44 protein-coding genes and 1 pseudogene (2 of these 45 only partly in view) are annotated in these 57671 nt (G+C 66.4%); 22 read left to right on the top strand and 23 right to left on the bottom strand.

Translation table 11 applies throughout. The features are described 5' to 3' along the window. Together HNP52_RS15610 and lepA are read left to right on the top strand one after the other, a co-directional pair. A protein-coding gene (locus HNP52_RS15610) for a TonB-dependent receptor (RefSeq protein ID WP_184168562.1) crosses the window boundary here: on the top strand, nucleotides 1–2281 show its 3' portion. 38 nt of this gene lie to the left of the window's left edge; 2281 of the gene's 2319 nt are visible here — the last part of the coding sequence; the start codon falls outside the window, past its left edge; the stop codon is at nucleotides 2279–2281. A 121-nt stretch (nucleotides 2282–2402) separates the two neighbouring features. Then, the gene (gene lepA, locus HNP52_RS15605; protein WP_184168561.1) at nucleotides 2403–4211 is read left to right on the top strand and encodes a translation elongation factor 4; all 1809 of its coding nucleotides are present in this window, start codon (nucleotides 2403–2405) and stop codon (nucleotides 4209–4211) included. Nucleotides 4212–4223: 12 nt separating this feature from the next. On the opposite strand, the gene HNP52_RS15600 is transcribed toward lepA, so the two are convergent. Together HNP52_RS15600 and HNP52_RS15595 are read right to left on the bottom strand one after the other, a co-directional pair. Next, nucleotides 4224–5924 carry a hypothetical protein gene (locus HNP52_RS15600; protein ID WP_184168560.1) on the bottom strand — a complete coding sequence of 567 codons (1701 nt, stop codon included), beginning with the start codon at nucleotides 5922–5924 and terminating at the stop codon, nucleotides 4224–4226. After that, entirely contained in the window at nucleotides 5921–7624 is a 1704-nt protein-coding gene (locus tag HNP52_RS15595; RefSeq protein ID WP_184168559.1) for an Hsp70 family protein, read from the bottom strand. Before HNP52_RS15595 ends, HNP52_RS15600 begins: the two co-directional genes overlap by 4 nt. 134 nt (nucleotides 7625–7758) lie before the next feature. On the opposite strand from HNP52_RS15595, the gene HNP52_RS15590 reads away from it, so the two are divergent. From HNP52_RS15590 to HNP52_RS15570, 5 genes are all read left to right on the top strand, one after another. Next, on the top strand, nucleotides 7759–8763 hold the full coding sequence (locus HNP52_RS15590; RefSeq protein ID WP_184168558.1) for a phytase: 1005 nt from the start codon (nucleotides 7759–7761) through the stop codon (nucleotides 8761–8763). Between the two features lie 37 nt (nucleotides 8764–8800). Beyond that, nucleotides 8801–9571: a molybdate ABC transporter substrate-binding protein gene (modA, locus tag HNP52_RS15585; RefSeq protein WP_184168557.1), complete on the top strand. Its 771-nt coding sequence runs from the start codon at nucleotides 8801–8803 to the stop codon at nucleotides 9569–9571. A gap of 84 nt (nucleotides 9572–9655) precedes the next feature. Beyond that, on the top strand, nucleotides 9656–9808 hold the full coding sequence (locus tag HNP52_RS15580) for a hypothetical protein (RefSeq protein ID WP_184168556.1): 153 nt from the start codon (nucleotides 9656–9658) through the stop codon (nucleotides 9806–9808). 27 nt (nucleotides 9809–9835) lie between these two features. Then, nucleotides 9836–10522, top strand: a complete 687-nt coding sequence (gene modB, locus HNP52_RS15575) for a molybdate ABC transporter permease subunit (protein WP_184168555.1) — start codon at nucleotides 9836–9838, stop codon at nucleotides 10520–10522. Next, nucleotides 10512–11120: an ATP-binding cassette domain-containing protein gene (locus tag HNP52_RS15570; RefSeq protein ID WP_184168554.1), complete on the top strand. Its 609-nt coding sequence runs from the start codon at nucleotides 10512–10514 to the stop codon at nucleotides 11118–11120. The genes modB and HNP52_RS15570 overlap by 11 nt, the downstream gene beginning before the upstream one ends. Nucleotides 11121–11144: 24 nt before the next feature. On the opposite strand, the gene HNP52_RS15565 is transcribed toward HNP52_RS15570, so the two are convergent. From HNP52_RS15565 to HNP52_RS15540, 6 genes are all read right to left on the bottom strand, one after another. Then, on the bottom strand, nucleotides 11145–11855 hold the full coding sequence (locus tag HNP52_RS15565) for an HAD family hydrolase (protein ID WP_184168553.1): 711 nt from the start codon (nucleotides 11853–11855) through the stop codon (nucleotides 11145–11147). Nucleotides 11856–11947: 92 nt separating this feature from the next. Beyond that, nucleotides 11948–12694 carry a GGDEF domain-containing protein gene (locus HNP52_RS15560; RefSeq protein WP_184168552.1) on the bottom strand — a complete coding sequence of 249 codons (747 nt, stop codon included), beginning with the start codon at nucleotides 12692–12694 and terminating at the stop codon, nucleotides 11948–11950. A 45-nt stretch (nucleotides 12695–12739) separates the two neighbouring features. Next, entirely contained in the window at nucleotides 12740–13609 is an 870-nt protein-coding gene (locus HNP52_RS15555) for a 2-dehydropantoate 2-reductase (protein WP_184168551.1), read from the bottom strand. Beyond that, complete coding sequence (locus HNP52_RS15550; RefSeq protein ID WP_184168550.1) at nucleotides 13609–14115, bottom strand: DUF1993 family protein; 507 nt, start codon at nucleotides 14113–14115, stop codon at nucleotides 13609–13611. Before HNP52_RS15550 ends, HNP52_RS15555 begins: the two co-directional genes overlap by 1 nt. A gap of 84 nt (nucleotides 14116–14199) precedes the next feature. Continuing rightward, a complete protein-coding gene (locus tag HNP52_RS15545; RefSeq protein ID WP_184168549.1) occupies nucleotides 14200–16458 on the bottom strand; it encodes a TonB-dependent siderophore receptor in 2259 nt (752 codons plus the stop codon). A gap of 167 nt (nucleotides 16459–16625) precedes the next feature. Continuing rightward, the gene (locus HNP52_RS15540; RefSeq protein ID WP_311768486.1) at nucleotides 16626–18383 is read right to left on the bottom strand and encodes a methyl-accepting chemotaxis protein; all 1758 of its coding nucleotides are present in this window, start codon (nucleotides 18381–18383) and stop codon (nucleotides 16626–16628) included. 149 nt (nucleotides 18384–18532) lie between these two features. Between HNP52_RS15540 and HNP52_RS15535 the strand changes: the two genes are divergently transcribed. From HNP52_RS15535 to HNP52_RS15525, 3 genes are all read left to right on the top strand, one after another. After that, entirely contained in the window at nucleotides 18533–19678 is a 1146-nt protein-coding gene (locus tag HNP52_RS15535; RefSeq protein ID WP_311768485.1) for a carbohydrate porin, read from the top strand. A gap of 219 nt (nucleotides 19679–19897) precedes the next feature. Beyond that, nucleotides 19898–20824 (top strand): sulfotransferase domain-containing protein, encoded by a 927-nt coding sequence (locus HNP52_RS15530; protein WP_184168547.1) that lies wholly within the window; start codon nucleotides 19898–19900, stop codon nucleotides 20822–20824. Between the two features lie 44 nt (nucleotides 20825–20868). After that, nucleotides 20869–21132 (top strand): hypothetical protein, encoded by a 264-nt coding sequence (locus HNP52_RS15525; RefSeq protein WP_184168546.1) that lies wholly within the window; start codon nucleotides 20869–20871, stop codon nucleotides 21130–21132. On the opposite strand, the gene HNP52_RS15520 is transcribed toward HNP52_RS15525, so the two are convergent. From HNP52_RS15520 to rpoB, 5 genes and pseudogenes are all read right to left on the bottom strand, one after another. Then, nucleotides 21129–22802 carry a M48 family metallopeptidase gene (locus tag HNP52_RS15520; RefSeq protein ID WP_184168545.1) on the bottom strand — a complete coding sequence of 558 codons (1674 nt, stop codon included), beginning with the start codon at nucleotides 22800–22802 and terminating at the stop codon, nucleotides 21129–21131. The two genes, HNP52_RS15525 and HNP52_RS15520, sit on opposite strands and share 4 nt — an antisense overlap. 232 nt (nucleotides 22803–23034) lie before the next feature. After that, nucleotides 23035–23382, bottom strand: a pseudogene (locus tag HNP52_RS15515) (YciI family protein); the annotation flags it as partial. 102 nt (nucleotides 23383–23484) lie between these two features. After that, nucleotides 23485–23919 (bottom strand): hypothetical protein, encoded by a 435-nt coding sequence (locus HNP52_RS15510; RefSeq protein WP_184168543.1) that lies wholly within the window; start codon nucleotides 23917–23919, stop codon nucleotides 23485–23487. 172 nt (nucleotides 23920–24091) lie between these two features. After that, on the bottom strand, nucleotides 24092–28378 hold the full coding sequence (gene rpoC, locus HNP52_RS15505) for a DNA-directed RNA polymerase subunit beta' (RefSeq protein WP_184168542.1): 4287 nt from the start codon (nucleotides 28376–28378) through the stop codon (nucleotides 24092–24094). A 77-nt stretch (nucleotides 28379–28455) separates the two neighbouring features. Beyond that, nucleotides 28456–32613 (bottom strand): DNA-directed RNA polymerase subunit beta, encoded by a 4158-nt coding sequence (rpoB, locus tag HNP52_RS15500; protein ID WP_184168541.1) that lies wholly within the window; start codon nucleotides 32611–32613, stop codon nucleotides 28456–28458. A 288-nt stretch (nucleotides 32614–32901) separates the two neighbouring features. Here rpoB and HNP52_RS15495 point away from each other — a divergent pair, with 288 nt between their 5' ends. The 5 genes from HNP52_RS15495 (at nucleotide 32902) to HNP52_RS15475 (ending at nucleotide 40818) form a co-directional block, all read left to right on the top strand. Further along, on the top strand, nucleotides 32902–34179 hold the full coding sequence (locus HNP52_RS15495) for a phage tail sheath family protein (protein ID WP_184168540.1): 1278 nt from the start codon (nucleotides 32902–32904) through the stop codon (nucleotides 34177–34179). 131 nt (nucleotides 34180–34310) lie between these two features. Next, complete coding sequence (locus HNP52_RS15490) at nucleotides 34311–35600, top strand: hypothetical protein (RefSeq protein WP_184168539.1); 1290 nt, start codon at nucleotides 34311–34313, stop codon at nucleotides 35598–35600. A 115-nt stretch (nucleotides 35601–35715) separates the two neighbouring features. Further along, nucleotides 35716–37665 (top strand): CocE/NonD family hydrolase, encoded by a 1950-nt coding sequence (locus HNP52_RS15485; RefSeq protein ID WP_184168538.1) that lies wholly within the window; start codon nucleotides 35716–35718, stop codon nucleotides 37663–37665. Nucleotides 37666–38014: 349 nt separating this feature from the next. After that, the gene (locus tag HNP52_RS15480; RefSeq protein WP_184168537.1) at nucleotides 38015–39406 is read left to right on the top strand and encodes a pitrilysin family protein; all 1392 of its coding nucleotides are present in this window, start codon (nucleotides 38015–38017) and stop codon (nucleotides 39404–39406) included. Further along, nucleotides 39406–40818 (top strand): pitrilysin family protein, encoded by a 1413-nt coding sequence (locus tag HNP52_RS15475; protein ID WP_184168536.1) that lies wholly within the window; start codon nucleotides 39406–39408, stop codon nucleotides 40816–40818. Before HNP52_RS15480 ends, HNP52_RS15475 begins: the two co-directional genes overlap by 1 nt. Nucleotides 40819–40945: 127 nt before the next feature. On the opposite strand, the gene HNP52_RS15470 is transcribed toward HNP52_RS15475, so the two are convergent. Next, nucleotides 40946–42946: an acyltransferase family protein gene (locus HNP52_RS15470; RefSeq protein ID WP_184168535.1), complete on the bottom strand. Its 2001-nt coding sequence runs from the start codon at nucleotides 42944–42946 to the stop codon at nucleotides 40946–40948. A gap of 164 nt (nucleotides 42947–43110) precedes the next feature. Here HNP52_RS15470 and HNP52_RS15465 point away from each other — a divergent pair, with 164 nt between their 5' ends. After that, a complete protein-coding gene (locus tag HNP52_RS15465; protein WP_184168534.1) occupies nucleotides 43111–44256 on the top strand; it encodes a hypothetical protein in 1146 nt (381 codons plus the stop codon). A gap of 263 nt (nucleotides 44257–44519) precedes the next feature. On the opposite strand, the gene HNP52_RS15460 is transcribed toward HNP52_RS15465, so the two are convergent. The 3 genes from HNP52_RS15460 to rplJ all read right to left on the bottom strand — a co-directional run bounded on the left by HNP52_RS15460 (nucleotide 44520) and on the right by rplJ (nucleotide 45840). Further along, nucleotides 44520–44795, bottom strand: a complete 276-nt coding sequence (locus tag HNP52_RS15460) for a hypothetical protein (RefSeq protein ID WP_184168533.1) — start codon at nucleotides 44793–44795, stop codon at nucleotides 44520–44522. Nucleotides 44796–44892: 97 nt separating this feature from the next. Continuing rightward, nucleotides 44893–45270, bottom strand: a complete 378-nt coding sequence (gene rplL / locus HNP52_RS15455) for a 50S ribosomal protein L7/L12 (RefSeq protein ID WP_086130246.1) — start codon at nucleotides 45268–45270, stop codon at nucleotides 44893–44895. 54 nt (nucleotides 45271–45324) lie between these two features. Beyond that, complete coding sequence (gene rplJ / locus HNP52_RS15450) at nucleotides 45325–45840, bottom strand: 50S ribosomal protein L10 (protein WP_184168532.1); 516 nt, start codon at nucleotides 45838–45840, stop codon at nucleotides 45325–45327. 453 nt (nucleotides 45841–46293) lie between these two features. Here rplJ and HNP52_RS15445 point away from each other — a divergent pair, with 453 nt between their 5' ends. Next, nucleotides 46294–48804: a TonB-dependent receptor gene (locus tag HNP52_RS15445; protein WP_260396180.1), complete on the top strand. Its 2511-nt coding sequence runs from the start codon at nucleotides 46294–46296 to the stop codon at nucleotides 48802–48804. 52 nt (nucleotides 48805–48856) lie between these two features. On the opposite strand, the gene HNP52_RS15440 is transcribed toward HNP52_RS15445, so the two are convergent. After that, on the bottom strand, nucleotides 48857–50650 hold the full coding sequence (locus tag HNP52_RS15440; RefSeq protein ID WP_184168530.1) for a hypothetical protein: 1794 nt from the start codon (nucleotides 50648–50650) through the stop codon (nucleotides 48857–48859). 258 nt (nucleotides 50651–50908) lie between these two features. Between HNP52_RS15440 and HNP52_RS15435 the strand changes: the two genes are divergently transcribed. From HNP52_RS15435 to HNP52_RS15420, 4 genes are all read left to right on the top strand, one after another. Then, nucleotides 50909–51382 (top strand): helix-turn-helix transcriptional regulator, encoded by a 474-nt coding sequence (locus HNP52_RS15435; RefSeq protein ID WP_184168529.1) that lies wholly within the window; start codon nucleotides 50909–50911, stop codon nucleotides 51380–51382. A 67-nt stretch (nucleotides 51383–51449) separates the two neighbouring features. Beyond that, a complete protein-coding gene (locus HNP52_RS15430) occupies nucleotides 51450–51794 on the top strand; it encodes a hypothetical protein (RefSeq protein ID WP_184168528.1) in 345 nt (114 codons plus the stop codon). A gap of 45 nt (nucleotides 51795–51839) precedes the next feature. Beyond that, nucleotides 51840–52271 carry a hypothetical protein gene (locus HNP52_RS15425; protein WP_184168527.1) on the top strand — a complete coding sequence of 144 codons (432 nt, stop codon included), beginning with the start codon at nucleotides 51840–51842 and terminating at the stop codon, nucleotides 52269–52271. A 15-nt stretch (nucleotides 52272–52286) separates the two neighbouring features. Then, on the top strand, nucleotides 52287–52751 hold the full coding sequence (locus HNP52_RS15420) for a winged helix DNA-binding protein (RefSeq protein WP_184168526.1): 465 nt from the start codon (nucleotides 52287–52289) through the stop codon (nucleotides 52749–52751). A 242-nt stretch (nucleotides 52752–52993) separates the two neighbouring features. Here HNP52_RS15420 and rplA read toward each other — a convergent pair whose 3' ends face one another. Both rplA and rplK read right to left on the bottom strand, forming a co-directional pair. Beyond that, the gene (gene rplA, locus HNP52_RS15415; RefSeq protein ID WP_184168525.1) at nucleotides 52994–53686 is read right to left on the bottom strand and encodes a 50S ribosomal protein L1; all 693 of its coding nucleotides are present in this window, start codon (nucleotides 53684–53686) and stop codon (nucleotides 52994–52996) included. A gap of 4 nt (nucleotides 53687–53690) precedes the next feature. After that, on the bottom strand, nucleotides 53691–54122 hold the full coding sequence (gene rplK, locus HNP52_RS15410; protein WP_184168524.1) for a 50S ribosomal protein L11: 432 nt from the start codon (nucleotides 54120–54122) through the stop codon (nucleotides 53691–53693). Between the two features lie 288 nt (nucleotides 54123–54410). Between rplK and HNP52_RS15405 the strand changes: the two genes are divergently transcribed. Further along, nucleotides 54411–55058, top strand: coding sequence for a hypothetical protein (locus HNP52_RS15405; protein ID WP_184168523.1), 648 nt, complete (start codon nucleotides 54411–54413; stop codon nucleotides 55056–55058). A 62-nt stretch (nucleotides 55059–55120) separates the two neighbouring features. On the opposite strand, the gene cyoD is transcribed toward HNP52_RS15405, so the two are convergent. The 3 genes in view from cyoD to cyoB are tightly spaced (at most 1 nt apart) and all read right to left on the bottom strand, a layout consistent with a single transcriptional unit that may run on beyond the window. Continuing rightward, a complete protein-coding gene (cyoD, locus tag HNP52_RS15400; RefSeq protein ID WP_184168522.1) occupies nucleotides 55121–55471 on the bottom strand; it encodes a cytochrome o ubiquinol oxidase subunit IV in 351 nt (116 codons plus the stop codon). Then, nucleotides 55468–56103 (bottom strand): cytochrome o ubiquinol oxidase subunit III, encoded by a 636-nt coding sequence (gene cyoC, locus HNP52_RS15395; protein WP_184168521.1) that lies wholly within the window; start codon nucleotides 56101–56103, stop codon nucleotides 55468–55470. The genes cyoD and cyoC overlap by 4 nt, the downstream gene beginning before the upstream one ends. A 1-nt stretch (nucleotide 56104) precedes the next feature. Continuing rightward, nucleotides 56105–57671, bottom strand: the 3' portion of a protein-coding gene (gene cyoB, locus HNP52_RS15390) for a cytochrome o ubiquinol oxidase subunit I (RefSeq protein ID WP_184168520.1). 434 nt of this gene lie beyond the right edge of the window; only the last 1567 of its 2001 coding nucleotides appear in the window; the start codon falls outside the window, past its right edge; the stop codon is at nucleotides 56105–56107.

The raw sequence follows: 57671 nt of genomic DNA, 5'->3' as shown, positions 1-57671 counted from the left end.
CGCGGCATTCGGCGCGCTCGTCCTTGGCGGTACCGCCCAGGCGCAGGACGCCACGGCTCCCGCCGCCGTCGAAGACGAAGCGACCACCGAGATCGTCGTCACCGCCGAGCGCCGCCCGGAAACGCTGCAGAACACCCCGGTCTCGGTCGCGGTGATCGGCGGCCAGGACGCGCGTGACTTCACCGCCGCCGGCGACGACACGCTGCTCTCGCTCTCGGGCAAGGTGCCGAGCTTCTACGCCGAGACGACCACCGGCCGCATCTTCCCGCGCTTCTACATCCGCGGTCTCGGCAATATCGACTTCTACCTGGGCGCGTCGCAGCCCGTGTCGATCATCCAGGACGACGTGGTGCTCGAGCATGTCGTGCTCAAGTCGAACCCGGTCTATGACCTCGATCACGTCGAAGTGCTGCGTGGCCCGCAGGGCTCGCTGTTCGGCCGCAACACCACTGCCGGTATCGTCAAGTTCGACACCGTCCGCCCGACGCTCGATCGCTTCGATGCGCGCGGCACGGCGAGCTATGGCAGCTATGGCAGCGTGAGCCTCGACGCCGGCATCGGCGGCCCGCTGGCCGACAATGTCGCGATCCGCGTGTCGGGCCTGTTCCAGCACCGCGACGACTATGTCGATAACGCCTATGCCGGCCCGAGCGCCGACGGCACGAAGACCCCGCGCAAGAACGCGATGGGCGGCTTCGACGAGCGCGACGTGCGCGTGCAGCTGCTGGTCGAGCCGACCGAGAACTGGACCTCGCTCTTCTCGGCGCACATGCGCAACTATAACGGCACCTCGACCCTGTTCCTGCGCCAGGCGCTGAAGAAGGGCTCGAACGACGTCAGCAACGTCTCGCGCACCACCGTCCGCTTCGACGAGGCGATGGACAATCCGCAGGACTATGACACCTACGGCATGTCGTGGAACAACAGCTTCGATCTGGGTGGCGTCACGCTGACCTCGATCACTGCCTATGAGACCTCGTCGGGCTACAGCCGCGGCGACACCGATGGCGGCGCGGCGGCGGACTTCCCGGTCGGCGGCGTTGCGAACGGCTATGGCCAGTCGATGGGCCGCCTTGCGGACCTCGACCAGTGGACCCAGGAAGTGCGCCTCGCCAGCAACGGCGACGGTCCGTTCAAGTGGCAGATCGGCGGCATGTACTTCGACAGCCGCGACATCACCGAGTTCTATCAGCGCGCCTGGTTCCTCAACACCGCCGCCCGCAACCCCAATAACTGGGTGCGCCTGCACGACGTGAACACCAGCTGGGCGCTGTTCGGCCAGGCCAGCTATCAGGTGACCCCGAAGTTCCGCCTCACCGCCGGCGTGCGCGTGACCGAGGACACCAAGACCACCGACCTGCTCAAGACCGCCGACACCGCGGCCGGCGCCGTGACCTATCCGGGTCGTCGCCACGTCCGCATGTCGGACACCCAGCCCAGCTGGGACGTGAGCGCGCTCTATGAGGTCAGCGACGATCTGAGCCTCTATGCCCGTGTCGCCCGCGGCTTCCGTGGCCCGACCATCCAGGGTCGCTCGGCGGTGTTCAACTCGGACTTCACCACCGCCAACTCCGAAACGATCGTGTCGTATGAGGGCGGCTTCAAGTCGAGCCTGTTCGACAACCGCGTGCGGTTCAACCTGACCGGCTTCTACTACACCGTCGACGACATCCAGCTGAACGGCAATGACTCGAACGGCAACGGCGTCCTGTTCAACGCCGACAAGGCCGAAGCCTATGGCGTCGAAGCAGACCTGACGCTGCGCCCGGTGCGCAACTTCACGCTGACCGCCGGCGCAAGCTGGCTGCACAGCGAGATCAAGGACAAGCGCGTCTATGCCCAGGCCTGCGCCCTCAACGGCGTGCTGGTCTGCACGGTCAAGGATCCGTACGTGACCCGCACCGTGTTCGGCGCCAACGCCTATTTCGCGCAGATCGACGGCAACCCGCTGCCGAACGCGCCGGAATATAACCTGAACCTCACTGCGCGTTACGACGTGCCGGTGAGCGACAGCGGCAAGTTCTTCATCTCGACCGACTGGAACCTGCAGGGCTACACCAACTACGTCCTCTACAAGACCGACGAGTTCTACTCGGACGGCAACTTCGAGGGCGGCCTGAAGCTCGGCTACCAGGGTGGCAACGGCACCTGGGAAATCGCCGCCTTCGCCCGCAACATCACGAACGAGAAAAATCTCAAGGGCGTGATCGAGAACTACATGGCCGCCGTGCTCAACGAGCCGCGCGTCATCGGCATCTCGCTGACCGGCCGGACCCGCTAAGCCCCCTTTGCTTTCGGCCAGTCAGTCGGGCCCGGTGGCGTCCCCCGCCACCGGGCCCTTCTATTTTGTATTTCGCGCGGGACTTCCTGCGCTGGCTCGCGCCTGCTAAGCGCGCGCGATCATGGCAACCGAACTTTCCAAGATCCGCAACTTTTCGATCATCGCGCATATCGACCACGGCAAGTCGACCCTGGCCGATCGACTGATCCAGCGCACCGGCGGGCTCTCCGAGCGCGAGATGTCCGCGCAGGTGCTCGACAACATGGACATCGAGAAGGAGCGCGGCATCACGATCAAGGCGCAGACCGTGCGCCTGGAGTGGAAGGGCCATGTCCTCAACCTGATGGACACGCCGGGTCACGTCGACTTCGCCTATGAGGTGAGCCGCAGCCTGGCCGCCTGCGAAGGCGCGCTGCTGGTGGTGGACGCGGCGCAGGGCGTGGAAGCCCAGACGCTGGCCAATGTCTACCAGTCGATCGAGCATGACCATGAGATCATCCCGGTCATCAACAAGATCGACCTCCCCTCGGCAGAGCCCGAGAAGGTGAAGAACGAGATCGAGGAGATCATCGGCATCGATGCCTCCAACGCAGTGCTCGCCAGCGCCAAGTCCGGCATCGGCATCGACGAGATTCTCGACGCCGTGGTCGAGCGCATCCCGGCGCCCAAGGGCGACGCCGATGCGCCGCTCAAGGCGATGCTCGTCGACAGCTGGTACGACCCCTATCTCGGCGTCGTCATCCTGGTTCGTGTGATCGACGGCACGATCCGCAAGGGCCAGCAGATCAAGTTCATGGCTGCCGGCACCACCCACCTGATCGACCGCGTTGGCGCCTTCCGTCCCAAGATCGAGCAGCTGCCTGACCTTGGCCCGGGCGAGATCGGCTTCATCACCGCGCAGATCAAGGAAGTCGCCCAGGCGCGCGTCGGCGATACGCTGACCGATGCGAAGCGCCCTGCGGCCGAGCCGCTGCCGGGCTTCAAGGAAGTCCAGCCGGTGGTGTTCTGCGGCCTGTTCCCGGTCGATGCCAATGACTTCGAGAAGCTGCGCGAGAGCATCTCCAAGTTGCGCCTCAACGACGCCAGCTTCTCGTTCGAGATGGAAACCAGCGCCGCGCTCGGCTTCGGCTTCCGCTGCGGCTTCCTGGGGCTGCTCCACCTTGAGATCATCCAGGAGCGCCTGACCCGCGAATATGATCTCGATCTGATCACCACCGCACCCTCGGTGGTCTATCGCCTGCGCCTGACCAAGGCGGCCGGCGAGGCCGAGGCGCGCACGATCGAGCTGCACAACCCCGCCGACATGCCCGATCCCAACCGCATCGACGAGATCGAGGAGCCCTGGATCAAGGCGGTGATCTATGTGCCCGACGAATATCTGGGCTCGATCCTCAAGCTCTGCCAGGACCGCCGCGGCATCCAGAAGGACCTGACCTATGTCGGTGGCCGCGCCCAGCTCACCTATGAGCTGCCGCTCAATGAAGTGGTCTTCGACTTCTACGACCGGCTGAAGAGCATCTCGCGCGGCTATGCCAGCTTCGATTATGAGCAGATCGGCTACCGCGAGGGCGACCTCGTCAAGATGTCGATCATGGTCAATGCCGAGCCTGTCGATGCCCTGAGCATGATCGTCCACCGCGGCACCGCCGAGACGCGCGGCCGTGGCATGTGCGAACGCCTCAAGGACCTTATCCCGCGCCACCTGTTCAAGATCCCGATCCAGGCCGCGATCGGCGGCAAGGTGATCGCCCGCGAGACGATCGCGGCCATGCGCAAGGACGTCACCGCCAAATGCTATGGCGGCGACATCACGCGTAAGCGCAAGCTTCTGGAAAAGCAGAAGGAAGGCAAGAAGCGGATGCGCGAGTACGGCTCGGTGCAGATCCCGCAGGAAGCCTTCATCGCTGCGCTGCGGATGGGCGAGGAGTAACCCTCGCCCTCTTCATAGCGTACGCAGCAGCTTGCCGACCTTGTCGTCGGGCTCTGCCAGTACGGTCTGCATGAAGGCGATGCGCCCGTTGCATTGCTGCGCGTTGCTGCCCTGGTACCGCATCCCCTGGCCAAGCTGCTCGCGCGTCATCCCCGCGCGGGCGGATGCCTTCTCCATGATGAAGCCCGGGACGCTGAACGTCTTGGTCTGGCCGGCTGAGGGCTCCGGCGACGGCGTCGATTTGCCGTCGGGCCCGGCACGGGTGGCGAGGAGGATCTTCGCCATGATCGCACGGTTGCGTTCGGCCAGGTTCTTGGGAAGCTTGCTGCCGTCATAGTCCTTGCCGGCGAAGTAATTGGCGCAGACGTCGGGGCTGACGGCGCGCAGCGCCAGGGCGCGGTCGAGCGCGAGGCGGTGATAGTCACGCAGCAGCGGCAGGGGCGCGCCGGGAATGCCCGCCTGGATACGCGCGTTCAGCAACGGGATCATGCCGTTGGTGAAGTTGACCCAGCTGTCCTTCCGCAGGAACGAATCCTTCCAGTACGTCATCAGCGCGACATAGAGTTCGGGGTTCTTGTTCTCGATCATCGCAATGTCGAGGTCGCGTTCGTACAGCGCCTCGAGGGCGCGATCGATATCAACCCGCTCGTTGCCCAGCGTCTCGGGAATCACCGGTGCCTCGACGCCTGGGATCGGGGCAAAGCGGTTCTGTTCCTTGCACTGGCTGTTGGCGAAGTGGAGCAGCGAGATCAGAATCCAGACGACGATCATGCCGGTCCAGTTCCAGCCGCCACCGCCGCGGGATGTCGGCTCCCACATTTCGACGCGATAGGAGTCGAAATTGGCCTCCAGCTCTGGATAATGGGTGCGGACCGTGGCGAGCAGTTCGCGGACCCTCTTGCCGCGCACCCAGCCGCGACGGGACTTCTCATGGGCCGGCCTGGTCAGTTCGCGCCATGCAGCGTGGAGGGGATGCGTCGGCGCGCGGACGGCATCGAAGAAGTCGAGCGACTGGCGGCGGCGCACGACATAGGCGATCGCGGGCGACTGGCTGATCTCGCCGGCGGCACTCATCCAGCCGAAATGGTCGGCCACCGATGCAACGAGCGGGTCCGAGAAGGGGACGGCGCGGGCGATCAGGTCGGCGAACCAGTTCTCCGCGTCGCCATAGAAGGACATTTCCTGCATGCGCGGATCGCGGGTGATGCGCTGCCAATGCGCGAGCATCGCCTCGGTCTCTTCCGGGCTCGGCCATTGCTCCGCATGCTCGCCGAGCAACAGCCCCGCCAGGGCGCGGGCATGATCGTCATAATCCTCCGGCGTGGGCGGCGCCCAGGGATTGGGCGCGGGTGGAGCGAAGGCGATCTCGGCCGCGAGCGGATCGCGTTCCCAGGCGTCGAAGTTGATCTCGCTGCCGGGCTCGTCGCCCCATTCGTCTGGATCGTCTTCCGGCTCGGACGGCGCTTGTTCGGGACGACCGGCTTCGGCTGGGGCATTTTCGGCCTCGGCCTCTTCGTCCTCCTCCTGCTCATATCGCAGCCACTGCGCTTCGTTCTGCGCCTGCTCGAACGCTTCGCGCAGCGCGATGAAGGCCTGGGGGTCACGATCGACATCGATCGCCTTGAGCTTCGCTGCATAGGCGCGACGGATCGCGCGAGTGTCGTCCGTCGGCTCGATGCCGAGCGTGCGCCATGCCGGCCCGCCCTGGTTCACAGGAAGCGCTCGCCCTCGATCTCGTCCAGGGCCTCGACCAGCCGGGCACGGGCTTCCTTGATCGTGCGCGGGTCCTGGGTCGCGAGCGCGTTCTCGAACACGCCGATCCAATGGCCCACGGCGTCGCGGCGCTCGCCGATAAAGCCCTCGTAGCAGCGGGCGGCGCGGGCAAGCACGGCCATGTTCTCGCTCTCGTCGCGCGGGTGCTGCTTGAGCGCAGCCAGCGCATCGCGGCGGGTGGCGAGCTGGGAGTCGGTCAGCGGATCGGCGTCGTCCATGATGACCAGGTTGCGGCTGGTGCTGGTGCCGGGGACGTTGACGTCCACTTCCAGCAGACCGCTGGTATCATAGCTGAAGCGGCACTCGACCACGACCTCGCCCGCGGGCTTGGGCGGGATAGGCACGCGGACTTCGCCAAGCTTGACGTTGCCGGAGACCTCGCGGGCCTCTCCCTGATAGATGCCGAAGCGCAGCTCGCGCTGATTGTCCGAGACGGTGTTGTAGTAGTTCACCCGGCTCGCCGGGATCGCGGTGTTGCGATCGATGATCGGCGAGAACAGCCCGGTGCGCCAGCCGCCGCGCCCGTCCGGCTCGGCATGATCGACGCCCAGGGTGAAGGGACAAACGTCGGTGAGGCGGACTTCCTCCAGCGCTTCCGAGCGGGCGAGCAGCCCGGCCTGGACCGCGGCGCCGAGGGCCACGGCGTGATCCGGATGCACCGTCGCATTGGGGAAACGGCCGAACATGCGGGTGATCGCGCGGCGGACCACCGGCATGCGGGTGGAGCCACCGACCAGCACGATCTCGCTCAGCGCCTCGACCCGGATGCTGGAATCGCGCAGCGAGCGCAGCACCGGATCGCGCAGCCGCTTGAGCAGCGGTTCGGCGGCGGTTTCGAAATCGGCGGAGGTGACGTTGATCGCGAACTGCTCGCCCTGCCAGACGATCGCGAACTCGGCCTCGTCGCTTTCGCTGAGCTTGCGGCGGGTGCGCTCGGCGGCGGCGCGGAGCAGTTCCTGCAACACCACCGGATCGGCGCCGGCCAGCTTGCCCGCCGGATCGAGCTTCGGGCGGACATGCTGGACGAGCAGCTCGTTGAAATCCTCGCCGCCCAGCCGGTTGTCGCCCGAAGATGCGCGAACCTCGACCACGCCCTCGAACACTTCGACGATCGACACGTCGAACGTGCCGCCGCCCAGGTCGAAGACCAGGAACGGCTCCTGCTCGCGCGTCTGGATGCCGAAGGCGAGCGCGGCTGCGGTCGGCTCGTTGACCAGCCGCTCGACCTTGAGCCCGGCCAGTTCGCCGGCGCGGCGGGTGGCCTTGCGCTGGCGATCGTTGAAATAGGCGGGGACGGTGACCACCGCCCCGGTCACCTTCTCGCCGGTGAAGGCTTCCGCATCGGCCTTGAGCTGGCGCAGGACGAGGGCCGACAGCTCCTCCGAATCGAACTTGCGCTTGCCTAGGGTCACCGTTTGCTGGGTGCCCATATAGCGCTTGAAGGCAGTGACAGTGTCGCGTGGGTGGGTGGACTGGCGCTCGCGCGCGGCCATTCCGACCATCACCGCGCCGCTCTCGTCGACCGACACGGCGGAGGGGGTCAGCAGGTCACCGATCGCATTGGGAATGAGCACGGATTCCCCGTCGCGCCAGATCGCGACGGCACTGTTCGTGGTGCCAAGATCGATGCCGATGATCACGTGATTCGTTCCCCCTGACGTCGCAGCCTATCGAGGGGGCGGGGCGGGCGCCAGTCGCAACCCCTGATCACGAAGTGTAACCCAAGCGTCTCAATCGCTTCATAAAGGCCTGAGCGGACTTGAAGGGGGATACTATGTTGCTTGCCACGCTGATGCTGCTTCAGACCGCGCCCGCCGTGCAGGACGTGCCGACCGCGCAGGTTCAGGCGGTTGGCGAGACCATGGCGGTAGCGAGCCTCGAGGATGCTGCGGACGATCCCGCGATCTGGCGCAATGCCCGCGATCCCCGGCAAAGCCTGATCGTCGCGACCGACAAGAAGGCGGGGCTTAACGTCTATGACCTGTCCGGCAAGCTCCGTTCGACCCTGCAGGCTGGCCGGGTCAACAATGTCGATTTGCGCAGTTGGGGCGGGCAGGTGATCGTCGCGGCCAGCGATCGAAACGACAAGGCGAACGCGAAGCTGGCGCTCTATACGCTCGACACCAAGGCGGCGAAGCTTACCGAGATCGGTCGTTTCGAGGCCGGCGCCGGCGAAGCCTATGGCCTGTGCATGTACGCGCCGCGCGGCGGCAAGCTGTACGCCTTTGTCGTCCACAAGGCCGGCACGATCGTGCAGATGGAAATCCTGTCCGAGGGCGGGGCGATCAAGGCGGACCGGGTGCGCACGATGAAGCTTGCAACCCAGTCCGAAGGCTGTGTCGCGGACGACCGTACCGGCCTGCTCTACGTCGGTGAGGAGGATGTCGGCGTCTGGCGCTTTGGCGCGAACCCCCGCGATGCCCTTGGCGGCGAGAAGGTGATCGCAGCCGACGGCAAGACGCTGGTTGCCGATGTCGAAGGCGTGGCGATTGCCGCCCAGGGCACGCGGGGCGGCTATCTGGTAGTCTCGAGCCAGGGCGACAGCGCGTATGGCCTGTGGCGGCTGCCCGACCTGGCCTATGCCGGGCGTTTCCGGATCACCGCCGGCAAATTCGGCGCGACCAGCGAGACCGATGGCATCGAAGTCTCCACCGCCGGCTTCGGTCCGGGCCTCCAGGGCGGGCTGATGCTCGCGCAGGACGGCGACAACGCCCCCGCCGCCCAGAACTTCAAGCTGGTCCGCTGGGCGGATGTCCGCAAGGCGCTGCGTCTCAAGTGAGCCTTGCCTACCCGCCCGACGACTGTCAGGCAGGGGCATGACGACCAACCCAGGGATCGACCGGCGCGTGCTGCTCGCCGGCATCGGCGCGGTGGCGCTGGCCGGGCCACCTACCGTATGGGCGGCACAGGCGCCGTTGGTGCTGGCGGCCGCCAGCCTGCAGGAATCGATGACCGCCGCCGCCGATGCCTGGGCGCGTAGGGGCCATGTCCGGCCGGTTTGTTCCTTCGCGGCAAGCTCGGCGCTGGCCCGGCAGATCGCGGCGGGCGCCGCCGCCGACTTGTTCGCATCGGCCGACGAGCCCTGGATGGACGATATCGAGAAGCGGGGGCTGATCGTGCCGGGCACCCGCACGCCGTTCCTCGGCAATCGGCTGGTGATTATCGCTCCGGCAAGCGAACCGCTCGCCCGGCCCTATGACGAGTTCCGGGCGCTGGGGAAGACGCGCCTGGCGATCGCCGATCCCGATGCCGTGCCGGCGGGGCGTTATGCCAAGGCTGCGCTGGAGTGGGGCAAGGCCTGGGCGATGGCGGAGCCGAATCTGGTGCGCGCGGAGAGCGTGCGTGCGGCGCTCGCGCTGGTCGAGCGCGGCGTCGTTTCCCGGGGCATCGTCTATGCGACCGACGCGCAGGCGTCGGACAAGGTCCGGATCGCCGCGATCTTCACCGAGCGCAGCCATCCGCCGATCCGATACCCGCTGGCGCGGCTCAAGGCCTCGACCAGCCCGGACGCAGAGCCGTTCCGCCGCTTCCTGCTGAGCGGCGAGGGCAAGGCGATCTTCCGTCGCTTCGGCTTCCGGCCGCTCTAGAGGAAGGTCGCTCGGTTGACCCGGGCCCCTGGCTTCGCCTTTAGTGGCTCATTCGCGGCGTGAGGCCGATTGCGGGGGCATTTGATGAGCAGGAACGGTTCGATCGGGTTCGCCGCGGGCGTGTTTGGTGGCATCATCCTGGGCGCGCTCATCGATAATATGGCGATCGGCCTGCTGATCGGGTTCGCGGTCGGTTTCGGCATCCTGAAGTTCCCGGTGAAGCGCGGGGATGCCTGATTCCCCGAACCCAGGCGAGTTTGCCCGGTGACCCCAGAGCTCTGGGGCATTGTCTGGCTGTCGCTGAAGGTGGGCGGGGTCGCGGTGCTCGCATGCCTGCCGGTGGCGTTCGCGCTGGCCTGGCTGCTGGCGCGCGGGCGGTTTCCGGGCAAGCTGCTGCTCGACGGGCTGGTGCACTTGCCCTTGGTGGTGCCGCCGGTCGTGACCGGCTGGCTGCTGCTGCTCGCCTTCGCGCCTGCCGGGCCGATCGGGAGCTGGCTGGAGAGCTGGTTCGGTGTCTCGGTGCTGTTCCGCTGGACCGGGGCTGCAATTGCGAGCGCGGTGATGGCGCTGCCGCTGATGGTACGGGCGATGCGGCTGTCGATCGAGGCGGTCGACCGGCGGCTGGAGCAGGCCGCGGCGACGCTGGGTGCCGGGCGCTGGCGGGTGTTCACCAGCGTGACCCTGCCGCTCAGCCTGCCGGGCGTGCTGGCCGGCACGGTGCTGGGCTTTGCGCGCGCTCTGGGCGAGTTCGGCGCGACGATCACCTTCGTGTCGAACGTGCCCGGCGAGACGCAGACGCTGCCGCTCGCCATCTATGCCGCGCTCCAGGTGCCGGGTGGGGAGGCGATGGTGCTGCGGCTGGCGGGCATCTCGGTGCTGCTCTCGCTGGCGGCCTTGCTTGCCTCGGAACTGATCGCGCGGCGCGCGGGCAGGGGGCTGCATGTCCTTTGACATCGAGCTGACCAAGCGGATCGGCGAGGCGGGCATCGCCTGCCGGATCGAGGCGGGCGACGGGCTCACCGTGCTGTTCGGCCCCTCCGGCGCGGGGAAGACCAGCGTGCTCAACATGGTCGCCGGGCTGATCGAGCCCGATGCCGGGCATGTGCGGGTGGCGGGCGAGACGCTGTTCGATGCGGCGGCTGCAATCGACGTGCCGGTGGCCGAGCGCCGCGCCGGCTATGTCTTCCAGGAACCGCGGCTGTTCCCGCACCTGCGGGTACGGGCGAACCTGCTCTATGGCCGGCGCGGCGAGGCCGGGCTGGATGTGGACGAGACGATCGCGCTGCTCGGCATCGCACACCTGCTCGATCGCTGGCCGCGCACGCTTTCGGGCGGTGAGGCGCGGCGCGTTGCGATCGGGCGGGCGCTGCTCTCCGATCCGCACTTCCTGCTGCTCGACGAGCCCTTGTCCTCGCTCGACCGGGCGCGTCGCGAGGAGATCATGGCGCTGATCGAGCGGCTGCGCGACGAAGTGCGGCTGCCGATCCTGATGGTGACGCATGACCGCGAGGAGGCGGCGCGGTTGGGGACGCGGATCGTCGAGCTCTGAGAAGCCGCGCACCGGCAGCGGACTTCAGTTGCTCGAGGCAGTTCGGTTGATCTCGTCTATCCACCCGACCAGTTCGGACAGCTTCGAAAGCTGCCTGAAGCGGCGTTGTTCGCCCGGACCCTCCACGACTTCATGGGCCCATGCTCCCTCCTGGGGAATATAGGCGGCCCAGGCGCCTGCGTTCAGCGGCGCCAGGACATCGGATCGCATCGAGTCGCCCGCCATGATGCATTCGCCGGGTGCGACATCATATTTCGCGAATAGCCTCTGGAAGGTCTGTTCGGTCTTGTCGCTGGCGATCTCGACACCGGTGAAAAGGTCGCCGAGGCCGGACGCGGCCAGCTTTGTTTCCTGGTGCAGCAGGTCGCCCTTGGTCACCAGGATCAGATCCCCGCGTTCCTTCAACGCGCGCAATGTGTGATCGATACCGTCGAACAACTCGACGGGATGGGTCAGCAGCATCCGCCCGGCGTCGAGGATATGGGCTACGAGGTCCCGCGAGAAAGCATCGCCTGCAACTTCCATCGCCGTCTCGATCATCGCCAGCGTGAAGCCTTTCGCGCCATAGCCATAGGCGTGGCGATTCCGGTTCTCCGCTTCATCCAGCGCGGCCTGCGTCACGGACGCTTCGGCGAACGGCAGGAGCAACGCCTGAAACGCCTGCAGCGCGGCGTTGAAATGACGCATATTGTGCCACAGCGTATCATCGGCATCGACGCAGATGATTCTGATCATGGGCGCGGCTCCATCGTTGCTGGCTGGCCCCTATCGCGCTTCGGCCGGCAAGTTCAACGGGCTGGGCAAGCTTGCCCGGCCTGGGGCGATGGCTACCCCTCGAGCTCCGGCCCGTAGACGCGCCAGGGCACGCCTTCGCTGCGCTTGGCGGCGTAGAGGGCAAGGTCGGCGCGGCGGGTCAGTTCCTCCGGGCCGAGCTTCTCGGCGCGCGACAGGGCGATGCCGATGCCGGTGCCGACATGTAGCGTGCGCCCTTCGACGAAGACTGGGCGGGCAATGCTCTCGGCGAGCCGTCCGGCGATCACCTTGGCGATCTCGGGATTGGCGAGGCCGGGGGTGATGACCGCGAACTCGTCTCCGCCCAGCCGCGCGGCGGTGTCGCCCTCGCGGACCGCACCGGTGATGCGATCGGCGACGACGCGCAGCAGAGCGTCACCGGCGCCATGGCCATGGGTGTCGTTGATCGCCTTGAACCCGTTGAGGTCGAGCATCAGCACGGCATGGAGCCCGCTCGGCGTGAGCTTGCCGAGCGCTTCGTCGAAGGCACGGCGATTGGGCATGCCGGTGAGCGCGTCATGATAGCCGAGGTCACGCACGCTCCGCTCGGCCGCGATGCGGCGCTCGCGCTCGCGGCCACGCGCGCGGTGCTGGTTCAGCCCGAAGCTGAACAGCAGCAGGATGAGCGCGGAGGCGAGGAGCAGGAACTCGTCCAGCTCGACGCGCAGCTTGCGATCGGTGACCGACGAGGTCTCGTCGCGGAAGAGATCGATGGCAAAGATGCCGTACAGCCCGGCCATCGCCAGCAGGACGACGAACCAGACGCTCCGGTTAAGCAACAAGGCGCGAACTCCGGCTTCCATGGCCGGGTTCTGCCCCCGAAACGGTTAAGGACGCGTGGAGGCGGCGATCAGTATTGATGCGAGCGCGCGGTTCATCGGCGTATCGATGCCGTGCTTCGCGCCGAGGCGGACGATGACCTGGTTGCGGGCATCGACTTCGGTCTGGCGGCCGGCTTCGAAATCGGCGTGAAGCGAGTTGACCGATTGCGGATGGGCAAGCGTGGTCCACTTCACCACCTGGTCGGCGAGCTTGTCGGGCAGGTCGGCGCCCTCGGCCCGGCCTACCGCGATGCACTCACGGACCAGCGCCCGCATCACCTCCGCCGCGCCTTCGTCATTGGCGACTTCGGCGGGGCGGTGGGTGAGGGCGCTGACGATACCCGAGCAGTTGATCGCGAGCTTCCGCCAGGCGGCGGTGAGGAAGTCCGGCGTGGTCTGGGCATCGATCGGCGTGTCGGTGAACAGCGCGACCAGCGCCTCGCCGGCTTCGCCCTCGGGCACATGGATGGTGCCCTCCCGGCGCTGGATGATGCGGCCGGGCGCAGTGCGCTCGGCGGGCAGGTCGATGATGACCGGCACGGTGCGCTGGGCAGGGACCTGGGGGAAGCGCTCGCGCTGCTCGACGCCGTTCTGGATCACCGCCAGACGAGTGGTGGGTCCCATCAGCCCTGGCAGCCAGGCGGCCGCGGCAGGGCAGTCATAGGTCTTGGTGGTGCACAGCACCCAGTCGACCGCGGTCGCCTCCGCGGGATCGGTGAGGATGCGCGGTGCGGCCTGGATCACGCCCTCGGGCGTCTCGACCTCGAGATCGGCGAGCGGCGAGCGGGCGCAGACCGTCACGTCATGGCTCTGGGCGAGCCAGGCGGCGAGGGTGCCGCCGATGGCACCCGCGCCGATCACCGCGATCCGGACCATCAGATGCCGCCCAGGAAGTCCATCTTGCCGAGCGGCGCACCCTTGTGGCGCAGGATCGCGTAGGCGGTGGTGATGTGGAAGTAGAAGTTCGGCAGCGCGAAGGTGGTGACGTAGGGCAGGCCCTTGAAGTGGAAGCTGCGGTTTGGCGTCTTCACTTCGATATCGGCGTCCTCGCGCCCATCGACCGCTTCGCGCGGGACCGACTTGAGGAAGGCCACGGTCGCGGCGATGCGAGCCTGTAGCTCGTCGAAGCTGGTCTCGGTATCCGCCATCGCGGGTGCCTCGAGCTGGCCGAGCCGGGCGAGCGCGAACTTGGCGCCGTCGCTGACGCGCTGGATCTGCGAGCTGAGCGGCGCCATGTCGTCGGCAAGGCGCGCTTCGAGCAGCTCGGCATGCGGGATGCCGTTCTCGTCCGCCCAGGTGCGTGCCTTTTCGAGGAACGCCGACATGGCCTTGAAGCCACGCAGGAAGACGGGGACGGTCAGGTCGTAGAGTTCGGTCGACATGCGCGCGGAGATAAGCGGAGCGAGGCGGCTGTGCAACGGCCCACTTCTCCCTCTCCCCGCCGGGGGGAGAGGGAGAAAGCGGCTTCAGAACGCTGCGCGCAGAGTGAACTGCACCAGCGGGCCCGAATGCTCGCGCTCGATCTCATATTCGTCGAGATCGCCGGCGCGGCGGTTTTCGAGGATCTCCTCGAGCGAGTCCCCGTCATATTTGCGGAAGTCCTCGTACTTCACGCGATCGAGCAGGTTCTGTGCCGAGACGCGGAGAACGATGTGCTTGCCGATGCGTTTTTCGACGAACGCTTCCAGGTCCGGATCGTAGCGCAGCTCCACCGTCTCGTCGAAGTTCGACGCAAGCGACTTGGAGCGGCCCGAGATCGTCGCGCCGAAGCTGACGTCCGCTGCCTTCACCGTCTGGATGAAACCCAGATTGTAGACATGGTGCGGCTGGGCATTGAAGCGGCGCTTCTCGCCGGTGAACGGATCGGTCGTCGAGCTGTCGAGATAGGTGTAGTTTGCGAAGATGCCGGTGTCGGGCATGCCCAGGAAGGTGAGCGGGGCCGACAGGTCGAATTCGAAGCCCCAGGCCTGGCCATCGCCGATATTCTGCGGGCGGAAATCCTGGCCCGGGCCGTTGTCGCGGACGGCAACCAGCTCGATCAGGTCGGTGATGTCGCGGTAGAAGAAGTTCACGCCGGCGATGCCATTGCGCCCAATGCGACGCTCATAGCCAACGTCAACGCCCCAGGCGCTCTGGTTCTTCAGCTCGGGGTTGCCGGTGGTGGTGTCGTCGTCACCGGGGGTCTCGTCATATTCGATCGGCGAGAGCAGGTCATAATCCGGGCGGCGGATGGTGCGTGCGACCGAGGCGCGGAACTGGTCCGCACCCGTCGGCGACCAGCGCAGGCTGAGCGACGGGTTGAGGATGCCGGTGTTGTAGTTGGCCGAGGTGGTGGTCGCGGTCACCTTGCGATCGACGATCTCGTAGCGGGCGCCGCCGTCGACCGTGAAGGACGAACCGAGGTCGTACGTCAGGCGGACATAGGGCGAATAGCGGTTCTCGCGGATGCGGAAAATGTCGGTCAGGATACCGTCGTTCAGGCCATCGCGGGTCTTGAACAGGAAGTCCGAGCCGAGCTTCAGCTTGAACGCGCCGCCGTCATAGCTTCCAGAGAGCGTGCCGCTGAACTCGGTATCCTTGATGTGTAGGGTTTCTTCCTCGTCCAGGTCGAGGTCGCTATAGTCATTTTCGTTGTCACCCTCGAACACCGTCGTCTTGGTGTTCTCGCGATACTGGTTCCAGCCACCGGCCAGACCCAGCTCGAAGCTGTCGCTCACCGGCAGCTTGGCATCGGCGGTGACGGCATAGGTCTGCTGCTTGATGCGCTCCTGTTGCACTTCCACGCCGTCGAAATCTAGGTCGGCGTCTTCCAGCGTAACCGACTGCTCGTCCTCGTCGCGATGCGTGTCGACGAAGAAACCGTTCAGCCGCAGCCGGCCACCATCGCCGAACCGCGTGGTGATCTCCGCGCTACCCGACAGGTCGCTGCCATCACGCGTGTCACTCTGGGCCTCGAAGTCGCTGAACTCGGGATCGGTAACGTAGTGGCTGGTCACGGGGTTGCCCGGGAAGCGCTTGTCGTCAGTGGTCGGCTCGCCGCCAAAGCGGTATGAGACCTTGCTCTTCGGGTTGCGCCGCTTCTGATAGTTGAGCGCGATCCAGTAATCGGTGCTCTCGCTGAGCTTGCCGGCAAAGGCAGCGGCAGCTGAGGGGCGGAGCACCCCGTCCTTGGTATTGAGTAGCGCGCCGATCTTGCCGAAGCCGCCCTTGAAGCTGGTCGCTTCCTTGGTGACGACGTTGAGCGTGCCGGCGACGCCGTCGCTCGGCTGATCCGGGCGGGGCGCGCGGACGATCTCGATGCGCTCGACCAGCTCGGCCGGGATGCGATCGACGAAGAAGGAGCCGTCGGCCTCGCCGCCGGGCGTGCGGCGGCCGTTGATCAGCACGTTGGTGAAGCCGCCGGGCAGGCCGCGGAACTGGACCTGGTCATATTCGAGTACGTCCGAGGTGAAGGTGGCGCCCGGCACGCGTTTCAGCATTTCGCCAACCGATACCGGCTCGAACTTCTGGAAATATTCCAGGTCGTAGGAAAGAATCGGGTTGGGGTCCGCGGTGCGGTTGCGGAAGAAAATCTGGCCGGTGACCAGGATCTCGTTCGCGCGCTGCTCTTCGGTGGCGGGGGCGTCTGCCGGGTTCGCGGTGTTCTGGGCCTGCGCTGCGCCGGCGGCTAGCGTGGAAGCGAGCACCGCGATGGCTGCGCCGCTAAGTAAGCGCGAAACGTTCATGTCCTGGTTCCCCTTTCGCAAGGGGCGATCCGCCCCCGCTCTCGGCGGCGCTCAACAGGACGTAGATGAACCGTACACGGCGGTTTGGCGTCGTTTCGATTACGATTATGTTTCTTTTGTGCGACTGCGGCATCCGCGCAACAGCTTGTTGCGCGGATGTGTCCGGATCAGTGCAGGGTCGCGCCGTCCATCTGGCGCTGCGGCGCGGCGCGGTGGCCGTGCGGGGCGTCGATCGTGAAGCTCGCGGCGCTGTCCGCCAGCGAATCCACTTCCTGGGTGAGGTTGCGCGCGGCTGCCGAGGTTTCCTCGACCATCGCGGCGTTCTGCTGGGTGCCGCGATCCATGTCGCCGATCGCTTCGCTGACCTGGCTGATCGCATGGCTCTGGGCGTTGTTGTCCTCGGCCATCGTGCCGATCAGGGCATGGACCTGGCCGACATCGCCCGAGATATCGGCAAGTGCGCCATCGACCTTCATCACGGCATCGACCGCGGTGACGACTTCGGCCTGGGTATGGGTGAGCTGGTCGCGGGCGCGGCCGGCTTCTTCCTCGGCGCGCATCGCGAGCGCGGAGACGAGATCGGCGACGACCGCGAAGCCACGGCCGGCTTCGCCAGCACGACCGGCTTCCACGGCGGCGTTCATCGCGAGAACGCGGGTCTGGAAGGCGATCTTGTCGAGGCCTTCGATAACCGAGTCGATGCCCTTGGCGCTTTCGCTGACGCGAGTCATCGCCTGCACCGCTTCGTCGGCGACCGCGCGGCCGGTGCCGACCACGGCGATGGCGCCATCGGCACGCGACAGCGTCTCGTTGGCCGAGAGCGCGATCGACTTGAGGCGGTGATCGATCGCGTTGACCGCGGCATTGGTCTCTTCAAGCGTCGCGGCATTGCGCTCGGTGCGACGGGCGAGATCCTCGGAAGCCGAGGCGATCTCGTTGGCGCCGGTGCGGATATTCTCGGTGCCGGTGACGACCGTGCCGATCAGCGATCGGAGGCCATGCGCGGCATCGTTGAAGCTGCGCTTGAGCGCGGCGAACGGGCCGGTGAGCTCGGCATCGATCTCGACGCTGAGGTCGCCGCGCGCCATCGCGTCGAGGCTGGTGCCGATCGTTTCGACGATCAGCTTGGTCTGCGCTTCCTTGGCTTCCTCGGCGGCCTTGAGCTTGTCGCGGAAGGCGTCGATCGCCTGGGCCATGCCGCCCAGCTCGTCCTCGCGTGCGGCGTGCGGCACCTTGACCGACAGGTCGCCGCTGTCGAGCGCGCGCATGGTGTCGGCAAGGTCGAGCAGCGGGCGTACGAGCAGGCGGCGTGCGGCCTGGGCCAGCAGGAAAGCGGCGGCCATGCCCGCGAGCAGCGTGAGGAACAGGACGATCATCGCCACCGTGCCGAGCGCGGCCGAGCTGGAGGCGACTTCCTTCGCGTGGCCCTCGATCGCTTCCGAAGCGCTTTCCATCGATTTCTCGAGCGCGCGGAACTGGTCCATGAAGCCGGGCATCTGGGCACGGGCGGCGAGGGGATCGCTGGCGGCGGTGTCGACGATCTTCTGCGCGGCGGCGGCATAGGCGTCCATCGGCGTCTTGAGCTGGCTGGTCGCGGCGACGATGCTGTCTACGCCCTGGAAGGCGGCATCCTCGTTGATCGTCCGGGAAAGCGTGCCGAGGTGATCCTTGAGATCGTCGAGCGTCTGCTTGCGCGCGGCGTCGTCGCCGCCGACCAGCGCGGCGAGCACGTCCGCGCGGACCGCGTCGTGCATCATGTCCGCTTCCATATGGTTCTGGAGCAGGCCCGCGGCGGCCGCCTGCTGGGCGATCGCGCTGTTTTCCTTTGCAACGATGAACAGCCCGGTGCCGCCCGAAAGCGCGGTGATGCCGATAAGAACGGCGGCAGCCTGGGTCGTTGCCTTGTTGAGCGACGTGATCTTCACGGAAATCTCCCGCGCGGTGCCTGTCGCGGCATCCGGCTTCAGCACGAATTATAGGTGGAAAGTCCGCTGCGGGTTCGGGCCCTCTACAAATGTTTCCGGGGGATGTCGGTAACTGGGGCTGTTCAATGCGTGCGACTTTCGGTGCGGCGGTGTCCGCACTTTCTCTGCTGGTCATTCCTTCGGCATTTGCGCAGGACGCGCAGGAGCCGGCACTCGATATCGGTGCCACCTATCGCGCCGATCTCTCGGGCGTGGCGGCGGACCGGCGCAAGCTGCGCAGCTTCGGGCTCGACGATCTGAACATCGAGGCGAATGGCGATCTGGAGCGCCTGGTCGGCTGGAACGGCGCGAGCTTCCATGTGGACGTGCTCAACAATCTGGGCGGCCGCCCCAATGACGCGGCGGGTACGCTGCAGGGCGTCGACAATATCGAAGTCGCCAGTGCGAAGCTGCGCCTGTTCGAGATCTGGGTGGAGCAGAAGCTCGGCGCCACCACCTCGCTGCGCGCCGGCCTCTATGACCTCAACAGCGAATTCTACGCCAATGACGCTGCCGGCCTGCTGATCGCGCCGGCCTTCGGCGTGGGCTCGGAAATCGCCTCGACCGGACCCAACGGCCCGTCGATCTTCCCGACTACGGCGCTGGCCGTGCGGCTGGAGCAGCGCTTTGGTGGCGCGGGCTTCGCGCGGGTCGCGCTGCTCAACGCCACCGCCGGCGCGCTGGGCGACGATCGCGGCTCGGCGCTCGACTTCCACCACGGCGTGCTGCTGATCGGCGAGGCCGGCGTGGAGAAGGACGGCAACAAGTTCGCGCTGGGCGCCTGGGGCTATAGCGAGCGCCAGGACGACATCGCCGAAACCGACAGCGCCGGCGATCCGATTCGCCGCCATGCGCGCGGCGCCTATGTGATCGCGCAGAAGGCGCTTGGCGACCAGGACGGCCCCTTCGCCACCAGCCTGTTCGTCCGTGCCGGCATCTCGGACGGCAAGACCAGCCCGTTCAAGGGCGGCTGGCAGGCGGGCGTGCTCGCCACCCATGTCCTGCCCGGGCGTGACGACAGCCAGGTCTCGTTCGGCGTGAACCAGGCCTATCTTTCGAAGGGCTATCGCGACCTGTTGCGCGGCGACGGCGTGCACACCGCCCAGGCCGAGAATGCGGTGGAGCTCACCTTCTCCGACAAGCTTACCGACTTCCTGACGCTGCAGCCCGACGTGCAGTTCATCTGGAACCGCGGCGGCGATGTCGATGCGGCACGGGTGACCGTGCTCACGCTCCGGGCGACATTGGAATTCTGACGGCGGCGTTGCGCGTCGGTTTTGGTAAATCGATGCGCAAACTCCTGATAGTCAACGGTAATTCTCGTTTCAATTGTTTCAAGTCATTACTGCAGTTTTACGGTATAGCACCCGGCTATAGCGCTCGTTTATCTTGATAACACTTGGCGTGATTTGAAAATTGACGCTGGTGTGTTGCAAGAATAAATCACTGGTCGCACCCCCTGAAGGACTGACGAGATGCCCGTGACCTTTGCGCCGGCTGCGAAGCCGGCGGCGTATCCGCGTAAGCTGCGTGAGCTGCACAACCACCATTTCGATTCGACCGTGTGGAACGATCTGGCGTTTCGCGCCGATGATGTGGTCGTCTCGACCTATGCCAAGGCCGGCACCACCTGGACGCAGCAGATCGTCGCGCAGCTGATCTTCGGCGGTGATCCCGAGGTTTCGGTGGCCGAGATCTCGCCCTGGGTAGACCTGCGCGTGCCGCCGGTGCTGGTGAAGCTCGCCGCGCTCGAGGAGCAGGAGCATCGCCGCATCCTGAAGACGCACCTGCCGGTGGACGCGCTGCGCTTCAGCCCCAGGGCCAAATATCTCTATGTCGCGCGTGACGGCCGCGACGTGGCGTGGAGCCTGCACAACCATCATTTCCACGCGACCGACGCCTGGTACGAGATCCTCAACAACACGCCCGGCCGGGTCGGCCCACCGATCCCGCGTGCCAATCCCGATGTCGCCGAATATTTCCGCGAATGGCTCGACGGCGATGGCGCACCTTTCTGGTCCTTCTGGGAGAATGTGCGCAGCTGGTGGGCGGTGCGCGACCTGCCCAACGTCCATCTCGTCCATTTCGAGGCGCTGAAGCGCGACCTAGCGGGCGAGATCCGCAAGATCGCGGCCTTCCTCGACATCGAGATCGAGGCGGAGAGCTTCCCGCGTATCCTGCGCCATTGCAGCTTCGACTGGATGAAGGCCAACGCCGCCAGGTCCGCCCCGCTGGGCGGCGTATTCTGGGACGGCGGGGCGGAGACCTTCATCAACAAGGGCACCAATGGCCGCTGGCGCGAGGTGCTGACTGCCCAGGATGTCGCCAATTACGAGGCGATGGCGCTGGCCGAGCTCGGTCCGGAATGCGCCGCATGGCTTGCGAGCGGCGAAGCGGCGTAATTGCCCCGCTTGCAGATCGGGGTCCGTGCGCCGAAGTAGGGCACATGGACCTCGACGCACTGCTACTCCACTATTTCGACACCGACGAACCCGAGGCGCTCAGCGAAGCGGAGCGCGCGCGGGGCGAGGAACGGCTGCGCATCGATTTCGGTGTCGAGCAGGAGCCCTCGCGCAAGTTCGCCTTGTGGGTGGTGATGGAAGGACTCGGCATCGCGCCGCTGCCGGCCGAAGCCTTTGACGAGGAGCCGGCGCTGCGGGTGGCTGCCGAGAAATATCTCGACGCTGCCTGGAAGCTCGAGCGCGACTAGCGCGCGGCGGTGGCACTGCCGCCGTTGAACAGCGCCTGGGCTGCGCGCTTCTCGGGTGTGTCGTCGGCGCCGTAGAGCAGCGGCCAGACGACCTGGCGGGCGAGATCGGCATGGTTCTGCCGCACCAGCTCCTGCGCCATGTAGAGCCGCGGGGCGGGGGCTGCCGGCACCGCGCGGATCGCGACGGCCAGACCGCGCATCGCGGTATCGGGCACGCGCTCGCCGAGGCGGGTATAGCTCTGGAAATAGGCGATCAACGGCAGCGGCGCTTCGCCGTCGAGCCGGATTGCGCGCTCCAGCGTCTTGCGAGCGATGGCAAGTGTGGCGGCGCGTTCCGCGGCCGGCGCCGCAACCGCCTGCGTCGTCAGCGCCACGCCTTTCCAGCTCAGCGCCCGGATATCGTCCGGCGATTTCTCCAATACGCGCTCGGCCATGGTGAGGCAGGTATCGGCATGGCCGGCGCGGCATTCGGCCTCGGCCTCGACCAGCATTGCCTCGGGCTCATAGGGGAGAGAGGCGAGCCTGCCGCGCAACTGGCTGAGCCAGGGCTCTGCGGCGGCGGTATCGGTGGGGAAGGGGGCAAGGCGTGCGCCCAGCTGGAGACGGGCCTCGACCATCGCGCCACCGGTCTGCGACAGGCGGGTGACCAGCGGCTCCTCCTCGCGCGCCAGCGGCCTGGCGGTCCGCGCATAGGCGAGCACGCTGCCGCGATAGGTGGTCAGGTCGGCGCGCAGCTTGCCCAGGTCGCCGAACACCTGCGCCGCCTCGGCCATCGGCCTGCCCCGGCCGATCGCGGCCAGATAGGTGCGGAACTGCCTGGATCGCTCGGCCTTCAGGTTCGAGAACAGGAAATAATGGGCGATCGCCCAGGCCTGATAGGGGTTCCACTGGTTCTTCGGCGCATCGAGATAGCGGCCGGTCACCACATCCCCCACGTCGATCGGCTGATAGGCGCGGTAGAAGGCGCGGTAGCCGTCGGGCGCGCGGGCATAATCGATCACGCCGTTCTCGCGCACCAGCAATGTCGAGAAGATCGCGCCGACCCCGTCGATGTACCAGCGCGGGAACACGTCCGGGGTGTGGGTGCGCAGGAAGTGCTGGGCGAAGGCCGAATAGAGCACCGCGTCCCAGCGCCGGACCAGCGGCGGGAAATAGGGAGGCGGGAACGGGCAGTCCCAGGCGCCTTCGGCCAGCGCGTCGGCGCAGTCGAGGTCTTCGGCGCGCTTGGTGTTCATGTCGAGCAGCTGGTCCTTGCGCGCGATGGCGATCACGTCGCCCTCCTCGCGCATGTCGTAATAGCGCTGCTCGGCGAAGCTGCCGGCATAGGGGCCTTCGATCCCGCGGACATTGCGCAGGCCCAGCTTGTCCTGGAAATTGCCGTCGCCGAACAGCGTGACCTGCAGCTTGGCGGTCTCATCCGTCTTCGCTCCGCCGCGGTAGATGCGCGAAAGCAGGCCGTGCAGCCGTTCAAGATTGGTGATGACGCGCTTGAGTTCGCTTTCGCTGCCGTCGCTGTAGACGATCAGATGCGCGGTCTCGGCGCGGCGCCAGTCGCTCTTCTTCTCCTCGCCATTGCCCTGCACGATGATGTCGGACGAACCGGTCTGCGCCTGGGCCAGGCCCGGGGTGAGCAGGCAGAGCAGAAGCGCGCAGCAGCGACCGATCGACATGGCATCGTTCCCGGATTTCAACGCGTTCGAAGACGAAGTGCATCCATCATCCCCCGGAAGGCCCGAGGGATCAATCCCACCCCGATCCCATGGCGACGTGACGGCCCTGTGAAGCGAAGCGCGATTGCCCCGCTCCAGTGCTTGTCGATCGCGGCGGTCAGCGGTTCTCGGTCTGCTCGCGCAGCCGGGCCTCGCGCTCGGCGATCTCGGGCGTGAGCTCCGCGCCGAAATCGGCCATCTCGTAAAAGGGCCGGATCTCGAGCTCGCTCGGGCCGGGCATCGGATTGGGGCAGCGCTTCGCCCAGGCGATCGCTTCGTCCATGTCCTTGACTTCCCAAAGCCAATAGCCGGCGACCAACTCGCGGGTTGCGGCAAAGGGGCCATCGATCACGGTGCGTCCAGCTCCGTCGAATGCGATCCGCACGCCCGCCGAGGAAGGCTTGAGCCCGTCGCCGCCGGTCATGATCCCGGCCTGCACCAGCTCCTCATTATACTTCATCATCGCGTCGAGCAGTTCGGTCGAGGGCATCAGGCCCGCTTCGCTGTCCTCGGTCGCCTTTACCAGCACCATTACCCGCATCGTTCCTCTCCTTCTGGTTCGCCGGAGCGTCCTGTATTTCCCAGTCTGACGACGAACGGGGTTCGGGGAAATCGCCGGGGCCGGATTATTTCCCGGACTGCGTCAGTCCTTGCAGACCTGCACCAGCGCCATCCGCATCGGTTCGCCGCCGAAGCCGGGGAACACCTGGTTCTCCACCGTGATGTTGCGGCACGGCTTGCCTTGCTTGTTGAGGATCACCTTCTTGCCTGCCGTGCGCGCGGGGGCGGGAGCTCTCGCGGTCTGGCGTGGGGCGGTGGCGCGGGTGGCGGGGCAGGAACCTTGCGCCACGAGCCGCTGGTAGGTCGATTCCTCCTGCGATTTCGCCCAGGCATCGGCGCTGGCGCGGCCCTGGGTCTTCAGGCGCAGCTTGTAGCCTTCGATCAGGCGGCGCTTCTCCGGTTCTGGCAGGGAATTCATCGAGCATTGCCCGGTGCGCTGGGCGGCAAGCGCGGGATCGGCTTCGGCCATCGGGACGGGGCCGAGGATCAGCAGGACGGCAGGCACGTGGCGAAGCATGTGTCTCTCCAATGCCCCGCCCGCGCGCATTCTCGCCGGAGCAGGGTGACACAGGCAATCGCGCCACACCCGGACGGCCGCGCAAACCGCTCGGCTCGCCCCAAAAGAAAACCGCCGCCCGGTTGCCCGGACGACGGTGTTTCTTGCGTCAGTTCCTAACGTCGCGAGGAGATCACTCCTCGGTCAGATAGTCCCCGGCATCGGCATCGGTGCCATGGCCCGAGGGCACGACCGAGGCGAGCGGATCGCTGCCGGTGCCTTCCGAGTCACGCACCGAGCGGGCGAGCTCGGCGGCATGCTCTTCGGCGGCCGAGTTCGGCGCCACCAGTGCGTTCTGCAGCGCGCGCTGCTGGACGCGGAGGGCGGCGTCGCGGCTCGTCGCGGCGACACGCAGGCGGTTCATGCCCGCGCCGGTGCCGGCGGGGATGAGACGGCCCACGATCACGTTCTCCTTGAGACCGATCAGCGTGTCCTGCTTGCCCTGGACCGCAGCCTCGGTGAGGACGCGGGTGGTCTCCTGGAACGACGCCGCCGAGATGAAGCTGCGGGTCTGCAGCGACGCCTTGGTGATGCCGAGCAGGATCGGCTTGCCCTGTGCGGGGGCCTGACCCGGAGCCAGCTTCTCGTTGGTCTCGTCCATCTCGGTACGGTCCACCTGCTCGCCGGGGAGCAGGGTGGTGTCGCCGGCCTCGGTGATCTCAACCTTCTGCAGCATCTGGCGAACGATCACCTCGATGTGCTTGTCGTTGATCTTCACGCCCTGCAGTCGATAGACTTCCTGGATTTCCGACACGAGATATTCCGCCAGGGGCTCGATGCCGAGCACCTCGAGAATGTCGTGCGGATCGGGCGAGCCGCCGATCAGGTTGTCGCCACGCTTCACGTAGTCGCCTTCCTGGACGTCGATCACCTTCGACTTCGGAACCAGATACTCCACGACCTCTCCGCCGTCCTCGGGCTGGATGCCGATCTTGCGCTTGGCCTTGTAGTCCTTGCCGAACACGACACGGCCCGAGACCTTCGCGATGATCGCATTTTCCTTCGGCTTGCGGGCCTCGAAGAGCTCGGCGACGCGCGGCAGACCGCCGGTGATGTCGCGGGTCTTCGCGGATTCGCGAGCGACACGGGCGAGAACGTCACCGGCCTGCACGGTCGCACCGTCCTCGACCGAGAGCACCGCGCCCGGCGCCAGCATGTAGCGGGCGGCTTCGGCGGCACCTTCGCCGGTCAGGGTCAGGCGAGGACGCAGATCCTCCTTCGACTTGCTGGCCGCGCGATACTCGGTGACGACGCGCTGGGCGATGCCCGTCGCTTCGTCGACCTGCTCGGTCAGCGTCTTGTTGTCGAGCAGGTCCTGGTACTTCACGACACCGCCGGTTTCCGTGATCACCGGCATGGTGAACGGATCCCATTCGGCCATGCGATCACCCTTCGAGATGATGTGGCCGTCGTCGAACATGACATACGCACCATAGGGGATGCGATCGACCGCGAGCTCGCGGCCTTCCATGTCGAGGATGGCGATCTCACCCGAACGGCTGAGCACCACGCGGCGGCCGCGCTGATCCTCGATCAGGCGCAGGTCGCGGAACTCGACGGTACCGTCGACAGCTGCCTCGAGGTTCGAGGTTTCGTTCAGCTGCGCCGCACCACCGATGTGGAAGGTGCGCATGGTCAGCTGCGTGCCCGGCTCACCGATCGACTGCGCCGCGATGACGCCGACGGCCTCGCCGATGTTCACCGGGGTACCGCGGGCGAGGTCACGCCCGTAGCACTTGCCGCAGACACCGATCTTGGCTTCGCAGACCAGCGGCGAGCGGATCTTCATGCCCGGAATGTTCAGGGCCTCGATCTTCGCCACGGCCGGCTCGTCGAGCAGGGTGCCGGTCGGGATGACCACGTTGCCGTCCTTGTCGACCACGTCTTCCGCGGTCGTGCGACCGAGAATGCGCTCGCCGAGCGAAGCAATGGTCGAGCCGCCTTGCACGATCGCGCGCATTTCCAGCGCCCGCTCGGTGCCGCAATCCAGCTCCATGATCACGCAGTCCTGCGACACGTCGACCAGACGGCGGGTCAGGTAACCCGAGTTCGCCGTCTTGAGCGCGGTGTCCGCCAGGCCCTTACGGGCGCCGTGGGTGGAGTTGAAGTACTCAAGGACGGTCAGGCCTTCCTTGAAGTTCGAGATGATCGGCGTTTCGATGATCTCGCCCGACGGCTTGGCCATCAGGCCGCGCATGCCGGCAAGCTGCTTGATCTGCGCCTGCGAACCACGCGCACCCGAGTGGGCCATCATGTAGATCGCGTTGATCGGCTTCTCGCGGCCCTTGTTGGGGCCGTCCTCGAAGCGCTTCACAGCCTTGATCTCGTCCATCATGGCGCCCGCCACCTGGTCGCCGCAACGGCTCCAGGCGTCGATCACCTTGTTGTACTTCTCCTGCTGCGTGATCAGGCCGTCCTGATACTGCTGCTCATAGTCCTTCACCAGGGCGCGGGTCTCGTCGACCATCGCTTCCTTGCTCGCCGGGATGATCATGTCGTCCTTGCCGAACGAGATGCCCGCGCGGAACGCGTGACGGAAGCCGAGCGCCATGATCGCGTCGGCGAACAGCACGGTCTCCTTCTGGCCGGTGTGGCGATACACCTCGTCGATCACGTCGCCCACGTCCTTCTTGGTGAGGAGGCGGTTGACGGTGTCGAACGGCACCTTGTGGCTCTTCGGGAGGCACTCGCCGAGCAGCATGCGGCCCGGGGTGGTCTCGAAGCGCTTGAGGTAGGTGTTGCCTTCCTCGTCGGTCTGCGGAACGCGGCTGATCACCTTGGTGTGCAGGGTGACGGCGCCGGCCTCGAGGGCCTGGTGTACTTCGGCCATGTCGCCGAGCAGCATGCCCTCGCCGGGCTCGCCTTCCTTGAGCATCGACAGGTAATAGAGACCCAGCACCATGTCCTGCGACGGCACGATGATCGGCTTGCCGTTCGCGGGCGACAGGATGTTGTTGGTCGACATCATCAGGACGCGCGCTTCCAGCTGGGCCTCGAGGCTCAGCGGAACGTGCACGGCCATCTGGTCACCGTCGAAGTCGGCGTTGAAGGCCGAGCAGACCAGCGGGTGGAGCTGGATCGCCTTGCCCTCGATCAGCACCGGCTCGAACGCCTGGATGCCCAGGCGGTGGAGCGTCGGCGCGCGGTTCAGCAGAACCGGGTGCTCGCGGATCACCTCGTCCAGGATGTCCCAGACTTCCTTGCGCTCCTTCTCGACCCACTTCTTGGCCTGCTTCAGGGTCATCGAGAGACCCTTGGCGTCCAGGCGGGCGTAGATGAACGGCTTGAACAGCTCGAGCGCCATCTTCTTCGGCAGGCCGCACTGGTGCAGCTTGAGTTCCGGACCGGTCACGATGACCGAACGGCCCGAATAGTCGACGCGCTTGCCGAGCAGGTTCTGACGGAAGCGGCCCTGCTTGCCCTTGAGCATGTCGGACAGCGACTTGAGCGGACGCTTGTTGGCACCGGTGATCGTGCGGCCGCGGCGGCCGTTGTCGAACAGCGCGTCAACGGCTTCCTGGAGCATGCGCTTTTCGTTGCGGACGATGATGTCCGGCGCGCGCAGCTCCATCAGGCGCTTCAGGCGGTTGTTGCGGTTGATCACGCGGCGATACAGATCGTTGAGATCCGAGGTCGCGAAGCGGCCGCCGTCCAGCGGCACCAGCGGGCGCAGCTCGGGCGGGATGACCGGGACGACGTCGAGGATCATCCACTCGGGGCGGTTGCCCGAATCGATGAAGCTCTCGACGACCTTCAGCCGCTTGATGATCTTCTTCGGCTTCAGTTCCGACTTGGTGACCGCCAGCTCCTCGAGGAGCTCCTTGCGCTCGCCTTCCAGGTCGAGATCCATGAGCATGATCTTGACCGCCTCGGCGCCGATGCCGGCCGAGAACGCGTCTTCGCCATACTCATCCTGCGCGTCGAGCAGTTCGTCCTCGGTGAGGAGCTGGAACTTCTCGAGCGGGGTCAGGCCCGGCTCGGTGACGATGTAGCTCTCGAAGTACAGCACGCGCTCGAGCTGCTTGAGCTGCATGTCGAGCAGCAGGCCGATGCGCGACGGCAGCGACTTGAGGAACCAGATGTGCGCGACCGGGGCGGCCAGCTCGATATGGCCCATGCGCTCGCGGCGGACCTTCGAGACGGTCACTTCCACGCCGCACTTTTCGCAGACGATGCCCTTGTACTTCATGCGCTTGTACTTGCCGCACAGGCACTCGTAATCCTTGATCGGACCGAAGATGCGCGCGCAGAACAAGCCGTCACGCTCGGGCTTGAACGTGCGATAGTTGATGGTTTCCGGCTTCTTGATCTCGCCGAACGACCACGAGCGGATCCGATCCGGCGATGCGATGCCGATCTGGATCTGGTCGAAGGTTTCCGGCTTGGCGAGCGGGTTCGCGAAGTTGGTAAGTTCGTTCATTTTTCAGTCCCTCTGGAGGGTCAATTCTTCTGGGCGGGGAGGGGAAGGGCGCTACCCGGAGGCAGCGCCCGATCCCGTTATTCCGCCGCCTCGGCCAGGCCGGCGTCGTCCTCGGTGCCGTCTTCCAGCGCCTTGAGTTCGACGTTGAGGCCCAGCGAGCGCATTTCCTTGACGAGCACGTTGAAGCTCTCGGGGATGCCGGCCTCGAAGGTGTCGTCGCCCTTGACGATCGCTTCGTAGACCTTGGTGCGGCCGACCACGTCGTCCGACTTCACCGTCAGCATCTCCTGCAGCGTGTAGGCAGCGCCATACGCCTGCAGGGCCCAGACCTCCATTTCGCCGAAGCGCTGGCCACCGAACTGCGCCTTGCCGCCCAGCGGCTGCTGGGTGACGAGCGAGTACGGGCCGATCGAACGCGCGTGGATCTTGTCGTCCACAAGGTGGTGGAGCTTCAGCATGTAGATGATGCCCACGGTAACCTTGCGGTCGAACGCGTCGCCGGTGCGGCCGTCGAACAGGGTCGACTGGCCCGAGGTATCGAGACCCGCCAGCTCCAGCATGTCCGAAACGTCAGCCTCACGCGCGCCGTCGAACACCGGGGTGCCCATCGGAATGCCCGTGCGGACGTTCTGGATCAGCTCGTTGACCTGCTCGGGGCTGCGCGCCTCGATCTCTTCGGCATAGTGATCGCCATAGACGACCTTGAGGCGGTCCTTGACGGCGTCGGGCATCTCGCCCGCAACCGCTTCCGGATTCTGCTCGCGCCACTCTTCGAGCTGCTTGGCGACCTGCATGCCCAGGTTGCGGGCAGCCCAGCCAAGATGCGTCTCGAAGATCTGACCGACGTTCATGCGCGAAGGCACGCCGAGCGGGTTCAGCACCAGGTCGACCGGGGTACCGTCCTCGAGGAACGGCATGTCTTCCTGCGGCAGGATCCGCGAGATGACGCCCTTGTTGCCGTGACGGCCGGCCATCTTGTCGCCCGGCTGCAGCTTGCGCTTCACCGCGACGAAGACCTTGACCATCTTGAGCACGCCCGGCGGCAGCTCGTCACCGCGCTCGAGCTTCTCGCGGCGGTCCTCGAACTTGTCCTTGATGCGCTTCACGGCCTCGTCATACTGGCCCTTCACCGCCTCGAGGTCGCCCTGGACCTTGTCGTCAGCGACGGCGAACTTCCACCATTCGTGACGATCCACGCTGTCGAGCAGGTCGGCGTCGATCTCGGCGCCCTTCTTCAGGCCCTTCGGCGTCGCGGTCGCGACTTGGCCGAGCAGCATCTCGCGCAGACGCGACCAGGTCGCGCGGTTGAGAATGTTGCGCTCGTCGTCGCTGTCCTTCTTCAGGCGCTCGATTTCCTCGCGCTCGATCGCCAGGGCACGCTCGTCCTTGTCGATGCCGTGACGGTTGAACACGCGGACGTCGACGATCGTGCCGGCCACGCCCGGGGGCAGGCGGAGCGAGGTGTCGCGCACGTCGCTGGCCTTTTCGCCGAAGATCGCGCGGAGGAGCTTCTCTTCCGGCGTCATCGGCGATTCACCCTTCGGGGTGATCTTGCCGACCAGGATGTCGCCCGGCTCCACTTCGGCGCCGACATAGACGATGCCGGCCTCGTCGAGGTTGCGCAGCGCTTCCTCGCCGACGTTCGGGATGTCGCGGGTGATGTCCTCCGGCCCGAGCTTGGTGTCGCGGGCCATCACTTCGAACTCGTCGATATGGATCGACGTGAACACGTCGTCCTTCACGATCCGCTCGGAGATCAGGATCGAGTCCTCGTAGTTGTAGCCGTTCCAGGGCATGAACGCGACGAGCGCGTTGCGGCCCAGGGCCAGCTCGCCGAACTCGGTCGACGGGCCGTCGGCGATGATGTCGCCGGCGTTGACCGTCTCGCCCACCTTCACCAGCGGACGCTGGTTGATGCAGGTCGACTGGTTCGAGCGCTCGAACTTCATCAGCGTGTAGATGTCGACGCCGCTCTCTTCCGCCGAGACCTCGCCGGTCGCGCGGATGACGATACGGGTCGCATCGACCTGGTCGACGACGCCGCCGCGGCGAGCCGCGATCGCGGCGCCCGAGTCACGGGCGACGGTCTCTTCCATGCCGGTGCCGACGAAGGGCGCTTCCGCCTTCACCAGCGGCACGGCCTGGCGCTGCATGTTCGAGCCCATCAGTGCGCGGTTCGCGTCGTCGTTTTCCAGGAACGGAATAAGCGACGCTGCGACCGAGACGAGCTGCTTCGGCGACACGTCCATCAGCGTCACCGTCTCCGGCAGCGCCATCAGGAACTCGCCGGCCTGGCGGGCCGAGATCAGCTCTTCGGTGAAGCGGTGATCGGCATCGACCTCGGCCGAAGCCTGCGCGATCGTGTGCTTCGCCTCTTCCATTGCCGACAGATAGACGACCTCGTTGGTCACCACGCCGTCGATCACCTTGCGGTACGGGGTCTCGATGAAGCCATACTTGTTGACGCGCGAGAAGCTCGCCAGCGAGTTGATCAGACCGATGTTCGGGCCTTCCGGCGTTTCGATCGGGCAGATACGGCCATAGTGGGTCGGGTGAACGTCGCGGACTTCGAAGCCTGCGCGCTCACGGGTGAGACCGCCCGGCCCGAGCGCCGAGACGCGACGCTTGTGCGTCACTTCGGAGAGCGGGTTGGTCTGGTCCATGAACTGCGAGAGCTGCGACGAGCCGAAGAACTCGCGAACCGCGGCAACCGCCGGCTTCGCGTTGATCAGGTCGTTCGGCATCACGGTCGACACGTCGACCGAGCTCATGCGCTCCTTCACGGCGCGCTCCATGCGGAGCAGGCCGACGCGGTACTGGTTCTCGAGCAGCTCGCCCACCGAACGCACGCGACGGTTGCCGAGGTTGTCGATGTCGTCGACTTCGCCCTTGCCGTCCTTCAGGTCGACGAGCGTCTTGACGACAGCGAGGATGTCCTCGGTGCGCAGCGTGGTGACGGTGTCCTCGGCGTCGAGGTCGAGGCGCATGTTGAGCTTCACGCGGCCCACGGCCGAGAGGTCATAGCGCTCCGGATCGAAGAACAGGCCGGCGAACAGCGACTCTGCGGTCTCGAGCGTCGGCGGTTCGCCGGGGCGCATGACGCGATAGATGTCGGCAAGCGCCTGCTGACGCTCCTCGGCCTTGTCGGCGGCGAGGGTGTTGCGGATCCACGGACCGGTCGAGATATGGTCGATGTCGAGCAGCTCGACGCGGTCGATGCCGGCCTTGTCCAGCTTCTCCAGGTTCTCGGCCGAGACTTCGTCGCCGGCTTCGATATAGATCTCGCCGGTCGCCTCGTTGATGAGGTCATAGGCCGAATAGCGGCCGAAGATCTCGTCGGTCGGGATCAGCAGGGTCTCGAGACCGTCCTTCTGCGCCTTGTTGGCGGCGCGCGGGCTGATCTTCTGGCCGGCCGGGAAGATCACTTCGCCCGACTTGGCGTCGACGATGTCGAACGACGGCTTGGCGCCGCGCCAGTTGGTCGGGTCGAACGGAATCTGCCAGCCGTTCGGGCCGCGGACGAAGGTCACGCGGTTGTAGAAATAGTTGAGGATGTCCTCGCCGCTCAGGCCCAGGGCATAGAGCAGCGACGTCACCGGCAGCTTGCGCTTGCGGTCGATGCGGACGTTGACGATGTCCTTGGCGTCGAACTCGAAGTCCAGCCACGAGCCGCGATACGGGATCACGCGCGCGGCGAAGAGATACTTGCCCGAGGCATGGGTCTTGCCGCGGTCATGGTCGAACAGCACGCCCGGCGAGCGGTGCATCTGCGACACGATCACGCGCTCAGTGCCGTTGATGAAGAAGGTGCCGTTCTCGGTCATGAGCGGCATGTCGCCCATGTAGACGTCCTGCTCCTTGATATCGAGCACCGAACGGGCTTCCGTATCGGGGTCGACCTCGAACACGATCAGGCGCAGGGTAACGCGCATCGGAGCAGCATAGGTGATGCCGCGCTGGCGGCACTCTTCCACGTCGAACTTCGGATTCTCGAGCTCGTAGTTCACGAAGTCGAGCTCGGCGGTGCCGGCGAAGTCGCGGATCGGGAAGACCGAGCGCAGGGTCTTCTCGAGGCCGGAGACGTAGCCGATCGAGGGATTGGACCGCAGGAACTGCTCGTAGGATTCGCGCTGAACCTCGATCAGGTTCGGCATCTGCACCACTTCGTGGATGTCGCCGAACACCTTGCGGATGCGGCGCTTGAACGTGCCGCCCTCGATTGCCTTGGTTGCCATGGGTGTTTTTGCCTCGTCAGCCGTAATTTCGGTGCCCCTGTCCGGGGCCGGGACGTGCGGAAAGACGCAGAAAAAGCCGCGCGACTCCCATTTCGGGTTTCGGCAGCTTTCAGCGTCTTATGAGACCGCGACCCCAATTCGCCCGATGCGTTGCGCGACGACGCATCATTTCCCGGAGCCGTGGTAGGAAGCGCGATATAGGTAGGCGGTGGCTTTCTGTCAAACCGGTGCAAGCCGGGTTTGGCGGAAACTGCCCATGCGGCTAGCCTGATGGCGAAAGGAAACGGGATGACGGAGCGCAGCTACAAGACGCCCGGCGTCTATGTCGAGGAGATCCCGTCGCCGGTACCGGAAGTGCAGGGCGTGACTACCGCGATGCCCGCCTTTATCGGCTTTACGGAGTTCGCGGCGTTCGGCGCCTATGGCGAAGCGGTGCGGATATCATCGGCGCAGGAGTTTGCGTTCCGGTTCGGCGGCATGCCGCCCGCCGGCGCCACGTTCCAGCTCGCCGCCCAGATCGGGCTGTTCTTCGCCAATGGCGGCACGGCCTGCCAGGTGATTTCCGCCGGGAGCTATTGGGAAGGGCAGGCGCCGGAGACGGCGCCCGAAGCAACCGGGGACTGGCGGCTTGCCGCGCCTGTGGCGGACGCGCTGCTGGCCGCGCTCGCGGTGGCCGGGGAGGTCGCGGAGATCACCATGCTGGTCGTGCCCGAGGCCTGCCTGCTCTCCACGCCTGATCATGCGCGCCTGATCCAGGCGATGCTCCGCCAGGCCGGCACCTTGCGGAACCGGATGGCGATCCTCGATCTGCCCGGCTGCATTCAGGCAGCCGACCTGCCGGCGCTTCGCCAGGCGCGCGCCGATCTCGGCGCGGCGCTGGCGCCGGTTGCGGAATTTGCAAGCTATGGCGCGGCCTATGCCCCGGCGCTGAAGCTGCAATATCCGGGCGGGCCGGGTGCCGACCTGGTCACCCCGCCCAGCGGCGCGGTTGCCGGGGTCTGGGCGCGGAGCGATCTTGCGAAAGGCGTCTGGGTCCCGCCCGCCGGCGTTCAGTTCGAGGTCGTCGCGGATCCGCAGTCCGGCGGCGTCGCGGATCTGGCTTTTCGAATGGGCGGCGACGAGCAGGGGGATTTCAACGCGCCGCTGGACGGCGTGGCCGTCGACATCCTCCGTTTCATCCCCGGCTACAATCTCGTGGTCTGGGGTGCGCGCACGCTCGACGGGAACAGCGACGATTGGCGCTATCTCGCGGTCCGCCGTGCCTGCATCTATGTCGAGCAGTCGATTGACCGGGCGATGCAGGCCTTCGCCTTCGAGCCCAACAACAGTTCGACCTGGGGCAGGGTGAAGGCCATGGTCGAGAACTTCCTTGTCACCTTGTGGCAAGCGGGCGCCTTGCAGGGTGCCAAGCCCTCCGACGCCTATTTCGTATTGGTCGGGCTGGGCACGACGATGACGGCGCAGGACGTGGCGGAGGGCAGGCTGCGTCTCGAGATCGGGGTGGCGATAGCGCGTCCCGCCGAGTTCATCCTTTTGGGGATCGAGCAGGAAATGCAGACGGCCTAATCCTGCGTGAACGTTGAATTAACAGCGTTATTCATCGCTTCCCTCCCACTGTTCATCGCAGTTTCGAGCCTCCTTCGCGACGGAATCCGGGTTCCATTCATTGAACCTGCGACATGAAGGAGAGACCTGTAATGCGTACCACCCGTGCCGCGCTGTTTCTCGGCGCCGCTTTCCTCGCCGTTCCTGCCTTCGCGCAGGACGCTCCCCAGCAGGTGACGCCGCCGCCGATCATGACGACTCCGGCACCTGCGCCCGCGCCGGCGGCCCAGCCGCAGGTGGTGATCCAGCCCTCGGCCCCGGTCGTCCAGTCGATCCCGTCGGTCGAGGAGCAGCAGCGCGGTGCCGCCGCCGCGGATGCGCCGGCGCCGGCCGAGCGCCGCGCGACCGCTACCCGCACCACCACGACGCGGACTACCACCACCACCACCACGCGCACCGCGCCGGCCCCCGCGCGCCAGGCCGCCCCGGCGCCGACCGCCGAGACCCCGGTCGCCCCGCCGTCGCCGCCGGTGCAGACCGCGCCCGAGCCGCTGCCGCCCCAGGTCGAGCCCGCGCCCGCGCCCGAAGCCGCCGCGCCGGTGACGGCGGACACCGCCACCACGACCGAGCAGACCAGCAGCACCAGCATCGCCTGGCCGTGGCTGCTCGGCGGCGTCGCGCTGCTGGTCGCCGGCCTTGCCGTGTTCCTGCTCGCCCGTCGCCGCCGCAACGACGAGGCGACCACCACCGATCCGGTCTATGTCGAGCCCGCCTATGTCGCCCCCGTCGCCGTGGAGCCGGTTGCCGCGCCCGACGCCGCCGTGATCGTCCCGCCCGTCAACGAGCGCATCGATCCGCGCGTCGTCCCGCCCGCGATCGAGCCGGTCGTCGCCGAGCAGGAAGCCGAGCTCGCCGATGCCAGCAAGGACGACCTTGCCGGCGTCGCCGACGCCACCGCCCCGGTCGCGCACCGCCCGTGGATCGAGCTCGGCCTGCGCCCGGTGAGCGCCGGCACCACCGAGGAGGAGGCGATGGTCGATTTCGAGCTGACCGTCGGCAATTCGGGCGACACCGAGGCTCGCAACGTCCGCATCTCGAGCTTCATGCTCGCCGATGAGGCCGAGGGCAGCGAGATGGAGCGCATGCTCACCGAGCGCCGCGCCGACACGATCGTCCCGCCGGTCTCGATCGAGCCGGGCGACGGCACCCGGGTCGACGCCCACCTCGCGGTGCCGAAGGGCGACCTGGGCCGCGTCTTCAACCCGGTCGTCGTCGCCGAGGCCCGCTACACCCTGCCGGACGGCAGCGAGGCGCGCACCGCCGCCGCGTTCCGGATCGGCCGCCCGGCCTATGAAGGCGGCATCGGGGCGATCGGCGCGTCGCGCCCGCACGTGACCGACGACCTTGCCGCCGAACTCTACGGCCAACCCGAGCACGCCTGATCCCTGACATATCGAGGACACAAGAGCCCGCTTCTTCCGAAAGGGAGGAGCGGGCTCTTTCCTTGCGGAGGGATTTGGGCCTACGAGAAGCCATTCCTCAGGGAGATAACATCACATGAACAAGAAGTCGTTGCTCGCACTGGCCGCGGGGACCGCGATCCTCACCGCCACCGCCGTCCAGGCCCAGGAAAGCCCCGCGCCGGCCCAGGCGCCCGCCGCGTTCAACGATATCCCGCCCAACTTCCAGCCGCCCGCGCTCCCGGCCGACTATATCAAGCGCGAAGTGATGATCCCGATGCGCGACGGGGTGAAGCTCTACACGGTGATGATCATCCCGAAGGGCGCGAAGAACGCCCCGATCCTGTTCACCCGCACCCCCTATAACGCCGCCGGCCGCGTCGTCCGCACCGAGAGCGGCAAGATGATCAACACGCTGCCCGAGGGCGACGAGGTGTTCGTCAAGGCGGGCTATATCCGCGTGTTCCAGGACATTCGCGGCAAGTACAAGTCGGAAGGCGATTACGTCATCACCCGCCCGCCGGTCGGCCCGCTGAACCCGACCAAGGTCGACCACATCACCGACGCCTATGATTCGATCGACTGGATGGTGAAGAACGTCCCGGAGACCAACGGCAAGGTCGGCATGCTCGGCTCGTCGTACGAGGGCTTCACCGTGGTGATGGCGCTGATGGGCCCGCACCCGGCGCTCAAGGTCGCCGCGCCCGAGAGCCCGATGATCGACGGCTGGATGGGCGACGACTGGTTCCACCACGGCGCCTTCCGTCTCGCCAATATCGGCTGGATCGGCGCGCAGACCGGCTACAAGGGCGCCGGCAAGGCCCCGCCGCGCCCCGACTGGGACGACTACGAGACCTTCCGCAAGGTCGGCTCGGCCGGCGACTGGGCCAAGAAGTTCGGCTACGACCAGCTGCCCGCCTGGAACAAGATGAGCCAGCACGTCTCCTATGACGCCTTCTGGCAGGGCCAGGCGCTCGACAAGCTGCTCGCCGCCAACCCCTCGAACATCCCGACGCTCTGGGAGCAGGGCATCTGGGATCACGAGGACATGTACGGCGCGATCCACGCCTGGGAGGAGCTGCAGAAGACTCCGCAGGCCGACAAGAACTTCCTGCTGATGGGCCCGTGGCGCCATTCAGGCTTCAACTATAACGGCTCGACGCTCGGCCAGCTCAACTTCGAGGGCGACACCGCGCTCCAGGCGCGCCGCGATATCCTGCTGCCCTTCTTCAACGCCTATCTGAAGGACGGCGCACCGCCCTTCACCCCGGCCAAGGCGAGCTTCTACAACACCGGCGAGAACCGCTGGGACTATCTCAACAAGTGGCCGCTCGCCTGCGAGGCCAATTGCGACGCCAAGCTGACTCCGATCTACCTGAAGCCCGCCGAGAGCCTCGGCTTCGACAAGCCGGCCGCCGGCTCGGACAGCTATGTTTCCGATCCCGCCAAGCCGGTGCCGCATCTGCCGCGTCCGGTGAACTTCCAGGACGGTCGCTGGTCGACCTATCTCGTCACCGACCAGCGCTTCGTCGATGGCCGGCCGGACGTGATGACCTATGTCACCGATGTGCTGACCGCCCCGGTCCGCGTCTCGGGCGCGCCGCTGGCGGACATCTTCGCCAAGACCACGGGCACCGACGGTGACTTCGTGGTCAAGGTGATCGACGTCTATCCGGACGACTATGTGACGAAGAAGGAGATGGGCGGGTTCCAGCTGCCGATCTCGATGGACATCTTCCGCGGTCGCTATCGCAACTCGTTCGAGCACCCGACCGCCATTCCGGCGAACAAGGTGCAGGAATACAAGTTCCGCCTGCCGACGGTGAACCACGTCTTCCAGCCGGGCCACCGGATCATGGTGCAGGTCCAGTCGAGCCTGTTCCCGGTCTATGACCGCAACCCGCAGAAGTTCGTGCCGAACATCTTCTTCGCCAAGCCGGAAGACTATCAGAAGGCGACCGTGACGCTGATGTATGGCGGCGCGAACTCGAGCAGCGTGCTGCTGCCCGTGGTGCCGCTCGACCAGTCGGCGAACGCGCAGAAGTAAGGCGAAACGGGGGAGGGGCCGCCACTGCATCCTCCCCCGCATCCCGCGTCATCTCATCAGCGCACTCTCTGGCCGCCCCCATTCGTCATCCCGGCGAAAGCCGGGATCTCATGCGGCGGGGTTTCGGGTATCAACCATTCAGCTCTCTGTTCCCCGGCGAAAGCCGGGGCCCAGGGTTTCTCTGCCGTCCCGCTTGTGGCCCTGGGGCCCGGCTTTCGCCGGGGAACCGCTGAACCAGCCGCTGCATCTGAACCCGGAGACGCTCCGTGGAGCGAAACCCCCTAAACCTCTTCCCATCTCGGTGTGCCGATGGAATAACTCACCTTCGACTCATCCTTCGGAGGAACTGATGCGTAAATGGAGCCTCGCGCTCGCACTGGCCGCGACTGCGCTTCCCGCGCTCGCGCATGCCCAGGCGGCGCAGCCCGCCGCGGCGAGCAAGCTGCATGTCGACACGCAATATTTCACGCTGCCCAACGGCCTGCGCGTCGTCCTGACCAAGGATACGATCGCGCCGACGGTGACGGTCGGTGTCTATTACGGCATCGGCTTCCGCGTGGAGCCGCGGGACCGCACCGGCTTCGCCCATCTGTTCGAGCATCTGATGTTCCAGGGATCGAAGCACGCGCCCAAGGGCGTGTTCGACACCACGATCACCAATTCGGGCGGGGTCAACAACGGCTCCACCCGCTTCGACTTCACCAACTATTACGAGATCGTCCCTTCGGGCGCGCTCGAGCGGATGCTGTGGCTCGAGGCGGATCGGATGGAGAATCCGGTGATCGACGATGTCGTGCTCAAGAACCAGCAGGGCGTGGTCGGCAACGAGGTCAAGGTCAACGTCCTCAACCAGCCCTACAGCACCTGGCCGTGGATCGACCTGCCGATGCTGGCCAACACCAACTGGTACAACAGCCACAATTTCTACGGCGATCTGAAGGAGATCGAGGCGGCGACGGTGCCCGACGCCCAGGCCTTCTCCAGGGAGTTCTACCGGCCGAACAACGCCGTGCTCGTGATCGCCGGCGACATCGATTACGCCGCGACCCGGGCGATGGTGGAGAAGTATTTCGCCCCGATCCCCTCGGCCGCGCCGGTCAAGCAGCCGGACATTTCCGAGCCGCGCCAGACCGCCGAGAAGTTCAAGAGCCGGGTCGATGCGCTGGCGCCCAAGCCCGGTTATGCCGCCGGCTATCACGTGCCCGATCGCGGCACGCCCGAATGGTATGCGATGGGGCTGATCGACCAGATCCTCGTCCAGGGCGATGACAGCCGGCTGTTCCGCAAGCTGGTGACCGATACCGGCATCACCGGCGAGCTGTCGGGCGGGATCAATGCCGATCTGGGCAACATGTTCAACTATCGCGGGCCGATGCTGTGGAGCTTCAGCTTCACCCATGACCCGACCCACAGCACCGCGCAGATCACCAGGGCGGTGGACGAGGTGATCGAGGAACTGCGCACCAAGCCGGTGAGCGCCGCCGAACTGCAGCGCGCCCGCACCAAGATGCGCTCGGACCTGTACGGCACGATCGACGGGGGCGGCCGGGTAGGGCTGATCGACCTGCTCGCCGTCTATGCGCTGTTCGACAATGATCCGACCGCGGTGAACCGGATCGAGCAGGGCTTCGCCAAGGTGACGCCCGAGCTGATCCGGAAGACCGCCCAGGAATATCTCCGCACGACCAACCGCTCGGTCTACGTCATCGAGCCGGGTGCCCAGGCCAAGGGAGGCAAGTGATGAAGCGCGCGCTCCTCGCATTCACGGCGCTGGTCGCCGTCACCACCCCGGCGCTGGCGCAGGACAGGTTCCCGCCCGCGCCGCCGATCGCCGATCCCAAGCCGTTCACGCTGCCGGCGACCGAGACCTATACGCTCCCCAACGGGCTGCAGGTCACGCTGATCCCCTATGGCATCGCCCCCAAGACGGTCGTGTCGCTGCGCGTCCGCGCCGGCGCGGTCAATGAAGGCGATGCGGTGTGGCTGTCCGAAGTCACCGGCGCGCTGATGAAGGAAGGTGCCGCCGGCAAGACCGCGTCCGATCTCGCCGCCGCCGCGGCGGGGATGGGCGGCCAGCTCAACGTCAGCGCCGGCATGCAGTCGACCACGGTGAGCACCAATGTGCTTTCCGAATATGCGCCGGATGCGATCCAGCTGCTTAGCGACGTGGCGGTCCGCCCGACGCTGCCGGCGAGCGAGCTTGCCCGGGTGAAGGCCAATCTCGGCCGCCAGCTCTCGGTCGCGCTGTCGCAGCCGGGCACGCTGGCGGACGTTGCGCTGGGCCGCACCGTCTATGGCACCAGCCACCCCTATGGCCGGATCATCCCGAGCGCGGCGCAGCTCCAGGGCTATACGATCGACCAGGTGAAGGCCTTCCATGCCGGCCAGTTCGGCGCGAAGCGCGCGCGGCTCTATGTCGCCGGCCGGTTCGACACGGCGGCGGTGAAGGCGGCGATCGAGAAGGCGTTCGCCGGCTGGCAGGCCGGTCCCGATCCGGTGGTGCTGCAGAGCCCGCACCAGCCGGGTCCGAAGATCGTGCTGGTCGATCGCCCCGGCGCCCCGCAGGCGACGTTGCGCCTAGCCTTCGATGCGAGCCGGGCGGGGACCGACGCCGACATTCCCCAGCGCGTCACCAATGCGCTGCTCGGCGGCGCGTTCAGCTCGCGGATCACGACGAACATCCGCGAGGATAAGGGCTATACCTATTCGCCCTATTCGGACGTCGAGTTCACCCCCGAGCAGGCGCTCTGGGGTTTCCAGGCGGACGTGACCACCGAGCATACCGGCGACTCGCTGCACGAGGTGTTCAAGGAGATCCGCCGGATGCAGACCGAGCCGGTCCCGGCCGAGGAAGCCAAGGGCATCCGTACCTATATGGCCGGGCTGTTCGCGATCTCGAACTCGACTTCGGGCTCGGTGGTCGGCACGCTGGCGACGCGCGACATCCTCGGCCTGCCGGGCGACTGGACCGAGCGCTATGTGCCCGCGGTGCTGGCGGTGACTCCGGAGCAGATGATGGCGTCCGCGAACGCCGCCTATCCGCTCGCCAAGCTCACCCTGGTCGTGGTCGGCGACCTCAAGACCGTGGTGCCCCAGCTCAAGGCCCAGCCCGAGCTGGCGAACGTCCCGATGACCACGGTGACGGTGCCGTGATTTATTGCGGATAGGCCTTTTGGCTGCTCCCCGGCGAACGCCGGGGCCCAGGGTTTCTCTGCCGACCGGCTTGTGACCCTGGCCCCCGGCTTTCGCCGGGGAACCGCTCCTGCCGGGCGCCATCGCCCTACCGAACCCCCAGCACCGTCCGCTTGAGGTCGGCGTACACAAGGTCGTTGCCCAGGCCGCTCGGATGGTCGCCGTCGAAGAACAGCGGCCGTCCGCCGGGCAGCGCCTCGCAGGTCTGGCCGGGGCAGAACAGGGGCAGGGGGTCCCACAGGATCGTCGGCTTCTCGCTGGCGACCAGCGCGCTCATCGCCCGCATCACGTGGCGGCGGCGCTCGAGCATCTGCTCGCGTTCGATTGTCAGCCCGTGGCACGACGGGTTGGCGCGGTTGAACCAGTCGGCGCAGCGGAAGACGGGGCTGGGGAAGACCGGCTTGGGCGCTTCCAGCACCAGCCGGGCGCCGCCGGCGGCGAGCCTCTGGGTGATGCCCCGGGCCTCGACAAGCGCGGTGTCCGACACCACATCCTCGCGGGCGCCGATCAGGTCGCGGTCATTCTCGAACTGGTTGGCGAGGCGGGTGAGGCGCAGGCCGGGGAGGAAGACCACGTCGCCGGGTTTCGAGCGGGCGGCGATCTCCGTTTCCACCGCTTCGTACCAGGCCGTGCAGCGCGGCCGCGAGGCATGGGTCTGGATGAGCTTGAGATAGGGGCAGCCGGGCTTGAAATAGAGCCGCACGCGCGCGCCCGTCTCGGCGGCGAGCCGTCGCAAAGCGGGCGAGTAAGCCAGCCCGTGCGAGTCGGCTGGGACGAACAGTGTGAATCCCTCCCCCTGCGCGCACCGGGCAGTCCAGGTCGCGATTCGACCCCCGCCGAGCCATTCCTCGGCATCGATCGGCGCGCAGCCGGTAAGGTCGAGCGGCAGGGGCCGGCGGGGCTCGGCATACCAGGCGAAGCGATCCCGGGTGACGCTCAGCGTGATCCGGTTATGCGCCGAGATGAGCAACTGCCCGCCTAGAGTAGCAACCAGAACGCCAGCCACCGCCACCGCAACGACCCGCCCGCGCGGCCAGCCGGCGAGGCGGCGGCTGGACCGCAGCGGCTTCTCGACCAGGAAATAGGAGAAGATCGCCAGCGCGACCGCGATCACCAGCGCGGCGAGCTGGTGCTGGAGCGTGTGCAGCCCCACGGTCCAGCGAAACAGCACGAATACCGGCCAGTGCCAGAGATAGAGCGAGTAGGAGAGCAGCCCCACCGCCACCATCGGTCGTCCGCCCAGCGCCCGCGGCGCCGTGCCGCCAAGGATCGCCATGATCGCCAGCGACGTGCCCGCCACCGGCAAGAGCGCGCCGGGGAAGGGGAAAAGCGGTCCCTCGGGGATCGCGAAGCCCGCCGCGATCAGCAGCATGCCCAGCGGCGCGATCCATCGCCGGCCTGCCGCCCAGGGCTGCCACCGCTCGCGGGTCAGGCAGAGCAGCATGCCGGTGCCCAGCTCCCAGAAGCGCGGGAAGATCAGGTAGAAGGCGAATTTCTGGGCGAAGATGCCCAGCACCGCGCAGAGCAGCAGCGACAGGGCGGAGAGGATCGCCACCAGCCGCACGGCTTTGGCGCCCGAATGCAGGCGGTGGTGCCACCACAGGATGAAGGGGAAGAACAGGTAGAACTGCTCCTCCACGCCCAGCGACCAGGTGTGGGTGAAGGGATTATACGCCGCCTGGGGACCGAAATAGCTGTCCGTATCCGTAGCCAGCACCACATTGCTGAGCCCGAAAAAGGCGAAACGGGCGACTTGGGACAGGCTGTTGCTCAGCCAGGCATCGGGGATGAACAATTGCGACGCCAGCAGCGCGACAAGCAGCATCACCACCAGTGCCGGCATGATCCGCATCAGGCGGCGGGCATAGAAATATGCCGTAAGCTGCCTGAAGCTGGTGAACTCGCGGCCGACCAGCGAACCCGTCACCACGAAGCCCGAGATGACGAAGAAGATGTCCACGCCGGTGAAGCCGCCGGGCAGCGACCAGGGCCAGAGGTGGAAGAGGATCACCGAAGTGACGGCAATGGCGCGCAGCCCGTCGATCGCCGGTATATAGCCGGGGCCAGGCCCCGATCGCTCGCCAGTCACCAATGTCTCCCCAGTGTTTCATCGCTGTAAGGGACGGAGACGGCAGGGACAATCCGCCCTCGACATGCGGCGAATGACGCGCGATGTGCAGCCGCGGTTCATCTTCGGAAGGCCAGGAAATGATGGTGAACGCTGGGAGGCTCAGAACTGTTTGGCTGTGTGGCTTGGCCGCGGCATCGATCGCCGCGCCGCTGGCGCATGCCCAGGATGCGCCGGCGCCGGGCTCCGGCCCCGCGCCGATCATCACCCCGCCGCCGAGCGTCCGCCCGCAGCCGCAACAATTGCCCGGCGTGATCCCCGAGCGGTTCAGCATCGCGCCGGCACCCAGCCCGACGCCCGCGCCAGTGCCGACACCCACGCCAACACCGGCAGCCCGTACCGCCACGCCGCAACCACAGCCCCAACGCGCAGCGCCTGTCGCCCGCGCGACCCCGGCGCCGCGCGAGGCTGCGCCGGTTGCGGCTTCGCCGACGCCGGCCGCGAGTCCGGCGTCGACGGTGGTGCCGAGCCCGGTCGCTCAGCCCATTCCTGCCCCCCAGCCGGCGCAGACCGAGCCCGCGCCCGAGCCGGCATCCGCAACTCCGCCCTGGCTCTGGGCCGCCGCTGGTGCCGGGGGCACGGCGCTGCTCGGGCTGGGCGGCTGGTTGCTGCTCGGCCGCCGTCGCCGCCGGGAAGAAGACGAGGTGGAGGCTTATGAGGCCGAGCCGGTGGCCGTTGCCGCCCCGCCGCTCCAGCCGCCGCCGGGCCTTGGTCGCGCGACGCCCGCGCCCGCACCCGCTCAGCCTGCTGTTCGGGCACCTGCACCGGTGGGCGCCGAGCCGTTCGAGCTTGGCATCAACCCGCACCGGATCGTGTTTGGCGAGAATGAAGTGCTGCTCGAATTCGAGCTGCTGATCGCCAACGGCACGGGTGCCGCGGCCGACAGCATCCGCGTCGCCTATGCCGCGATGAGCGCGCATGCCCGGCAGGACGAAGTGATCGCCGGCTTCCATGGCGGCCCGCCGGGCGAGCCGGGCGGACCACCCTTTGACCTGCCCGCCGGCGGCGGCGGCCGTATGCCGGTGCGTCTCGCGATTCCGCGCTCGGGCGTGAACGTGGTCGAGGTCGGCGGCCGGCCGATGTTCGTGCCGATCGTGCTGATCGACCTGCGCTGGCGCGGCGGGCTCAGCATCCGGCGCTTCGGCGCGGACTTCATCCTGGGCACGGCGGGGCAGGGCGACAAGCTCGGACCGATCTGGCTCGATCGCCCGGCGCCGACCGGACAGCTGGCGGCGAACCGCTATCTCGCAAAGCAGATGGCGGCGGCCTGATCCATCCAACAACGGGTCGGCGCCGACTCGCGAAAGTACACAAAGTACAGGCCAAGAGCGGGTTTTCGCGGCGCCTATTTCCCCTGTTTCCCCGGAAACACGTCGCATCTCGCAACATCGTTGCGCGCGCGTGATCCTATTTCTCCAACGGCGACAAAGAGCGGCCGGGTCGAGGCCGGCCGGGCGAGCCCAGCAGGCGAAATCCTACATTGCAAGCGGGGCGGCCGGTTGGGTGCGCCGCTGCTCCGGGAAGGCTGGAGGAATCAGTCGGGGGCCTCTTCGTCGAAGGGCGAAACCTGCCACTCGTCGTCGACCCGTTCCGCGATATGCTCGGGCGCGAGCATGCGCAGGCCGCCGAGATCCGGCTGGCGATCGAACAAGTGACTGATGCAGATCACGTCGAAATCGTCGTTCGCGGGGGAATGATCCCACTCGCCGCAGACAGCCTGCCAGTCACCATCCCAGTGGTGGATCATCACGCGTACCGGCCGTGTGCCGGCCAGCACATGTGGGCAAACGAGGCAGCGAATCTCGGCCATGCCTGCTTTCGATGCCGTGCCACGCCCCAAAAGAAAAGGGCGGCCCGTTGCCGGACCGCCCTGATCTGGTTCGCTGAAAAGCGAGAAGCTAGGAAGCTTACTTGACCTCGACGGTCGCGCCGGCTTCTTCGAGCTGCTTCTTGATCTTCTCGGCTTCGTCCTTGTTGACGCCTTCCTTGACAGCCTTCGGAGCCGACTCAACGAGAGTCTTGGCTTCGGTCAGGCCCAGGCCGGTGATGGCGCGGACTTCCTTGATGACGTTGATCTTCTTGCCACCGTCGCCGGTGAGGATCACGTCGAACTCGGTCTTCTCTTCAGCAGCCGGAGCAGCGGCGCCAGCGCCACCCGGGGCGGCAACGGCGACGGCAGCGGCGGCCGAGACGCCCCACTTCTCTTCGAGAAGCTTCGAGAGCTCAGCGGCCTCGAGGACGGTCAGTTCCGAAAGCTGGTCAACAAGTGCGTTAAGGTCAGCCATGATAAACTCCAATCAATTCAGGTGTTTAGGGATAAATAAGCTAGCAAGATCCGCTTATGCGGCGTCCTTGGCCGCATAGGCGCCGAAAACGCGCGCGAGCTGCGCGGCCGGTGCCTGCGTGACGGTCGCGAGCTTCGTTGCCGGAGCAACGATGAGGCCCACGAGCTTGCCGCGAAGCTCGTCCAGCGACGGCAGCGAGGCGAGTGCCTTGATGCCTTCCTGGTCGAGAACCTGCGTGCCCATTGCGCCGCCGACGATTTCGAGCTTGTCGTTCGTCTTGGCGAACTCGACCGCCACCTTGGCCGCAGCCACGGGGTCGATCGAGGTGGCGAGCGCCGTCGGACCCGTAAGCAGGTCGGCGATCGCCGCGTAATCGGTGCCGTCGGCAGCGATCTTGGCAAGCTTGTTCTTCGAGACCTTGTAGCTCGCGCCGGCCTCACGCATCTTGTTACGGAGGTCCGTCGACTGCTTGACGGTCATCCCGAGGTTGCGGGTGACAACCACCACGCCAACCTCGCCAAAGGTGCGGTTCAGCTCGGCAACGGCATCAGCCTTCTGGGAACGATCCATGCCGGTCTCCTCGTTATGAGCACCTCCCTTGCGGGAAATGCCCGGTTACAAAATGTCCGAGGGGAAGGATCGTCGTGCCCAGATCCCTGGGCATGACCCGCGCACTCCGCTCAGGGAGCCGCCGGTGAAAATCTGTCCCCGTCTAGGCGAGAGATTAAGCAGGGCAAATTCCCTGCACTCGCTGTCTCGGACGGTCACCTCCCGAAGGAGGAAGGCGCGCCAATAGCGATATTTGTGGATAAGTCAATTACGGCGGTGACGGACGCTCCGGCGTGTCTCGGATCGGTCTTATTCGTTTCGCCAATGTGTCTCACAACCGGAACGAGACTGCCATATCCCCCGCCTAGGGGCCGATGCTGCGGCGCAACGAAGCCGCGATTCCCAGGGGGATATATGACGGCTCGCCACGTTCTTCGTGCCACTGTTTGCGCAGCGGCTCTTTCCTTCACCGCCATGGCCGCGCCGGCCTATGCCCAGCAGGACCAGGCTGCGCCGTCCGACGAGGCGGGCGCACCGGAGAATGCCGGCGACCAGGCGATCCTCGTGACGGCCAAGCAGACCCGCTCGGCGACCGCGATCCCGGCCAGCGAGATCCAGAAGATCCTGCCGGGCGTCTCGCCGCTCAAGGCGATCCAGACGCTGCCCGGCGTGCTCTATGTCACCGCCGATCCCTGGGGCAACAACGAGCAGAACGCCCAGATCTTCATCCATGGCTTTGCCGGCAACCAGCTCGGCTACACGATGGACGGCATCCCGCTCGGCGACCAGAGCTACGGCAACTATAACGGCCTGTCGCCGCAGCGCGCGGTGATCTCGGAGAACGTCGCCCGCGTCGTCGTGTCGGCCGGCGCCGGCGATCTCGCGACCCCGTCGAACAGCAACCTGGGCGGCACGATCGAGACCTTCTCGTCCGATCCGACCCCGAGCTTCGGCGTGACCGCCAACCAGACGGTCGGCAGCTACAACACCTCGCGGACCTTCCTGCGTCTCGACACCGGCCTCGGCAAGGCGGGTACCGACTCCGCCTATTTCGCGATCACGCGCCACAAGGCCAAGGCATGGGACTTCAACGGCTGGCAGGGCGGCTGGCAGGGCAATGCCAAGTATGTGCACGACGATTCGGTCGGCAAGTTCACGCTGTACTTCGACTATAACGACATGAAGCAGCCGAACGAGGACGCCACCGTCTTCTTCAAGCCCTCGGCCGGCGGCACCGCCACCCCGGTGCAGCTCTACACGCCCTATACCAAGCCCTTCTCCTATCCGGACCTGGGCGGCTATCGCAGCTATATCAACGCACTGGGCAACTCGCCGGCCGCGGTGGGCAGCAACTACCGCAACTATTATTCGGACGCGCAGCGCACCGACCACCTGACCTATGCGCGGTACGAGGCGAAGATCGCCGACAATATCCGGCTGACCAACACCATCTATTATCACCACAATGACGGTGTCGGCGTCGTCGCCGGCCCGCTCGGCCAGTCGATCACCACGGCGCAGCCCTATCTCGATGCCGGCTATGCCGCGCTGCCGACCAATTGCCGCTTCGCCGCCAACGGCAACGGCGTGCGCCCCGCCGCCTGCACCGCGCGCACCGACGCGCAGCTGGCAGCGGTCGGTGCGGCGATGGTCGCGGCGACCGGCGGCTCGGGCCTGATCACCCGCACCACCGAATATCGCATCGATCGCGGCGGCGCGATCAGCTCGCTCAACGTCGAGCTGGGCAATCACAAGATCGAGCTGGGCGGCTGGTTCGAGCATAACAGCACCACCCAGTGGCGCCGCTGGTATGCCGTGCCCGTCGGCAGCCCGGAGCTCAGCACCCCGTACATCCGCCCGATCCGGGTGATGCAGCCGCTGTTCACCCAGTATCAGGGCGAGGCGCGGATCAACGAACTGCAGCTCCACATCCAGGACACCTGGCAGGTGTTCGAGCCGCTGCTCGTCCAGTTCGGCTTCAAGACCAGCGCGCAATGGGCCAATGGCTGGTATCCGGTGCAGCCCAAGCTCGGCTCGCTCTCCGGCCTGACCGGTGGCCTGCCCGAGGGCAAGATCAACACGCTCAAGTGGTTCCTGCCGGCCGTGGGCGCGACCTATGACGTCAACGGGCACGAGGAAGTCTATTTCAACGTCCAGAAGAACCTGCGCCAGTATCAGGCATATCTGGCCGGTGGCGGCGGCCCGTGGTTCACCGGCAGCCAGGCGGCGTTCAACGCCTTCGCCAATGACGGCAAGCCCGAGAGCAGCTGGACCTATGAAGCCGGCCTGCGCACCCACCGCAACTTCGGCGGCGGCATCGGGCTCGAGGCACAGGTCAACTATTACCATGTCGACTTCAGCGACCGCCTGCTGGCGATCTCGACCAATCCGGGCGGTATCGCGGGCGGCCAGATCGCCGGCGGCACCTCGATCCTGGTGAACGTGGGCGACGTGAAGACCAACGGCGTCGATGCGGCGTTCACGCTGCGCTTCGGCCGCGTCTTCTCGTTCTACAACGCCACGTCGTACAACCTTTCCAAGTACCAGAGCGACTATAGCTCGACCGCGACCGGCATCGGTGGCGCGACCAGCAGCTGCATCGGCGGCTATCTGGTGGTGGGCGGCGTCGTCCCGACCTGCGGCAAGCAGCTGCCGGGTACGCCGAAGTGGATGAACAAGAGCGTCGCAACGCTCAATGTCGGCCCGATCGAGGCGCAGCTGGTGGGCGACTATGTCGGCCGCCGCTACACCACCTATTCGAACGACGCGAGCATCGGCTCCTACTTCCTCACCTCGCTCAGCGTCGGCGTCGACCTGCCGGCGGACATGGTCGGGATGAAGAAGGCGAAGCTCAGCCTGAACGTCACCAATCTCGGCGACATCAAGGGCTGGTCGACCATCTCGGTGGGTTCGGCGACCAACAGCTACTCGGCCTATCCGATTGCGCCGCGCCAGTGGTTCCTGACCTATTCGTCGCAGTTCTGATCGGCGGATCGACTGAAAAGGAAGGGCCGGGGGCGATGCTCCCGGCCCTTTTCTATTTCAGCGTCGCGAGCAGCGCGCGGGCGGGAAGCGCTTCGGGCGAGCCATAGGGGCCATTGGCCACCGGCAGCAGCGCGCCGCGCGCCGCGATGGTGCTGCCGCGTGCGGCGAGCGCCTCGCCCAGCAGCAATCGCGGGGCAGGGGCGGCGGGAACGGTGTCCGCCGCCTTCATCAGCCCCTCGATCGCCACATCGGGTGCGACCTCGCCCGCATCGGCGAAGCTGCGATAATAAGCGAGCAGCGGCAGCGGGTTCTCGCTGTCGGCGCGATTGGCACGGGCGATGGTGACGCGGGCGCTCTTCAGCATCGCCTGCCTGTCCGCCGCCGGCGCCGCCAGCGCGATCCGCGTCTGGGCTATGCCCCGCCAGGCAAGCGCGTCGCCATTGCCGGGGGCGATCGCCAGCGCCTTGCCGGCGGCGGCGGCGCATTCGGTGCCGTTGCCGCTGCGGCATTCGGCTTCGGCAAGCAGCAGCTGCGCGTCGAGGTTCGCCGGGTAGCGGGTGGCGTCGCGGCGCAGGCTGCGCAGCCAGTCGTCGCGGTGCGCGATCGCGTCCCGCCGCGCCTTGTCCAGCTTCGGGTCGCCGGAGGCGGGCGGCAGCTCGACCCGAGAGCCGAGCTCGAGCCGTCCTTTCACAAAGGCGGCCTCGCCTTCGGTCAGCCGCCGCACGATCGGTTCGCCGGCGCGATCGGCGGGATAGGACATCTGCTCGAACGGCAGCTTGCCATTGTCATAGGCGGCAAGCTCGGCCTGCAGCTTGCCGAGGTCGCCGAATGCCGCCGCTGCTCGCTCCATCGACTCGCCCGCGGCGATCGATGCGAGATAGGCGTGGAGCTGGCCGCGCCGCGTGTTCGAAAAGAACAGCATGTGCGTCAGCGCCCAGGCATGGAGCGGGGTCCAGCGCTCCGCGGCCTTGCGGTCGCTCAGATAGCGGCCGGTCAGGACGTCCGCGATCGGCGTGCGGGCATAGCGATCGAGCACCTTGCGCAGTCCGTCCGGCGCGCGGCCATATTCGATCTTCGCATCACCCTCGGCTGCCATCGTCGCGAACAGCTCGCCAAAGCCGTCGACATACCAGCGGGGATAGGCATGCGGGAAATAGGTGACCAGGAAATGGCGCGCATAGCCGGCGTAGATGCGGCCCTCCGCCGAGATCGGCACCGCCAGCTCGTTCACCGAAAGGGCGAGCGGGTCCTCCCGTCCGAATCGCGCGATCGATCCGGCCTGGCCGGCGGCGAGCGCGGCCGCCGTGCCGGGGTTCTCGCCCGATGCTCCGGCGGCGGGATCGGCCGCCGGTGTCGTCGCGCGGACCAGGTCGGGAAGGATATTGGCGAGCGACTGTCCCGGCTCGAGCAGGGCCTTCTGGTCGAAGCGACTCGCGGCGAACACCGCACCGTCCTCGCGCGGATCATAATAGGCCGGCTCGGGGAAGGCACGGGCATAGGGGCCGGGCGAATAGCGCAGGTTCGCCAGATCCATCGCGTCGAACTCGGCGCCGTTGCCGACCAGGGTGATGCGCAGCTTGCGGGTGTTGTCCGGCCGGTCGACTCGGTTGAGCAGAACCGAAAGCAGGAAATGGAGTCGTTCCAGATTATGGGCGATCCGGGTCAGCTCCTTCTCGCTGCCGTCGCTGATCACCACGACGTGATCGGTCTCGGCCTGGCGCCAGTTGCTCGGCCGGTCGCGCTGTCCCTGCACCACGATCGCGGCATCCTGGCCGGACGGATTCGCCTCCTGTGCCACGGCATTTCCAGCCGTGCCGATCAGGCCCAGTGCCAAAATCGCGCGCATGCCCCGCATATCGCCTCTCCCGCTATATCGTTAGTGCGTTACTATGCGCGTTACGTCGGGGGGAAGGAAGCGCACGATGGCGGTTCGGCCAGGCCCGGATACGCAGGTGTTTCTAGCGGGAGGAGGAAGGCCGTTTCGGCTGGATTCCCATTTGCATGCGATCCGTTTTTCCCAACGCGATTTTACGCGGAAACTCACACTCTTTCACACCAACTCGGTTGGATTTCCACGCGCGATGGCTAAAAGCTGGCAGCGATGGTGACCGGGACGATCGAGCAACTCACTGCACGTGAACGTGACTGCCTGCGGCTTGTCGCGCGCGGCATGTCGTCCAAGGAAATCGCCCTCGCGCTCGGCCTGTCGCCGCTCACGGTCGATGGTTACTTGAAGGAAGCGGCCCGCACGCTCGGCGTATCCAGCCGGCGCGAGGCCGCGCGCATCCTCACCGCGCACGAAGATGCCTCTCCGCAGCCCCCGGAAACACCCCCCCAAAATTTGGGGGCCGAGCCGGTGGACCTTGCCGAAACGGTGCATTCGGGAGTTCCATTGCCACCGAAACGGTCCGAAGCCGAACCGCGCTTTCGGGTTCCGTTTCTGAGGCAAGGGAGGCAAACCAATGATCTGGACCCGCTCAACCGCCTGATGTGGATATTCGGTCTCTCGATCCTGATGCTGATCGCGGTGGCCAACTTCCTCAATGGGCTGGGCGCGCTCTGGCGCATTACCAGCTGAACTAGGTCTCTTCCAAAGCCGGACCATCAACCACGTCGCAGCATTGTGGCTGCGCGAAGGAGGACTCATGCCTTCTGCAAAGAAGATCGCTTCTGTGCGCATCGCCCGTTCGCTCCAGCCCGCGGAACTCGCGGTGAACCAGGCTGCGCTCAAGGTTCTCGCCATGGGCACAGCCGTGCTCACTGCGCGGGTCGACGGTACTTTCCACCCGCTCGAGGCGCAGGATGCCGTCGACTATGTCGGTGCCGCCACCGCCAAGGTCTTCGGCGCGCTTTCGGACATCAAGAAGGCGCATGGCGAGCTGCGCAGCGTCGGCATTCGCCACCAGGTGATCGGCGAGGGCGACATCTATGAAACGCCCGGTCACGAGGCGATGGAGCCTGCGATCATCAAAATCGCGGCCGCAGCGTGATGGAGGCGTTGACTTGGACCAGCTTCACTGGTGCGATCATGTCGCATGAGCAAGTTCATCTACCTCGCCCTGCTGGTAAGCTGCTGCCTCTACGCGCTCGCGCGGGGCGGCACGCCGGAACGTGCGGCCGTCGGGATCCTGGTCTCCGCGGTCGCGGCCTCGGCTTTCACGCCATCCACCGGCGCGCATCGCTTCTTCCAGCTCGAGATGGGCATGCTCACGGTCGATACGTGCCTGTTCCTGGCGATGACCGTGCTGGCGCTGAAGGCGCAGCGTTACTGGCCGATGTGGCTCGCCGCCGTGAAGCTCAACACGGTGATCACGCATCTGCTGATCCTGTCGCCTTCGCTGATGCCATGGTCCTATGCCGTGGCGAACGCGGCGTGGAGCTATCCCAGCCCGTTGCTGATCGCGATCGGCGCGGTGCGGCATCGCCAGCGGCTGAAGCTCTATGGAGCGGATCCCGCCTGGTCCTGACCGGGGAGGCCTATCATGGCTGAGGCGGACAATGCCCTGTATCGCCTGCATGAGCGCCCTGCGGTGCCCAGCAAGGCGGCAGCGGGCGGTGTCGGGTTCACCGGCAAGGCGGCGGACCTGGTGGAGGGCATCTACCGTGCCCGACGGCTGCGCGACGATGCCTTCGGGCCGATCGCCGGGCAGTTCCGCGAGCCGACCTGGGACATATTGCTCGATCTCTACCTGGCGGCCGCCAAGGGGCGCCCGGTATCGGTGAGCAGTGCCTGTATCGGCAGCGGTGCGCCCCAGACCACGGCGATCCGCCACCTTGCCCTGCTCGAGAGCGCCGGGCTGGTGGTCCGCTCGCCCAACCCGATGGACAATCGGGCGGGCATCGTGACGCTCACCGAGGAGGCGATCCGCCGCGTCGATGACTGGGCGCGGCGCGTGCGCGGTACCTGGAAGGCGGAAACGGCGTTGCCGGGCGAAGCGGTGGCCTGAACCATCCGGTGCTTTGTGGGGCGAAGAGGGCCGGGGCGATGTCCCGGCCCTTTTTCTGTCTGGGCGTGCGGCCTTGCGGGTGCTCCCGCGTATCTCTCTCGGTTCCCCGGCGAAGGCCGAGGCGCAGCTGCCGAACTCGCGGATGCCTGGATATCGAGATGCCGTGCCAGGGCGTGCGGACGCAAAAAGGGCCGGGAAGATCGCTCTTCCCAGCCCCTTTTTGTTTCAGCGGTGTGCTGGGATCAGACAGCCGCGACTTCGGCGACGTCGACCTTCACGCCCGGGCCCATCGACGAGCTCAGGGCGACCTTGCGCAGGTACTTGCCCTTGGCGCCCGACGGCTTGGCCTTGACCACTGCGTCGACCAGCGCGTCGAAGTTCGCGCGCAGGTCTTCCGCCGGGAACGACGCCTTGCCGATGCCCGAGTGGATGATGCCGGCCTTCTCGACGCGGTACTCGACCTGACCGCCCTTGGCGGCCTTGACGGCCTCGGCGACGTTCATGGTCACGGTGCCGAGCTTCGGGTTCGGCATCAGGCCCTTCGGGCCCAGCACCTTGCCGAGACGGCCGACCAGGCCCATCATGTCCGGGGTCGCGATGCAGCGATCGAACTCGATCTTGCCGCCCTGGACGATCTCGAGCAGGTCCTCGGCGCCAACGACGTCCGCACCAGCTTCGCGAGCCTCGTCAGCCTTCGCGCCCTTGGCGAACACGCCGACGCGCACGGTCTTGCCGGTGCCCTTCGGGAGCGTGACGACGCCGCGGACCATCTGGTCGGCGTGACGCGGATCGACGCCCAGGTTCAGCGCGACTTCGATCGACTCGTCGAACTTGGCGGTGGCATTGGCCTTCACGATCGCGATCGCTTCGTCCACGCCGTGCAGCTTCTCGCTGTCGACGGTCCATGCCTTCTGCTTCTTGGTCAGCTTTGCCATGTTATCAGCCCTCCACAACCTGGAGGCCCATCGCGCGGGCCGAGCCCTCGATGATGCGGGTGGCCGCCTCGATATCGTTAGCGTTGAGATCCTTCATCTTGATCTCGGCGATCTTGGTCAGCTCGGCGCGAGCGATCTTTCCTGCCGAAACCTTGCCCGGCTCCTTCGAGCCCGACTTCAGGTTCGCGGCCTTCTTGATCAGATAGGTCGCCGGCGGGGTCTTGGTCTCGAACGAGAACGAGCGGTCCGCATAGACGGTGATGACGGTGGGGAGGGGCGTGCCCTTCTCCATGTCGCCGGTCTGGGCGTTGAACGCCTTGCAGAATTCCATGATGTTCACGCCGCGCTGACCCAGGGCAGGGCCGATCGGCGGCGAGGGGTTGGCGGCGCCCGCAGGCACCTGCAGCTTGATATAGCCGGTAATCTTCTTTGCCATGTCACTCTCTTTCGCGGACCCTTCACGCGAAGCTGGGGGCCCAGATCAAGTCGAGCGGTTAAGCGGCCGTGCGAACACGGCCTCCCGCGGATTTCCGTAGCTGTTGCTTTGGAAGGGCGCGCGCCTAGCGCATCCCGGGGGGAAAGGCAAGGCACATGGCGCCGCCGCAGCGGTGCAATCGGGCCTTGCCAACTGGCCTGACAATTCGCAGGGTGCCGGCACCGGCGACACGAGCACCAGCTCGCACAGAAGCGCCGGGCAATCCAGGAGGCGCCTGGAGAAGATGCAATGTTCAAGCATAATCGCACCGCCCTGCTGGCGGCCACCGGTCTGATCCTCGCCACCGCCGGCGTCGCCTGGGCCTATACCACCGACACCGATTCGGGCGGCAGCATCACCAACATCAGCGGCGGCAAGCGCTTCACCATCCAGCAGCGCACCGACAGCACGCCGGGCAGGGCGGAGCTGCGCGGCACGTCCAGCACCACCGGCGTCTCGGCGAGCGGGCGGTTCAAGCTGGTGAGCGGCGGCAAATATGTGAGCGTGATGCAGGTGCTCAACGTCGTTGCGGCCGGCGCTACCTCGGGCCCGTCCGAGCCGATCACCCAGCTCGCCGTACGGCCCAAGTCGGGCGGCAATTTCGAGTTCTACGTGGTGCAGGGCGGCCAGCTGTGCAGCGGTGCGCCGACCGTGGTGATCGGCAGCTCCTACGATGTCAGCGTGTCGGTGAGCACCGGCCAGAGCCCGGAATACCGGATCAACGGCGTGGTCTGCAAAAAGTCGAACCCGGATGGGGACAAGGCCGGCACCGTCTATGACGGCAGCCTCAAGAGCGGGCGCTATTTCTACCCGAAGATGGGCGCCTACAACACGAGCAGCAACCAGACGAACAATGGCGGCGGCTCAACGATCGAGTGGACGGAGATCTCGATCTGAGAAGGGGAATAGGGGGATCGGCCCTGCCTAGTTGGCCGATCCCCCGCAGGGCGCCGGTCTCCCTAGTGACCGGCGCCCATATCCGGCATCGGCATCATGTTCAGGTTCAGGTGGTACATCACCCAGATCGAACCGCCGATGGTGAGGATCACGATCACCGCCGTGAACAGGAAGGCGAGCAGCGTCCATCCGCCCTCGGACCGCGTGTCGAGGTGCAGGAAGAAGGCGACGTGCACGATGATCTGGACGATCGCGAAGGCGAAGATCACCGCCGCGGTCCAGGCCGGGGAGAGGGGGGATCCGCTCATCACCAGCCAGAACGGGATCACCGTCAGGACGATGGCGAGCAGCGAGCCGATGCGGTGGCCATTGCCGTGCCCGTGGGTGCCGGGCGTTTCGTGCGGGGTGCTCAACGGATCACTCCATACAGATAGACGAAGGTGAAGACGCCGATCCAGATGATGTCCAGGAAGTGCCAGAACATCGAAAGGCAGATCAGGCGGCGCCTGGTCGCGGGGTTGAGGCCGTGCTGGCCGAGCTGGATCAGCATGGTGACGATCCACACCAGGCCGATCGTCACGTGCGCGCCGTGGGTGCCGACCAGGGTGAAGAAGGCCGAGAGGAAGGCGCTGCGGTCCGGCCCGGCATTCTCGGCGATCAGGTGCGAGAACTCATAGAGCTCGATGGCGACGAAGCCCGCGCCGAGCAGGCCGGTAAGCGCCAGCCAGAAGCGGACGGGGCCGACCCGGCCCGCTTCCATGTGCGGCATCGCTTCCCCGAAGGTGATCGACGAGGCGAGCAGCAGGCCGGTGTTGATCGCGACCAGCTTCAGGTCGAAGATCTCGCGCGGCACCGGGCCGCCGGCATAGGCGCTCGCCACCACCCCGAACATCGCGAAGAGCGAGGCGAAGATGAGCGCGTCGCTCATCAGGTAGATCCAGAAGCCCAGGACCGTCGGGCTTCCGCCCGAAGGTTCATGATGCTCCTCTTCTTCGGTGAGGTGCCAGACCGGAGCGGCCTGGGGGTCGATTGCGTGGTCGGTCATGTCAGGCCCCCTGCGCAAGCTGCATGGTGCGCTTGTCCTCGGTTGCGGCGACTTCCTCGGCCGGGATGTAATAGTCGCGCTTGAAGTTGAAGGTGTGGCCCACGGCGACCGCGAACAGGCCGGCGAAGCTGAGCGCGGCGAGCCACCAGATGTACCAGACCATCGCGAAGCCCATCACCAGCGCCAGGGCGGAGAGGATGAAGCCGGCGCCGGTGTTCCTGGGCATGTGGATCGCCCGGAAGCCGGTGGTCGGGCGATGGTACCCGCGGCTCTTCATGTCGTACCAGGCATCCAGGTCGTGGATGACCGGCGTGAACGCGAAATTGTAGGCCGGCGGGGGCGAGGAGGTCGACCATTCCAGCGTGCGGCCGTCCCAGGGATCGCCGCTTGCGTCCTTGAGCTGGTCGCGCTTCAGCCAGCCGACCAGGATGCTCATCACGAAGCCGAGGATGCCGATCAGGATGATCACGGCGCCGATCGCGGCGATGATGAAATAGGGCTGGAAGCTGGGGTCGTCGAAATGGTTCACGCGGCGCGTGGTGCCCATCAGGCCGACGATGTAGATCGGCGTCCAGGCGATCCAGTAGCCGGCGACCCAGCCCCAGAAGGCGACCTTGCCCCAGAACTCGTCGAGCTTGAAGCCGAACGCCTTGGGGAACCAGTAGACCATCGCCGCGAACAGGCCGAACACCACGCCGCCGATGATCGTGTTGTGGAAATGGGCGACCAGGAACAGCGAGTTGTGCAGCACGAAGTCGGCCGGCGGAATGGCGAGCAGCACGCCGGTCATGCCGCCCACCGTGAAGGTGAGCATGAAGGCGACCACCCACATCATCGGCAGCTCGAAGCGGATGTTGCCGCGGTACATCGTGAACAGCCAGTTGAAGATCTTCGCGCCCGTCGGGATCGAGATCACCATGGTGGCGATGCCGAAGAAGCTGTTGACCGTCGGGCCGGCGCCCATGGTGAAGAAGTGGTGCAGCCAGACGAGGTAGCTGAGGATGGTGATGACCACCGTGGCGTAGACCATCGACGAATAGCCGAAGAGCTTCTTGCCGGTGAAGGTGGAGGTAATCTCGGAATAGATGCCGAAGGCCGGGAGCACGAGCACATAGACCTCGGGGTGGCCCCAGATCCACACCATGTTCCAGTACATCATCGGCGCGCCGCCGAGCTCGTTGGTGAAGAAGTGCGTGCCCGCATAGCGATCGAGCATCAGCAGGAAGAAGGCGGCGGTCAGCGCGGGGAAGATGGCGATGGCAAGGATGTTCGAGCAGAAGGCGGTCCAGGTGAACACCGGCATCTTCATCATCGTCATGCCGGGGGCACGCATCTTGATGACGGTGGCGACCATGTTGATCGCCGACAGGGTCGTGCCGACGCCGGCTATCTGGAGGGACCAGAGATAATAGTCCACGCCGGTATCCGGGCTGTATTGCAGCCCGGCGAGCGGCGCGTAGGACAGCCAGCCCGTCCGCGCGAACTCGCCGACGAACAGCGAGACCATGGTGAGCAGCGCGCCCGCGGCCGTCAGCCAGAAGCTGAGATTGTTGAGGAACGGGAAGGCC

It is taken from the genome of Sphingomonas kyeonggiensis (assembly GCF_014204495.1).
GTDB lineage: Bacteria > Pseudomonadota > Alphaproteobacteria > Sphingomonadales > Sphingomonadaceae > Sphingomonas > Sphingomonas kyeonggiensis_A.
Note: the sequence above shows the minus strand (reverse complement) of the source record. Positions and strands in the feature narration are given on the sequence as shown.

Bases quoted from the DNA above. Each gene is read 5' to 3' on its own strand.
- rplK (WP_184168524.1), bottom strand. From the start codon at position 54,122: ATGGCAAAGAAGATTACCGGCTATATCAAGCTGCAGGTGCCTGCGGGC.
- modA (WP_184168557.1), top strand. From the start codon at position 8,801: ATGACGACCAACCCAGGGATCGACCGGCGCGTGCTGCTCGCCGGCATC.
- HNP52_RS15590 (WP_184168558.1), top strand. From the start codon at position 7,759: ATGTTGCTTGCCACGCTGATGCTGCTTCAGACCGCGCCCGCCGTGCAG.
- HNP52_RS15405 (WP_184168523.1), top strand. From the start codon at position 54,411: ATGTTCAAGCATAATCGCACCGCCCTGCTGGCGGCCACCGGTCTGATC.
- rpoC (WP_184168542.1), bottom strand. From the start codon at position 28,378: ATGAACGAACTTACCAACTTCGCGAACCCGCTCGCCAAGCCGGAAACC.
- rplJ (WP_184168532.1), bottom strand. From the start codon at position 45,840: ATGGATCGTTCCCAGAAGGCTGATGCCGTTGCCGAGCTGAACCGCACC.
- HNP52_RS15420 (WP_184168526.1), top strand. From the start codon at position 52,287: ATGGCTGAGGCGGACAATGCCCTGTATCGCCTGCATGAGCGCCCTGCG.
- rpoB (WP_184168541.1), bottom strand. From the start codon at position 32,613: ATGGCAACCAAGGCAATCGAGGGCGGCACGTTCAAGCGCCGCATCCGC.
- HNP52_RS15430 (WP_184168528.1), top strand. From the start codon at position 51,450: ATGCCTTCTGCAAAGAAGATCGCTTCTGTGCGCATCGCCCGTTCGCTC.
- HNP52_RS15570 (WP_184168554.1), top strand. From the start codon at position 10,512: ATGTCCTTTGACATCGAGCTGACCAAGCGGATCGGCGAGGCGGGCATC.
- HNP52_RS15555 (WP_184168551.1), bottom strand. From the start codon at position 13,609: ATGGTCCGGATCGCGGTGATCGGCGCGGGTGCCATCGGCGGCACCCTC.
- HNP52_RS15530 (WP_184168547.1), top strand. From the start codon at position 19,898: ATGCCCGTGACCTTTGCGCCGGCTGCGAAGCCGGCGGCGTATCCGCGT.
- lepA (WP_184168561.1), top strand. From the start codon at position 2,403: ATGGCAACCGAACTTTCCAAGATCCGCAACTTTTCGATCATCGCGCAT.
- HNP52_RS15525 (WP_184168546.1), top strand. From the start codon at position 20,869: ATGGACCTCGACGCACTGCTACTCCACTATTTCGACACCGACGAACCC.
- HNP52_RS15440 (WP_184168530.1), bottom strand. From the start codon at position 50,650: ATGCGCGCGATTTTGGCACTGGGCCTGATCGGCACGGCTGGAAATGCC.
- HNP52_RS15545 (WP_184168549.1), bottom strand. From the start codon at position 16,458: ATGAACGTTTCGCGCTTACTTAGCGGCGCAGCCATCGCGGTGCTCGCT.
- rplA (WP_184168525.1), bottom strand. From the start codon at position 53,686: ATGGCAAAGCTGACCAAGAAGCAGAAGGCATGGACCGTCGACAGCGAG.
- HNP52_RS15480 (WP_184168537.1), top strand. From the start codon at position 38,015: ATGCGTAAATGGAGCCTCGCGCTCGCACTGGCCGCGACTGCGCTTCCC.
- HNP52_RS15520 (WP_184168545.1), bottom strand. From the start codon at position 22,802: ATGTCGATCGGTCGCTGCTGCGCGCTTCTGCTCTGCCTGCTCACCCCG.
- HNP52_RS15485 (WP_184168538.1), top strand. From the start codon at position 35,716: ATGAACAAGAAGTCGTTGCTCGCACTGGCCGCGGGGACCGCGATCCTC.
- HNP52_RS15565 (WP_184168553.1), bottom strand. From the start codon at position 11,855: ATGATCAGAATCATCTGCGTCGATGCCGATGATACGCTGTGGCACAAT.
- HNP52_RS15445 (WP_260396180.1), top strand. From the start codon at position 46,294: ATGGCCGCGCCGGCCTATGCCCAGCAGGACCAGGCTGCGCCGTCCGAC.
- HNP52_RS15550 (WP_184168550.1), bottom strand. From the start codon at position 14,115: ATGTCGACCGAACTCTACGACCTGACCGTCCCCGTCTTCCTGCGTGGC.
- HNP52_RS15510 (WP_184168543.1), bottom strand. From the start codon at position 23,919: ATGCTTCGCCACGTGCCTGCCGTCCTGCTGATCCTCGGCCCCGTCCCG.
- HNP52_RS15580 (WP_184168556.1), top strand. From the start codon at position 9,656: ATGAGCAGGAACGGTTCGATCGGGTTCGCCGCGGGCGTGTTTGGTGGC.
- HNP52_RS15495 (WP_184168540.1), top strand. From the start codon at position 32,902: ATGACGGAGCGCAGCTACAAGACGCCCGGCGTCTATGTCGAGGAGATC.
- cyoC (WP_184168521.1), bottom strand. From the start codon at position 56,103: ATGACCGACCACGCAATCGACCCCCAGGCCGCTCCGGTCTGGCACCTC.
- HNP52_RS15460 (WP_184168533.1), bottom strand. From the start codon at position 44,795: ATGGCCGAGATTCGCTGCCTCGTTTGCCCACATGTGCTGGCCGGCACA.
- HNP52_RS15475 (WP_184168536.1), top strand. From the start codon at position 39,406: ATGAAGCGCGCGCTCCTCGCATTCACGGCGCTGGTCGCCGTCACCACC.
- HNP52_RS15490 (WP_184168539.1), top strand. From the start codon at position 34,311: ATGCGTACCACCCGTGCCGCGCTGTTTCTCGGCGCCGCTTTCCTCGCC.
- rplL (WP_086130246.1), bottom strand. From the start codon at position 45,270: ATGGCTGACCTTAACGCACTTGTTGACCAGCTTTCGGAACTGACCGTC.
- HNP52_RS15425 (WP_184168527.1), top strand. From the start codon at position 51,840: ATGAGCAAGTTCATCTACCTCGCCCTGCTGGTAAGCTGCTGCCTCTAC.